The organism is Faecalibacterium tardum (genome assembly GCF_040096515.1).
Taxonomy (GTDB): domain Bacteria; phylum Bacillota; class Clostridia; order Oscillospirales; family Ruminococcaceae; genus Faecalibacterium; species Faecalibacterium tardum.
In genome coordinates this window covers 1-54,025 of sequence record NZ_JBBMEO010000013.1, presented here as the reverse complement: position 1 = coordinate 54,025, position 54,025 = coordinate 1, and the positions used below count along the sequence as shown (strand labels likewise).

The following is a 54,025-nucleotide window of genomic DNA, read 5'->3' as shown; positions in this document are numbered from 1 at the left end:
CACCCCGGCAAAGCAGCTGCTTTGCCGGGGTGCCGTACTTTTATAGTATCCCGCCAAAAGAAAAAGTCCGCTGTTCAAAACAGCGGACTTTTTGGTGGGGTGCCCAGTGGGACTCGAACCCACGGTCTCCAGATCCACAATCTGGCGCGTTAACCGACTACGCTATGGGCACCACATAGATGCGCCCGAAGGGACTCGAACCCCCGGCCCACTGCTTAGAAGGCAGTTGCTCTATCCACCTGAGCTACGGGCGCACGTTGTTATCCCAATGGGTTCCTTTATGGCGGCAGCTCTGTGTCGGCACAGGCTGCGAGAGAAATAATACCATACCCATCGCATTCTGTCAAGGAAAATCTGAAAAAAGTTTCAACTTTTTTGCGCTGCGGGCAAAAATGGCTGTTCCAGCGTGTAGGAACGGCCTTACAACAGCCACATTCCGGCACAGCCCAGCGCAAAGCCCAGTGCAAAGCCGCACACCACGTCTCGCACATGATGCACCCCGGTGAGCACCCGCAGGCAGCAGATGAGCAGGGCAATGCCCACCATCACGCAGCCCGCAGCGGGGTAGAAATACAGCCACACCGCCGCCAGCACGGCGGCGCTCAGCGCGTGGCGGGAGGGCATGGAGTGCCCCCGGCTCTCCTTTGCCACCAGCGGGGTAAAGCCGGGCTGCTCGTAGGGGCGGGGAAAGTGCAGCCGACTGCGCAGCAGCGTGCCGCCCCAGAACACCAGCCCCGGCACAAAGACGGAACGGGCGATGAGCACCATAAAGTCCAGCGCGGCCTGCTTCTGGGTGAGGAACAGCCGCGAGAGCCGGACGTTCAGCAGGCACAGCAGCACCGGATAGCACACAAAGGGCACCAGCGGCAGCCACCGGTCCAGAAAAACGACCAGCCGTTTTACAGCCGGGTGGTCGCTGAACCAGTGATAGGTGGGCTTATACTGTTCTGCGGTCAAAGCAGGTTACCTCCTGTCGGGTCGGACATCAGAAGCAGGTGTCCAGATAGTTTTCCACATCAAAGGGCTCCGGGGTGGAATCCTTGCGCAGGTACAGCGGGTGGTGCGGGTGCCCCTTTTTGCTGCGCTTGCCAAAGGTGACCCACGGGATCTCCCGCTCCCGCGTCAGGGCTACCATCTCCCGCATCAGGCCGGGCAGGTAGTCCCGCTTTTCGATCAGGGTGCCCCATGCCGCCCACATGGTAGGCTCGGTCTGCGCCAGCACGGCCTGCAGCCAGCGCAGGTTTTCATCGCACAGGGCGCGGTCGGGGATTTTGTCCATATCGTTGGGGTCGGTGGCACGCTGGGGGTAGACATTGAACATGATCCAGCTGTCAAAGCCATTGGCAGCAGCCAGACGCTCCACGCTTTTTAAGGTGGGGTCCAGCGCGCCGGGCTGGGCGGTGCTGGGGTTGATGCCGATGCACACCAGCGGGTGCTTGCCCACCCGCCCCAGAACATAACGGTAGCTTTGGTAGGTGTGGGGCTCGTAATACCAGACGCCGCCGGCGTATTCGCCCGCCTTGAGCACGGGCAGAGAAACGGTCTGCATGATAGTAAACTCCTGTCGGTTTTGAATAGCATTCTTATCGTACCTGAATCTACCGGGAAAATCAACAGTTTTAGCCCCAAAATACTGCCTTATTTCTGTTTTTGTGGTATACTGGGGGTGTTCCGGTGCGGCAGGGGGACTGCGGCACCGCGCTTCGCTTACAGAAAAAAGGAGTTCTTATGCTGGAAGATTATAAAAGTGCACTGCGCGCAGGGCAGCGCGCCTATCGTGCCCGCATATCCCGCGGCCAGTCGCCCTATCTGGCTGTTCTGGACGATGTGCTCAAGGGTGTGGATATCGTAGCGCAGGAGCCGCTGGGGCTGGTGGAGATCCCGTCGGACAGCCTTGTGGGCACCAAGACCAGCGGACGACACACCGCCTTTTCGTATGACTTTATGCCTCTGCTGGAGCCGGATACCGAGTTTGCCGCCAAGTGGTCGAACCTGTGCGACGCGCATCTGGAAGAGGGCATCCATACCCCCATCATCGCCTTTGAGTACATGAACCGGTTCTATGTGCAGGAGGGCAACAAGCGGGTCTCGGTGCTCAAGTATTACGGCGCCGTCAAGATCCCGGGCACGGTCACCCGGCTCATCCCCGCCCGCACCGAGGATCTGGAAAATAAGATCTACTACGAGTTTCTGGATTTCTATAAGCTGTCCAAGGTGAACTATGTGCATTTCTCCAAGCTGGGCGGCTACAGCAAGCTGCAGACGTTGGTGTGCAAGGCCAGCGGCGAGGCATGGTCGGAGGACGACCGGCTGAACTTTGCCTCCTTCTACACCATGTTCCACCAGCAGTTCGAAGCCTTAGGCGGCAGATCCCTGGGGCTGACCACCGGTGATGCGCTGCTGGTGTACCTGTCGGTGTACCGCTATTCCGACACCTACGACGCCACCCCTGCACAGGTGCGGCAGAATCTCGAAAAATTGTGGAACGAGGTGAAGGTGCTCACCGAGCCCCACGGCGTGGAGCTTTCGCTGGACCCGCCCAAGAGCCCCGCAGAGCCGCTTTTGTCCAAGCTGAATATCTTCAGCCCCAGCAAGCAGCCCAGTGAGCTGCGGGTGGCATTTATCCACGAGTACAACGCCAAGATCAGCGCGTGGGTGCGCGCGCATGACGAGGGGCGCGACGCGCTGGCCAAGGTCTTCCCGGACAAGGTGTATATCAGCTGCTACGAGGATGTGAACCCGGAGGTGGACGCGGAGCAGGTGCTGGAGGAAGTAGCCCACAACAATGCGGACGTGGTGTTCGCCACCAGCGTGCGGATGTACAACGCCTGCCTGAAGGTGGCGGCGCAGCACCCCAAGACCCGCATCCTGAACTGCTCGCTGAACGCGCCGCACCCGCTGGTGCGCACCTACTACCCCCGCACCTATGAAGTGACCTATCTGCTGGGCATGCTGGCCGGTATCATGACCAAAACCGGGCACATCGGCTATGTGGCGGCAAACCCCGTGTACGGCGTGCCCGCGGCGATCAACGCTTTTGCACAGGGACTGAAGAGTGTACGCCCGGCGGGCCGCATCTGGCTGCGCTGGGCCTGCCTGAACGATGCAGCCCACCCGCTGGATTTTGCCGACTGCCCGGAGATCGACATGGTCTACGCCCGGGACAGCCGGGAGCCTGCCAACACTCACCGGGACTACGGTCTGTGCCGCAAGCTGCCGGACGGCAGCCTGCAGCCGCTGGGTCTGCCAATCTGGCGGTGGGATACCTTCTATGTGGAGATCGTGCGCTCTATCTTTGACGGCAGCTGGGACAACGCAGCCACCACCCGTGCGGTGAACTACTGGTGGGGGCTGCGCAGCGGCGCAGAGGATCTGGAGTATCAGGAAGCGCTGCCCAGCGGTACGCGGCAGCTGCTGGATCTGCTGGAAACACTGCAGGGCTCGGACAATGTGCACATCTTCCCGGAAAAGCTGTATGATAACGAGGACAACCTGCACTCCCCGGAGAATAGAGTTTACAGCCCCAAAGAACTGATGGAGATGGATTGGCTGGATGCCTGTGTACACGGCAAGCTGCCCCATTACGATGAACTGGACGTCAAGACCCGTACCGTGCTGGCGATCAACGGACTGGACAACGTAAAGGGTCTGGAGAAATGAGCCGGCCTGACCGGAAAAGAATGGAGCATACGAACGTGAAAATTCTTGCCATCTCAGATGTCCCGTCCAAGGCGCTGTGGGACTATGACACCCGTGCCCGGCTGGAAGGCATCGACCTGATCCTCTCCTGCGGGGATCTGCCTAAAAAATATCTGGAATATCTCACAAACTTTACCGCTGCGCCCATCCTGTATGTGCACGGCAACCACGACGGCAGCTACCAGACCCAGGGCGAGCCCGGCGGCTGCATCTGCGTGGACGATCAGGTGTACACATGGAAGGGTCTGCGCATCATGGGGCTGGGGGGCTGTCAGCGCTATAATAAAGAGGATACCTACCAGTACACCGAGAAGGCCATGCGCCGCCGTGTGCACAAGCTGGAGCATCAGGCGCACAAAAGGGGCGGCATCGACCTGCTGCTGACCCACGCCCCGGCCAAAGGGCTGAACGATGGGGACGACTGTGCCCACAGGGGCTTTGAGTGCTTCAACGAGATTTTGGACGAGTACCAGCCTAAATGGTTCATCCACGGGCACGTACACCTGAATTACGATGCAAAGCTGCCCCGGGTATGCACCCGCGGCAACACCACCGTTATCAACGCCACCGAGCGCTATGTGTTCGAGATCCCGGACCCAGACCCGGCCGAAGAGCGTAAGACCCTTTGGCGGATGCTGGGGTTCTGAGCCGCTGCCTATGCAAAAAAAGACACCGCACAGCTGTGCGGTGTCTTTTTTTGTTGATGGAACATTATTGTGGGAATGGCGGGCGCGGCAGCAGTGCGGTGCTGCCTGCGGCTCTGTGAAAAAATTACAGATCCAGTTTGCCGGAGAACTTGTTGATGACGTAGTAAGCTGCGCCCTCTTCGGGCTTGACGTATACCTTGCAGGACTGCACACCGACCTTGTGGGTGGTGCGGTAGTCTGCCTTGGCGCGGTCGATGATGTCGGTGATGTTGTACTGCTCACCGCCCATCTCTACATACAGCTCAGGTGCCAGCGGCGGACGGCCGCGGCGGGCGGGAGCCTTGGTGGATTTGCGGGTCTTGCCCTCGGCAGCCAGAGCTTCGGCTGCGGGAGCAGAAACTTTCTTTTCAGGCATGATGCATAACCTTCCTTCTGTATTTGATCTGGTGCAGCGGGGCTGCACCAGCGGGCTCCAATGATCTATCGTAAGGCAGAAGCAGTGCAAAAAGCACAGACCCGGCTGCCCCATACGAACCGGTACGAAACTATTTGCGTAAAGAAGTTGAACCTATAATTATATAATATGTTTTTGAAATTCATTTGTAAAGCCTTTTTTGCAAAAAACATTGTAAAATCGGTAAGAAACGGCAGAATAAATGGCCGAAGCGGTATTTCAATGCTTTTTTCCCGGGTATAGTACGACCTTTCGGCAAAACAGGCAGCCATTTCGGGAAAGCCGGGCGACCCTGCGGGCACAAATACGGCGGGCAAAAACGATCTTCTATGGTGGCAGAATAAGGTGGAATGGAACTGTCGGCATACGCAGGGGCACAGCAAATAAAAAGCAGAAGCTGCCGCACAAAAAAAGAACCGCCCCATTTCCTGAGCGGTATACCTGATCTGTACCCCTAATACTGGGTGTCCAGTATTAGGGGTACAGATCACTGGTGAGCGATCTTGTTGGTGCGGTTATAGAAAGCATCGTCATCCACGCTTTCGTTGATGCGCACGCCCCACAGGATGATGCTGGGATGATTGCGGTTCTGCAAGATCATCTCTTGTAACATTGCACAGGCAGCGTCTTTCCATGCAGCATAACCTCAAAGCTGTGAGCCTTTTTATTTGACGCGTCCCTTTCTCTGTTGTCACTCTGCCTGTATCTCCTCCACCAGCGGCAGATAGTCGGCGCAATGTTTCCGGTATAGCGGCTGCACCAGCTGCCGGAAGTTCTGCATTTCTTCTTCGGGCAGCGGCAGTTCCCGGCACCCGCCAGCCAATGCCGCTTTGCGGGCAGCTGTTTCCTCCTGTGCCCAGAGCTGGCGCTCATACTGCGCCGATGCCCGGGCGCATGCCTGCAGGATCTGCCGGTATTCCTCCGGCAGTGCATCCCATGTGCGGCCGGAAGCCAGCTGCACTTCCGGTACGCGGCTATGCTCATCGGCCATATAGTACCGTGCCACCTTGTAGTGCTCCATGGAATAGTAGGCCGGCCAGTTGTTTTCGGCGGCATCGATCTGCCCGGTCTCAAGCGCCGAGTATACGTCGCTGTACGCCGTGGTCTCCGGCACTGCACCCAGCAGACGGATCATGTCGATCACGATCTGCGAATCCTGCACGCGGATGGTCTTGCCCTGCAGATCGTTCAGGCTGCGCACCGGCTGACGGGCATAAAACGAGCGGGCACCCGCGTCGTACCAGCTCAGCCCTACCCGTCCCTGTGCGGTAAAGTCCTGCAAAAACTCTGCCCCGATGCTGCCATCCAGCACGCGCCATATATGGTCGGCATCCCGGTAGAGATACGGCAGCAGCAGCACGTTGAGCCGGGGCAGATCGTCCGTGGCCACCGAGAGCGACACACGGGCAAAATCTACGCCGCCAATGGCAAGCTGCTCCCACACCTGCTGTTCTGTGCCATACTCGCCGTTCGCCTTGACCTGAATGACCACCTTGCCCCCGGTCTGCTGCTGCACAAGGTCTGCAAAATACTGCGCGCCCTGCGTAGTGGGGTACCCGGCGGGCTGGTTGTCGGCATAGGTCAGCACATAGTCCGGTGTGGTCTGCGGCTTTGCGCCACAGCCTGCCAGCTGCAAAGCCGCAAAGCCCAGCCCGGCTAAAAAAGTCCGTCTGCGCATGGTGTCTCCCTCCCTTTGCAGATAGTATAGCGCACAAGACTGCCTTTGTGCAAGAGATAGGAAAAGGCGGTGCCCGCTGCAAAGCGGGTACCGCCTTTTTAGGAGAAGAAGGGAATGTCTCAGTTACATCAGGCCCATTGCCTGCGGCAGTGCGGTAGACACTGCCGGGATAAAGGTGACCAGCAGCAGGCCGCCGATGATGGCCACATAGTACATAAGCATGTACGGCATGACCTTGGAAAGCGAGGTGCGGCCCACCTTGATGCCCACGAACAGTGCGTTGCCCACAGGCGGGGTGATGTTGCCGATGCAAAGGTTATACACGAGGATCAGACCGAACTGGATGGTGCTCATGCCAAAGCTCTGGCAGATGGGCAGGAACAGCGGGGTGAAAATGAGGATGGCCGGGGTCACATCCATAAAGGTGCCGGACACCAGCAGGATCACGTTCATGATGAGCAGGATGATGTACTTGTTGCTGGTCAGGCTCAGCAGAGCTGCCGCAACCGCATCCGGGATCTGCAAAAAGGCCATGACCCAGCCCAGAATGTTGGAAACACCCACAAGGAACACCACCATGCCGGACATCTTGGCAGAGTCCACGATGATCTTCCACAGGCTCTTCAGGTTGATGGAGCGGTAGCAGAAGGCAAGCACCAGTGCATAGACAACGGCAATGGCAGAGCCTTCGGTGGCAGAGAACACACCGCCGATGATGCCGCCGATGACCACGATGATCAGGGACAGGGAAGGCAGGGCACGCAGGGTGCAGACGCCGAGGTTTTTCCAGTCAAATTTGCCGGGGGTGCCTTTATAGCCCAGCTTGATCGCCAGCAGCACGCCCACCACGCAGCAGCACAGTGCCCAGATGATGCCGGGGATGTAACCGGCCATGAACAGCGCAGCCACAGAGGTGCCGCCGGACGCCAGCGAGTAGGTGATCAAGGCGTTGGACGGCGGGATCAGCAAACCGGAGCAGGAGGAAGCGGCATTGGTGGCAGCGGTCACGGCGGGGTCGTAGCCCTGCTCGTCGGCACCGTCGCGGATCATGGAGCCAACAGCAGCAGCCGCAGCGGAAGCAGAGCCGGAGATGGCGCCGAACAGGGCGTTGGTGCCGATGTTGGTCACCAGCAGTGCGCCGGGCATCTTGCCCAGAATGGCCATGACGAAATCCACCAGACGCTTGGCGATGCCGCCCTGATTCATGATGTTGCCGGCCAGAATAAAGAACGGGATGGCGGTCAGGCTGAACTTGCTCATGCCCACAAAGGTGCGCTGGGCAGCGGTCAGCACGGCCACGTTCAGGTCGATGGAAGAAAGGATGGCAGTCAGAGAAGAGACTGCAATGGCGTACGAGATGGGCACGCCGAGGAACAGCAGCACCAGCAGCACTGCCAGAATTACGAGTAATGCTTGAATTGCCACAGCTTAGTCCTCCTTATTTTCCTTGTCGGCATCGGTAGCCATTTCGGCTTCCACCTTTGCAAAGTCCGCATCCTCCGGGGTGTCCAGACAGATGGAGCCGTTGGCGATGCCGATAATGTTCAGCACGGAATACACCAGAATGATCACGCCGCAGATGGGCATGACCCAGTAGAACACGCCCACGGCTACGCCCAGCGAGGAGGTCTGCTGTCCCATAGCCAGCTGGGACACCTGAAAACCGCCGAACACCAGAATGGTCGCGGAGAAGAGGAAGGCGATGACCTCAGCAAAGATGTGGAACGCCTTGCGCATGGTGGGGTTGAACCGGTCCACCAGCACGGGAATGTTCATGTGGCCGCGCTCGCCGGAAACGATGGTGGCACCCAGCATGGTGCTCCAGCCGAACAGATAACCCACCAGTTCCTCCGACCATGTGGAGGGAGAGTTGAAGATATAACGTACGATGACCTGATAGGTGGTCAGCACCACCATGACCGTCATGCTCAGACCTGCCAGCAGGTTGAGCACCTTGTTCAGGGTATTTCTCAGTTTTTCCATGATGCTCCTCCTCAGTCCGCAGTGTGGGCAGCGTTGTGCTGCTGGATCAGGTCATAAATGGGCTGCAAGTCCGGGTTTGCTGCCAGCACGGAATCGTGCAGGGGAGCCATAGCCTCCTGAAACGGTGCAGTGTCCGGGTAAATAAAGTTGACATGCTGCTCATTCTCGGCCTTATCTTTCGCCTCAGCCACAGCATCCTCCCAAGCATCCTGCTCGGTGCGCTTCACGATCTGGAAACCTTCTTCAAAGATCGCGCGCTCCTCATCGCTGAGCTCGTTCAGGAAAGCGTAGTTTGCCACCAGCAGATCCGGCACCATCTGGTGCATATCGTAGGAGTAATACTTGCAGATATCACCGTGACCGTTATCGGTCAGAGCCAGCTCGTTGTTCTCGGCACCATCCAGAATACCGGCTTGCAGTGCGGTGTACACATCGCCGAAGCCCATGGGGGTCGCCGTGCCGCCCAGCAGACGCATCATTTCCACGTTGGTGGGCGACTGCTGCACGCGGATCTTCAGACCCTTCAGGTCGGAGGGCTGGTTGATGGGGGTCTTGATGGTGTAGAAGTTGCGGGTGCCGGCATCCAGCCATGCCACCGTTTCCAGACCGGCCTTGGAAGTGGTCTTGAAAATGGGGTCTGTTACCTTGGGGTCGTCCATGGCCTCGTGGTAGGCTTCCACGCTGGAGAACAGGTAAGGCAGATTGAAGATCTGGTATTTGGCGCTGAAGGTCTCCATGATGGCATTGGACGCCACCACAAAGTCGATGGCACCGGTCTGGGTCAGCTGCACCATTTCGGTCTGGGAGCCCAGCAGCTCGCTGGGGTACACCTCCACACGGTACTTGTCGCCCAGCTTCTCGTTGATGTAGTTGGCGAAGGCTTCCAGTCCCAGATGATCCGGGTGGGTCTGAGACTGCACATGGCCGATGCGCACGATCTTGCGGTCGTCACCGGAGCCGGCGCCGCAGCCGGTAAGCATCATGCTGCTGGTCAGTGCCGCCGCGCCCATCAGCGACAGAAACGTTCTTCTCTTCATGAATGGCATCCTCTCTTTTCGCGTTTTTCTATGATTTTATTTTAACAACTCGTTCATTTTTGCGAAACCAGATTATTTTGCGAAACGCAGCACGATTTTGTCTTTGTTGTATCCAAGTACAATTTTTGTGTTTTACGGACGAAAGAAACTGGCAAAAATAAAAAAGCACCCGTTCCTCTCCTGCTGACAGACAGGAAAGAACAAGTGCTTCTTTTGTATCCGATTTATCCCTGTACCGCTTTTTCTGCTGCGGTTACGCGGTATTCCGAAGGGGTCTGGCCGGTCAGGCGCTTGAACACCCTTGTAAAATAGTTGGCGTCGCTGTAACCCACAGCAGCGCCGATGTCCTTCAGGCTCAGGCGCGGGTCCAAAATCAGCTGGCGCGCCTTGTTCACCCGGTATTCGTTCAGGTAGGCCGAAAAGTTCACCTTAAAACATTGTTTGAACAGCTTACAGAAATAGGCGTCCGAGTAGCGCAGCGCGGCGGCGGCATCCTGCATGGAGATATCCTCCCCATAGTGGGCGTCGATAAAGCGGCTGATCTCGGCCCGGATGATGGCGGTGCGCATATCCTCGTCCTCTTCCCGGCGGAGGGGCTCTGCAGGCGCAGGGGGCTGTGCCGGGCGGGCAGGCAGCGGCACCGACACCTGCCGGATGGCATCCTCCACCGCGAATACCAGTTCCTGCTCGTTGTAAGGCTTGAGCAGATAGTCCATCGCCCGTACAGAGATCGCCTGCCGTGCATAGTCAAACTTATCAAAGCCGGTCAGGAACAGGATGGCGCAATTTTTGTCCGTTTCGCGGATGCTGCGTGCAACTTCCAGCCCGGTGAGACCCGGCATTTCAATGTCCAGCACAGCCACCTGCGGCGCTTCGCGGGCAAAAATTTCCAGAGCCTCTCTGCCGTTTTTGGCTTCATACAGGCTTATCAGGTCTCCCAGATACTTCTGCAAAGTCCGGCACAGCACCTTGCGCTCGATCAATTCATCCTCTGCCACCAGCAATTTGCACTTCACGAGAGCGTCTCCTCCTTTTCTTCCGGCTGCTGCGTCTGCGGGAGCTCAAACCGCACCACAGTACCGTGACCTGCGCGGCTGTATATCTGCATTTTACCGCCCGGATACAGCATCCCGATGCGGCGGGAAATATTGCCAAGGCCAATGCTGCGGCCAGTCTGTTCGCTCTGCACAATTTTAGTTTGCACAGCGTCCAGTTCCTCTGCGGTCATCCCCTTGCCGTTGTCCGCGACCGTGAGCACCAGCACCTTGCCCTGCATCCATGCCCGCAGCAGAATGCGCCCGCCTTCCTCGCGGGATTTGAGCCCATGCGAGTAAGCGTTTTCCACCACCGGCTGCAGCATAAAGGACGGCACCAAAACCGCCGCAGGCTGCACCTGAATGCTTTTTTCAACGGTAATGCGTCCATCGAACCGCATCTGCTGCAAATAAATGTAATCCTCCAGCCCGTCCAGTTCCTCCTCCAGCGTGATCTGCTGGCGCTTGGTGCGCAGATTGTGCCGGAACAAACTGCCCAGATGCACGATCATCTGGTCGGTGGTGGCAGCATCCTCCAGCCGCGCCATGCAGGAGATCATGTTCAGGGTGTTGAACAGAAAATGCGGATTCACCTGACTTTTAAGCACCTCCAGCCGGGTGTGCTCCAGATCTTTTTCCAGTGCAAGGTTCCGCACCTCTTCCCGGTGCAAAGCCTGCTGGGTGGTCAGCTGCTGCGCCATGGCGTGCTTCATCTGGTTAAAGGTTCCCGTCAGCCGCCCCACCTCGTCGCTGCTTTTCACCGGTAGGTCCGGGCTGGAAAAATCGCCCTCGGCAATGCTGCGGGAGGCCTGTGCCAGCCGCAGCAGCGGACGCACCACCGCACGGCTCAGCACCCGGATGAGCAGCAGCACCAGTACAGCCGCCGTCAGGAACAGCCCCAGATACAGCCACGGCAGATGCCGGATGTGAGCCGCCGTGCTGCTGTAAAGGGCGTTTTCCTGTTCCAGCGTGGCCTGTGTCAGACGTAGCGCATACGCGGCAAGGTAGTCCTGCAGCGCCATCACATGGTACATCTGTTCAATATAGGTATCTGCCGAGGGCGAAAGCTGCAAAAAAGCATCCCGCTCCTGCCGGTAACCCGCGTACCCCTGCAAAAGATTCCATGTGCGGGCATAGCGCTCCTCGCCGATGCGGGCATAATCGAAGGGCAGGGCCGCAAGGCTCTGCTCGGAAGCGGTGCAGGCGGCGGTATAGGCCTGTTCCGTTTCAGAAGTAGGCTGACGCACATAGCGTGCAAAGGCCTGTGTTTCGTCCTTGAGGGCGTTTTGCACCGTGTAGCAGACGGCGTTGTCGGCCAGCAGCGTATCAAAGGAGCGTACCGTCCACTGACCTGCCATGGTAGCAATGCCAGTGGAAAGCATGGTGACCAGCAAAATCGCGGCAAGCCATGCCGTGACCTTGTGGCGCAGGGAGATGCCGCCCTGTGCGGTTTTGTTCCGTGCCATACGCTTTCCCTCCTGTCCTTGCAGCACCCGGCCTTTTTTATAAGTATAATAGTCTCCCGGGGAAAGTGCAACTGCAAAAAAGCACCGGTCTTCGTAAGGGAGCCGGTGCTTGAAGGCAATGTGCCAGGCTGTCAGTGGGTCAACAGCTCAAAATGATTCCGCTTGGTGACCAGCAGCCCTTCCTTTTGCAGCTTGGAAAGTTCTGCCGACATGGCGGCGCGTTCCACGCAGAGAAAATCCGCCAGCTGCTGACGGTCAAAAGGAATGTCAAAGGAGAGGGACGCCTGCCGGATGGACTCGGCGGACAGGTAGGACAGCAGCTTTTCCCGGGTGGTTCGCTTGCTGACATGGGTGATCTTATCGTTAAAGAGCAGTATTTTGTTTGCCAGAACACTGACCAGATTGCGGATGAGTTTCTGGTGATGGTCGCAGGCGGTGGGGCAGGAGGTGAGCAGCCGCTTGACGTTCAGCAGCAGGATCTCGCAATCCTCCTCTGCCACCACACTGATGTTCAGGATGGCACCGGGGGTGGCGGCGTAAGGCTCGCCGAAAAAGTCTCCGGTATTGCACTTGGACAGGATATTGCGGTGTCCCCAAAGATCCTCCTGAATCACAAGGGTGGAGCCGGACAACATAAGCCCCATGACCTCCGTGGAATCTCCGGCACGGAAAATGTAGGAGCCCCGGGGCCGGGTGATTGTCGCTGCACTGACACAGTGCAGGATGGACAAAATCTCATCGTCGGTAAGCCCGGTAAAAAAGGGGCAGTTCCGCAGAACAGGCAGATATTTTTGCATAAATGCTCTCCTTGTTGGAATTCAAACATACAAGTTGCCTTTAGTATACTATAATAGGGGTGCAAATGCAAAAAAACACCCACAACAGGAGAGTATAGATATGATTCGGAAGATCATCCATATTGACGAAGAAAAATGCAACGGCTGCGGCTTGTGCGCAACCGCCTGCCATGAAGGTGCCATTGACATCATCAACGGCAAGGCAAAACTGGTGCGGGAGAATTTCTGCGATGGCTTTGGCGACTGTCTGCCGGGCTGCCCTACCGGTGCCATCACCTTTGAAGAGCGGGAAGCCCCCGCCTACGACGAGGCGGCGGTGCAGGAAAACAAAAAGAAAAAGAAATTGCAGGAAAAGATGAAGCACCTCCACGAGGGCGGCTGCCCCGGCTCCCGGATGCGGATGCTGGAACAGACGGAGGCCGCAGAAAGCGCAGCTGCTGCCCCTGTGCAGCCGGTCTCCCGCCTGCGCAACTGGCCGGTGCAGATTAAGCTGGCACCCATCCATGCGCCCTACTTTGCAGGCGCAAAGCTTCTGATCGCAGCGGACTGCACGGCATACGCCTACGCCAATTTCCATCAGGAGTTTATGCGCGGCAAAGTGACCCTCGTCGGCTGCCCGAAGCTGGATGCTGTGGATTACAGCGAAAAACTTACCGAGATCCTGCGCAGCAACGACATCCAGAGCGTGACCATCCTCCGCATGGAGGTGCCCTGCTGCGGCGGCTTGGAGATGGCCGCAAAAAAGGCACTGCAGACCAGCGGAAAGTTCATTCCGTGGCAGGTGGTCACCATCTCCATTGACGGAAAAATTCTGGATTAAAAGTACAGGGCAAACGATATGTACCCAGTTTTCTGGACACTGGATCAAAATTGAATAATTAAGAATCCATCATGGATGCTTCTCTGAATTTAGAGGGGAGGCATCCATTTTGTTTTCGCTTGGATTCTGCTGTTATTGTAATAGTCAATATACTCGGCAATCGCCTTGGAGAAGGCTTGAAAGGAGGAATGTGGACGAAAAAAGCCATGAGCCGGAACAGGACGAGGAAGAACAGGAGGATGCACCTCGCCGCCCCTCGGTGCTGGCGGCGTTGGAGAAAAAAACGGACAAAACGGAGCCGGTGAGGCCCTTCCGCAGTTATTACGACAAGGATGGTGATGCCCGGTGAGCGACCACCGCGACCAGCAGCTCCATTTCCGGGTCAGCAAGCCGGAGTTGGAACGGATTCGGAACAAGATGGAAGCCAGCGGCATTCTGAGCATTGGTTCCTATCTGCGTAAAATGGCGCTGGACGGATATTGTCTGCATCTGGATCTGCCGCAGCTGCGCCGTATGGTGTATCTTTTGCAGATGTGCAGTAACAATCTGAACCAGTACGCCAAAGTAGCCAATGAAAATGGCCGGGTCTATGCTGCCGATATGGAGGACTTGCGCGTCCGGCTCTGCAGCGTAATCGATAACATTCTGGCTGAAAAGCCCAAGGACTACGAGGGTTTTCTGCAACGACTGGAGCAGCAGGGTTACGAAGTCAAACGCGGAAAGTACACCTCTGTCAAGGGCGCACGGCAGAAACGATTTATCCGGTTCCGCACTCTGGGAGCAGGGTACAGCGAGGAAGAACTGAAAGCTGTCCTTGCAGGAGAAGCGGAGCATCGGCCACGGCAAAAGTGCCCGGCACCGGAGCAGAAATTTCAGATGCTGGTGGACATTCAGGCAAAACTTGCCGAGGGAAAAGGCGCGGGCTTTGCCCGCTGGGCAAAGCAGCACAACTTAAAAGAGATGTCCCGGACGCTGGTTTTCCTGCAGGAAAACAAAATCGGCGGCATCGAGGAAATGCAGGAGCGTGTGGACGCTGCCACTGCACGCTATCATGAACTGGGCGATTCCATTAAAGCATCAGAGATGCGGCTGGCAGAAATCGCAGTGCTGAAAGCGCACATCATCAACTACGCCAAGACGCGACCGGCCTATGACGCCTACCGCAAGACCGGATACAGCAAGCGCTTTCTGGAAACGCACCGCACAGAGATCACGCTGCACAAAGCGGCGAAAGCAGCGTTTGATGAAGCCAATTTGAAAACGCTCCCCAAGGCCAAAGAGTTGGATGCAGAATATTTCAAGCTGCTGACAGAAAAGAAAGCACGCTACCCGGACTACCGCAAAGCGAAAGAAGAAATGCAGGAGCTTCTTCGAGCGCAGAAAAATATTGAACTTTTCTTCGATGAGGAAAAGAATCCAAAGCAAACCGAACATTCCAGATAAACAATACGACCCTGAGAACTTTGCCGCTTATCCGGCAGGGTTCTCAGGGCCTTTTTTGCTTATTGCTCAGTCTGTACTCAGAACAGCATTTCCGGTGCTTTCAAGTTGTTTAGCGATCATGCTTTCCAGTTCCTGCGTGATCGTTGCACAATTTGCAACACGGTAATTCCAGAAATAAGAAACACCTTCGCACTCTTCCACGGACAAATCGCTGTTGACCAAAAGCAAGCTTTCTGGTGTCACGTTCAGCTTTTCGCACAGAGAAGCATATTTTCCATAATCAATGCTTCGGCTGGATGACTTGGCTTCTACCCAGAAAAATTTCCCATTGATGGAGAACACGACATCCAGCTCATGCGTGCTCCCTGCGGATGCCATTTCTGAAAGGACCACATTGGAGCAAACCGAAACTTCTGCGCCATGCTCCTCCTGATAGCGGTTCAGGATCTGCTGAACCTGATGCTCTACAAAAAGCTCCAGCCACTTTCCGCTCAAAAAATGCCGGACGGTTTCGTTTTGCGCAAGTTCATAGACGATATTCTGCGGATAGATCACAATGGCTGCAAAAAGTCCCATTTTGTCCCACGTCTGAGCAATCTCTGAAAGTGTGGCAAACGATTTTTTGGACGCACCCTTTGGGATACGGAACGAAAAAGAGCCGTCGCTCTGCATATGTGTTCGGATAAACTGCAAGAAATCCACCACCACCGGGTCGCAAAGAGCCTCGCCTGTTTTCCATGCCATCCGCTGAACAGCAATCGGTGGGAGTTTTTCCGGCACGACCTGCTGAACGATTTTATACCCACAGCGTTCCAGATGCTCCAATGCGGTCAACGGCTTCTGGATTTTTGCTTTGACTTCGGGCTTTTCTGCTCCGGATGTATTCTCGGGCAGATAGTTGAACTTCCATCCGTATTCCCAAGCGGGCGAACGGGTCAGTACTCCGACTGCATGAAATCCGCTGTCATGCTCCTCCATCGGAAAAGTGATCTTGTTCTTATGAACATTGATTTGGAGCGTTTTGTTTTTTAGTGCTTTCTGATAAGCGTCAAGAAAAAATTCCTTTCCCTTATACGCCAGCTCACTGGAATTATTTGCGGAAAGACCAGCATTTTTTGCCAAAGAGAGGAGCAGACAGGTCGCTTTGGGCAGCTCAAGGATATGTTCCATCTGCGCGCCGTCCGGAATATTTGCATTATCGGACTGCGACGATTCGTCTGCCGGAATCTCCTTTGCCGGTGCGGAAACCTCGGGCGTCTTTTTTGAAGCAGTCTCAGATTTTCCAGACTTGGGCAAGGGCTTTGGCTCCGTGTAAACTTCCGCAATGAAGGATTCATAGGAACCGATGCACGGAAGTTTTCCAGCCGCTGCAAGTCCTACATAGATTGCAGCCGCCCGCGAGGAATCGCCATAATACTTTTTAGAATCCGCTGCGGCAGCAATATCAGAAAAGGCATTATATCTGCTCAGCTGCGCAGCCTTTTCCGGGAACTGCTTCAACGCACGGCAGTAGAGCCACTCAAAAAATGAATCCGGGTGCGGCTCTATCGGATACTCACTTCCTTCCAGAGAGTAGCGTAGCAACTTTCCATTGGTTCGCAGCCGAGTGTCCTTATGGACTTTGGATGGCGCACAGGTCAGAAGGTCAGCGAATGGACCACCATGTTCAAATACCTTGGCAGCTTCAAAAACCGTGCTGATGGGCACATCCTGCGCAACAGAATCCAGATGCAGCAGAAGCCGCAGAGAAGAAACAGCCTCACCCTCCGGCTGAGCGGATGCAGAGCTGATTTCCAGAATGGAAACATCCGGGTCTGTTGTATGGACGGCATCATGGACGGCACGGATATTCTGCCGCTTGCTACCGTTTATCCATGTGAACGTCACCGGCTGTTCTTTGCAATAGGGGTAGCCGGATATGGGAAAACAAATGGTTCGTGTAGCCATGAGCACCTCCAACTTTTTAGGACGAACAGGTTTATGTAATCAAGTATAGCACAATTCCGGATGCGCTGCATAGCACTATTTTCTGCTTCCGGGAATCTATCTGTGCAAAAAGTGCCGATACCACAGGCATCGGCACTCAGATCAAAAAAGCATTTTGCAAAAATGCGCAGCCTGCATCCACCGGATGCAGAACACAAGGGGTTTGGGCACAGCCCAACAAGCATTTTGAATTTGGATTTTGAAAAATCCGATTCAAAAATCGCAAGTTGGTACCAAGTTGCACTGCTTGCGACGTAGATGTTTCCGTCAACTGCTGCGTTAGAATTTTTTAAATCACTTCAACTTTGCGAGGATATCGTCTGCGCTCACGCCGCTTGCCAGCAGCTTTTTCAGCACGTCCTCTGCTTCGGCTTTCTTTGCGGATTCCGCTGCTTTGGTTTCAGCTTTGACCTTTTTAGCTTCGATTCTGGCGATTTCCTTGTCGATAGATTTCAGCTCTGCCTTCTTGGTTTTCAGGTCAGCTTTCAGCGCATCGATATTCGCAGTGATGGATGCGATTTCAGCGGCAGCGGCTTCCTTTGCGGACTGCTTTTCAGCGATCTGTGCAGCAAAGTCAACGGTTGCTTTTACGGTCTTGGTCTTGTTCTTGCTTCCTTTGGGACGGGGCATAGGGGACACCTCCAATGTTTTTTGATGGCTTCAGTATAACACTCGTTTTTTATGTTCGCAAGAGGTGCAGTTTGTAGAATAAAAATATTTTTCGATTGAAACAATAAATCGATTTTGGAATATGCACCGGGACGGGTCGCCAACTTGTTGGGACATATCCCCCATTGGTCGCAGAGCTGTTCAAAGCATTTGGCAACGGCATCTTTTACAGTCATGACGAAGTTCATCTCAATATGATGCTACAGAGGTTCGTGCGCTATGCATACGCATCTGCGTATGCTGCAAAAGTATTTTATGATACAGAGAATGTGCAGCCGCGTAATGGCAAAGAATATATTTAATAAAAAAAGTATCCTCCATAGTGATAATGGAGGATACCGATCTTTCGACATCGTTGTTTGAATTCTTCTCTTATTTTATCATGGTTATATCTGGGAATCAATAGAAATCCTTACAAATGCATCCCACCTGACCTTAGAAAAAACCTCGCAGAAGCTGAAAGTTTTTTGCACATTGCCCAGTTCTGCATGAAAAATCCAGCAAAAAACGAAGGTGGACAGAATAAGTGGTCAGAAGGGTGTCCAAGACGCAGGAGGAAACAGAAATGGCACGACGGGGAGAAAACATTCACAAACGCAAGGATGGCCGGTGGGAAGGCCGCTACATCAAAGCGCGTACACCGGAGGGAAAGATCCAGTGGGGCTACGTCTATGGCACGGTCTATGCTGAGGTCAAACGTGTGCTGGTCCAAAAGAAAGCTGAGGCGGGGTTCTACAATCTGAAAAGAACCGACCTGACCTTTGACGCATTGGCTGAGGTATGGCTGCGTTCCCAGCGGAATGCCGTAAAAGAATCCACCTATGCGCATTACTCGTACACGCTGCACAAATATCTTCTTCCGGTTTTGAGTAAAATGCCAGTTGCATCCCTTGAGGAAAGCTTTCTGGAACAGGCTATGCAGCAGATCATTGCGCCGATAGATGCCGCACACAAGCCGCTGGGGAACTCCTCTGCCCGGGAATGCCTCTCCATGCTGCGCCGTATCTGCAAATATGCCGCGCACTTGCGCCTGATCCGTCCGATGGAGCTGGAAGTAGCGCTGCCAAAAGCCATCGACAAAATTTCTGTACCCCTCTCCCCGGCGGAGCAGCAGCGGCTTTATCAGTATGTACAGGAGAACCCAACGCCCCGCAAAATTGGCTTATTATTAGGGGTGGAATTGGGGCTGCGTATTGGCGAGATCTGCGGCTTACAGTGGGGCGATTTTGACCTGAAACTCGGAACGCTGAAAATCAACCGGACGGTCTGCCGAATTTCCTGTGAAAATGGGCATACAAAGGTGGTCATCCAAACGCCTAAAACCCGCACCTCACGTCGAGAAATTCCAATCCCAAAGCAGCTGCTTATTATGCTGAAAAAGCTGCGCGGATGTGTCAGCAATGCTGCATGGTTTCTGTCCGGTAACGAGTCCAAGCCCACCGAACCCCGTTGCTACCGAAAAAGCATCAAGGCATATCTGAAGCAGTCAACTGTCCGGCAAGTACGTCCGCACGCGCTGCGCCATACCTTTGCAACGACCTGTCTGCAGGCGGGGTGCGATGTAAAGACCCTCAGCGAATTGTTAGGACACGCTAACGCCAACATCACCTTGCAGCGCTATGTGCACTCTGACCTGACCCGAAAGCGCCGGGAGATGAACCGAATTTTCTCCCATCAGGTGTCCATGAGGGGCGGGGATGTAATAAATATAACGTAATAGCGCGTGATTTATACGTTGTTCCTCCATTATCACTGTGGAGGATACCCCTTTATGCGGGAAGGGGTGAACAAGGTGGCATTGCGTCTGTTTGAGCACAACGAGAAAGCATATCATGCGGCAGTCCGGATGATGGAGCAGTACGGCAAAGCTGCCATTGTTCATCCCACCGGCACCGGAAAGAGCTACATTGCGTTCAAGCTGATCGAGGACAACCCAGAGAAGGTCGTGATCTGGCTTTCTCCCAGTGAATATATCTTTAAGACCCAGCTGGAGAGCCTGAAAAGGAACGACCCGGATTTTCCGCTGGCAAACGTTCACTTTTACACCTACGCCAAACTAATGTGCTGTACACAGGCACAGCTGGACGAAATAGCAGCGCAGAAGCCTGCCTATATTATACTCGATGAATTCCACCGTGCCGGTGCGGAATGTTGGGGCGAAAGCACGGTGGCTTTATTAAAGTTATGCCCGGATGCAAAGCTTCTGGGGCTGACGGCAACAAACATCCGATATCTGGATAATAACCGCGATATGGCCGAAGAACTTTTCGATAGCCGTGTTGCGAGCAACATGACCCTTGGCGAAGCAGTCGTCAGGGGCATTTTGCCTGCCCCGAAATATGTGACCACGGTTTACCAGTACCAGAAAACGCTTGCGAAGTACCAAGCGAGGGTGAACAACCTGCGGGCACCGGGCATTCAGGATGTGAATCAGAAATATCTGGACGCGCTGCGCCGCGCACTAGAGCAGGCAGACGGCCTGGATAAAGTATTTGCCCATCATATCACAAATAAGTCCGGTAAGTACATCGTGTTCTGCGCCAATAAGGAGCACATGGACGAGATGGTGTCCCATGTGCCGGAGTGGTTCGCAGGGGTCAACCCGGACGTTGTGGTATACGAAGCCTACTCGGATGACCCGAACACTGACAAAGCCTTTGCGGACTTCAAGACGGATACGACCAACCGGCTGAAGCTGCTGTTCTGCATCGATATGCTCAACGAGGGCGTCCATGTGGAAGGCATTTCCGGGGTCATCCTGTTCCGACCTACCATTTCTCCCATCATCTACAAGCAGCAAATCGGACGTGCTCTGACCGCCGGGGACACCGCAGCCCCGCTGATTCTCGATGTGGTCAACAATTTTGAGGGACTGACCAGCATTTCCGGTCTGCAAAGCGAGATGCAGGAGGCAGTCCATCGTCTGTATGTCAACGGTGAGGGCGATAAGATCGTGACCGAGCGGTTTGAGGTTATCGAGCAGGTGCACGACTGCCGGGTGCTGTTCGAGCAGCTGCAGGCGAGCCTTTCTTCCGGCTGGGAGCACTACTTCTCTGAGGCGAGCATCTACTATGCGGAACACAGCAACCTGAACGTCCCGAAACTGTATACGACGCCCGGTGGTCTGAGCCTTGGTGTGTGGCTGGTGACCCAGCGCCGGGTGCGCGAGGGGCAGATCCAAGGCAATCTGACCGAGCAGCAGATCGCGCGGCTGGACAGCATCGGGATGGTCTGGGGCAACCGGAAGGAAATCGCGTGGCAGCATGGATTTGAAGTCGCAAAGAAATACCACGACACCTACGGAAACCTGATGGTGCCCGGAAAATATGTAGACTCAGACGGCTACCCACTGGGACAGTGGATCATCAAGACCCGGCAGCAGAAGCTGAATGGACGCTTGAAGGAAGAGCGCATCGCGCAGCTTGATGAGCTTGGTATGGTGTGGAACATTTTCGATGCCAAGTGGGAAAAGGCTTATGCGCTGGCCGCTGCCTATTACGAGGAGAATGGCAATCTGAACATTCCGCGTTCCTATGTGACAGCGGCTGGTGAACGGCTGGGGCAATGGGTCGCAAGTCAGCAATGGGCGTACCCGAAAGGAAAGCTGACGGACGAACAGGTCGAACGGCTCAACCGTATCGGAATGTACTGGGGCAACCGCAATGACCGCCAGTGGAACGAAGGATATCAGGAAGCGAAGCGCTACTTTGATGCCTACGGCGACCTGAACGTCCCGGCAGAATATGTGTCGCCGGGCGGTTACAACCTCGGAAATTGGGTCAAGCGGCAGCGGTATACCCGTCATAATCCTGAAAAAAGCTGCGCTGTTCTGACAGAGGAAAGGATTGCAAAGCTGGATGCCATCGGGATGCGGTGGGAGAAAAGTAATCCTAAGCACCCATCTAGACAGTCGGTACAAGCCGAAACTATTACGGCAAAAGCAGGTTAAAAAGAGACTTATAAACAAACGCGAATTTGTGTGAGGAGAAGAAATGGCTACGAATACAGTTGGAATTGATAAGGAAGTTGAAGTTGACCGAAAGGAAAATCTGCGGAACCATCGCCTGTACTGGATCGGACATCGGACGCAGGACGTGATCTTGTCATCGCTGGCACTGGTGGTGCTGTCGCCTGTCATGCTGGCTACTGCCATCGCCATTGTGGTGGATGACCCGTCTGCAGGTCCTGTTTTCAGTCAGGAGCGCATTGGCCGCAACGGAAAGCCCTTTAAGTTCTATAAGTTCCGCTCTATGTGCCCCAACGCAGAGGCAAAGCTAGATGACCTGCTGGATCAGAACGAGATGGATGGTCCTGTGTTCAAGATCAAGGACGACCCCCGCATTACCCGCGTGGGCAAGTTTATCCGCAAAACCAGTATCGATGAGCTGCCGCAGCTGTGGAATATCCTGAAGGGTGATATGAGCATCGTTGGCCCCCGCCCGGCGCTTCCCCGCGAGGTGGAGCAGTATGGCGACTACGAAAAGCAGCGTCTGTATGTGACTCCCGGCTTGAGCTGCTACTGGCAGATTGCCCCGCATCGCAATGACCTCTCTTTTGAGGAGTGGATGGATCTGGATGTGAAGTATGTCAAGGAGCGTAGCTTCTGGGTGGATTGGAAGATTATTTTCAAGACGTTTAAGGTGTGTTTGCTGGGGCGTGGGGAGTAAAAAACAGTACGTGGAAGGAAAACGGTTGGAGAGACGAGATGGAGAGAAACCTTAGAATTGCGGTATTTGGACAGAAGCGATTGTCGAGAGAGGGCGGCGTAGAGATCGTTGTAAAGGAGCTATGCACGCGGATGGCGCAGCAAGGCTGTCAGGTAACCTGCTACAACCGGTCTGGACATCATGTGAGCGGTGCAGAGTATGACGATATTGATAACACAAACTATGATGGAATCCGGCAGAAGCACGTTCCGACGATAGAAAAGAAAGGTCTGGCAGCGGTAAGCGCCTCGGCTTTTGCGGCGCTTTACAGTGCATTTGGAAAATACGATGTGGTGCACATCCATGCAGAGGGACCGGCCTTCTTCTCATGGCTGCCGAAGATGTTTGGCAAAAGGGTGGTGGTTACCATCCATGGCGTTGACTGGCAGCGCGAGAAGTGGCAGTCAGGGTTTGGCTCCAAATTTATCCGTCAGGGCGAAAAAAATGCCGTGAAATATGCGGACGAGATCATTGTTCTGAGCAAGGGCGTGCAGGACTATTTCAAGGAAACTTATGGCAGGGAAACACACTTTATCCCCAATGGCGTGAATAGGCCGCAGATTCGGAAAGCAAACCTGATCACGGAAAAATTCGGGCTGAAAAAAGATTCCTACATATTGTTCCTCGGGCGTCTGGTACCGGAAAAGGGGATTCGATATCTGGTCGAGGCTTTTAAAAATGTCAAGACGGACAAAAAGCTGGTCATTGCAGGCGGCTCCAGCGATACGGATTCCTTTATGGAAGAACTGAAGGAACTGGCAAAGGGGGACGACCGAATCCTCTTTACCGGTTTCGTACAGGGAGCGATGCTGGATGAACTGTACAGTAACGCCTATATCTACACACTGCCGTCCGATCTGGAGGGAATGCCTCTGAGCCTGCTTGAAGCGATGAGCTACGGCAACTGCTGTCTGGTTTCCGACATTCCAGAGTGCGCAGAGGTTGTGGAAGATAAGGCGCTGATTTTCAAAAAGTCGGATGTGCAGGATCTGCAAGAAAAGCTACAGGACGCTTGTGACCATCCTGAAAAAGTAGATGTACATAAAGAGCAGGCCGCAGACTTCATCTGTAAAAAGTACAACTGGGATGAAGTCACGAAAGAAACCATGAAGCTGTACAGGAGAAAATAATGAAGGTACTGATAGTAAACAAGTTTTTATATCCTAATGGCGGATCTGAGACGTACATATTTAAATTGGGCGAGGCATTGAAGCAGCATGGACACGAGGTTCAGTACTTCGGTATGGAGCACGAAGGCCGTTGCGTGGGCAACCGAGTCAATGCTTACACGTCTGATATGGACTTCCACGGCGGCAGTAAACTGAGCAAGCTGACCTACCCCATCAAAACTATCTACAGCAAGGAAGCGCGGGTACAGCTGAGAAAAGTTCTGGACGACTTCAAGCCGGATGTCTGTCATCTGAACAACTTCAACTACCAGCTGACACCTTCCATCATCCTGGAAATCGTGAAGTGGCGCAAGGAGACCGGAAGGGATTGTAAGATCATCTTCACGGCACATGATTACCAGCTGGTCTGCCCGAACCACATGCTGAACAATCCAAACACGCACCAGAACTGTGAGAAGTGCCTCGGCGGCCATTTTGCAAACTGCATGAAAGGCAAGTGCATCCACGGCTCCGCGGCAAAATCTGCCATCGGCATGATGGAGGCTGAGTTCTGGAAATGGAAGGAAACCTATAAGTACATTGATACCATGATCTGCTGCTCCGAGTTCATGAAGAGCAAGATGGACAGCAATCCACTATTTGCAACCAAGACTGTGGCAATGCACAACTTCATCGACAAGGTGGAGTGGAAAGAGACGGAGAAGAAGGATTACGTCCTCTACTTCGGCCGCTTCTCTGAGGAAAAGGGTATCGGCACACTCATCAAGGTCTGTAAGAAACTGCCGAATGTTCAGTTCATCTTCGCCGGCACTGGCCCGCTGGAAGAGACAGTAACTGGTATTAAGAACATCAAGAACGTTGGTTTCCAGAAAGGCGAGGCACTGGAAAAGCTCATCCGTGAGGCACGGTTCTCCATCTACCCGTCTGAGTGGTATGAGAACTGCCCGTTCTCCGTAATGGAATCCCAGATGTATGGCACACCGGTACTGGGAGCGAACATTGGTGGCATCCCGGAACTGATTCAGGTTGGCAAGACCGGCGAGTTGTTCGAGAGTAGTAACGGGAAAGATTTGAAAGAAAAGATAGAAAAGCTCTGGGGTGATAAGAAGCTGTGTGAGCAGTATAGCAAGAACTGTAAGGACATCAGCTTCGATACCATTGATGAGTATTACGAGAAAATTATGAAGGTGTATCAGTAAAACTGGTACGTGAGGAGAAAACTTGTGACTGCAAAAGCGGATCGATATGAGGGAATAGACGGCTTAAAGGCGTATGCCATTATCGGCATTGCATTGATGCACGTCCTCTCAAATGGAGAATATGGGATCGGAGGATTTGTGTTTGAGCGGCTGATACCATCTTTCACAAACCTCGTCTTCCTTTTTATGATGGTCAGTGGTTTTGGCATGTGCTGCGGCTATTACCAGAAAATAATTGACCAGAAAATCAGCGTAGAGGACTTTTACAAGAAGCGGTATATCAAAATCTGGCCGTACTTTGCACTGCTCTGTGCGTTAGACTTTGTGATTTCACCGAGCAAGGAATCCTTGTTTGAGGTTTTCGCAAACTTGACGTTATGTCAGGGGCTTCTGCCGAATGCCAAGATTTCGGTCATTGGTGTGAGTTGGACGCTGGCAGTCATTTTTGTGTTCTATATGCTGTTCCCATTCTTCTGCTTCCTGATTGGAAACAAGAAGAGAGCGTGGAGTGTGGCGGTTGCGGCACTGGTATTTAACTGGTTATGCACTAATTACTTCAAAGCAGGGAGGACTAATATCGTCTACGATGCGATTTACTTTATCGCTGGTGGCTTGATCTTCCTTTATCGGAAGGAACTGGCCGAGTTTGCAGCGAAGCACAAGATTATCGCCGGAGCACTTCTGCTGATTGCCACAGTTGCTTATTTTGCAGTGGGCGGCAATACGCTTACAATGCTGTTCTTCTGTGTGGCAGCACTGGCCTATACCCTCGGATGCAAGCGGGGGGGGGTACTGGTCAATCCAGTCGCCAAGTTCCTCGGCGGTATCAGCTTCGAAATTTATCTGTGCCACATGGTGATTTATCGTGTGCTTGAAAAGCTACACCTTGTTCATCTATTTGGAAATGGTCTGCTGGCATATATCTTCACGGCAATTGCAGTCGTCTGTGGTTCGGTTGTGTTCTCGGTATGTGCAAAGTGGTTCTTAAATAAAATCGAAACATTCTTAAAAGAGAGAGTAAACAATAGGAGAGTTAATCATGTCTGAAGAAAAGAAGTTAAATGGTACTGTCATCGTCACTTATCGCTGCAACGCTCGTTGCTCTATGTGCAACCGTTATAAAGCACCTTCCAAGCCGGAAGAGGAGATCAGCATCGAAACCATCAAAAAGCTGCCGAAGATGTACTTTACGAACATCACTGGCGGCGAGCCGTTCATCCGCACCGACCTGAAGGATATTGTGCGTGAACTGTACAAGAAGTCTGACCGTATCGTTATTTCAACCAACGGTTTCTTCACTGACCGTATCGTTGACCTGTGCAAGGAGTTCCCGCAGATCGGTATCCGTATCTCTATCGAGGGTCTGGAGCAGACCAATAACGAGATCCGTGGCCTGCAGAACGGCTACCAGCGTGGTTATGGCACACTGAAAAAGCTGCGTGAGATGGGTATGAAGGATGTTGGCTTCGGCATGACCGTTCAGGATAAGAATGCTCCTGACCTTGTTCCTCTGTACAAGATTTCCGATGAGATGGGAATGGAGTTCGCAACTGCTTCTCTGCACAACAGCTTCTACTTCGTTGAGGCTAAAAACATCATCCACGACCGTCCGATGGTTGCAAAGAACTTTGAGAACCTGGTCAATGAACTGCTGCGTAGCAACAGTCCGAAGAAGTGGTTCCGTGCATACTTTAACCACGGTCTGATCAACTACATCTACGGTCAGAAGCGCCTGCTGCCTTGCGACATGAGCTTTGATACCTTCTTCATTGACCCGTATGGTGATGTTATGCCTTGCAACGGTACCAAGGACAAAGAGGTCATGGGCAACCTGAACAATCAGACTTGGGATGAGCTGTGGAACAGCCCGGAGGCCGAGAAGGTTCGTGCAAAAGTTCGTTGTTGCGACCGTGACTGCTGGATGATTGGTAGTGTTTCTCCGGCAATGCACAAGTACATCTGGAAGCCTGCTACTTGGGTTCTGGTTCACAAGTTCAAGGCTCTGTTCACCAAACATCCGTACAGCATGTATGAACTGAAGATTTGCCGTGACTATCGTGATGGCAAAGTCACTAAGGAAGAGCTGGATAAGTGCAGCACCTGCGATATGAACTGTGTGATCAACAACGGTCTGAGTGAAGCCTCTAAGGAGCAGCTGAAGCATAAGACCGGGGAGGAAATTGTGGATGCTGATATCGCACAGCAGATGGAGACGAAGTGATGGAGAAGAACGCACTAATTGTTGCAAATTTAGCTGGTTTTGCGTCTTTTCTCATTCATGATATAGAAATACTTATTGGAAAAGGATATACAGTTACTTTTGCGGCAAATGCATATAAATTAGAGTGGGCAGACACAAAAGAAAAACTTGATAAGAGGGGTGTTAAATTTGTTCAATTGGATTTTGATAGTACTAATCCGATAGCGAAAACAAATTTTAAGGCATATAAAGAGCTGAAAAAACTGTTGAAACAGGGCAATTTTCAATTGATTCATTGTCATACGCCTATTGCAGGTATTTTTACAAGATTGGCCGCTCGGTCATACAAACAAAAGGGAACGAAGGTCATTTATACAACGCATGGATTTGCTTTCACTGAGAATTCTTCCAAGAAATCATGGATGATTTTCTACACTGTAGAAAAATTCTGCTCTTTATTTTGTGATGCGATTATCACAATTAATAAGGAAGATTATTCAAACGCAAAGAAAATGTTTTGTAAAAAGGTCTTTCAAATTAATGGCGTTGGAGTAGATACTTCAAAATATGCGAATGTGGCAGTAAACTGCAGGGAATATCGAAATTTGATAGGAGTGCCAGCGGATAAGATTATGATTTTGGCTGTGGGTGAATTATCGACGCGAAAGAATCATCAAATTATTATCAAAGCGCTCTCAAAACTTCCCAATAAAGATGATTATGTTTTTGTGATTTGCGGAAATGGTATTGATGGCGGAACTGGAAAGATGCTTCATGATCTGGCAAAACAAGAAGATGTCGATTTGAGGCTGTTAGGATTTAGAATGGATATACCGGAAATTACCGCGGTATCTGACATTGGAGTGATTCCCTCCATACGAGAAGGGCTTGGCTTAGCGGGTGTACAATCTCTTGCAGCAGGCATTCCAGTTATTGGTTCAAGTGTTCAGGGAATTAAAGATTATATCATTGATGGTAAAGATGGATATCTTTGTGACCCATATGATGATACAGCATTTGCAGAGAAAATTCAGTTACTTTCTGATGCGCAGAAGCGGAATGAGATGAAACCGTTCTGCCGTGAAATGGCTGCTAAATTCGATAACAGTGTATCTTTTGAACAAATGGCTGAAATTTATACGGAGTTAATGGTGTAGAGGAGAGAATAGTGTGTTAAATCAAGAGCTGATTTCAGTAATAGTTCCAATATATAATGTAGAAAAATATCTCGATAGATGTGTAAAATCAATATGCGAACAGTCCTACAGAAATCTTGAAATAATATTGGTCGATGATGGATCACCGGATATGTGTGGTGCGATGTGTGACACATACTCAAATCACGATTCAAGAATTTTAGTGGTTCACAAAGAAAATGGGGGGCTTTCAGATGCAAGGAATGCAGGACTGAATATTTGTAGCGGAACGTACGTTACTTTTATCGATTCAGATGACTATATAGAGCATGATTATATTGAAACACTGTATTCGTCTCTTGTTGAAAGCCAGGCAGATATTTCTATTGGTGATTATTTTTATGAGACTGAAAATGGATTAACAATAAATAGTTATCTTAACAGTGGAAAGGTAAGAATTTTAGATCAGAAAGAAGCAATCGGCGAGTTATGCAGGTTGAAACTGTTTTCTAATTCTGCATGGGGAAAACTATATCCGACAAAATTCTTTTCAGGTATCCGTTATCCAAAAGGAAAGATATATGAAGATATTCCGGTAACATATCGTTTGATTTTAAAAGCGAGTAAGATAGCTTTCTGTGAAAAACCAATCTATCATTATATATATCGGTTGCAGGCAATATCAAAGGGAAGCTTCAGACCACAAAGATTAGATGCATTGCAATTTGTGAGACAGATGAAATATGATATCGCTCAGATTTACCCAGAGTATACAGAACTTCTTGCAAACCGTGAATTTGAAGAGTGTATTTACATATACAAATCGCTTATGCAGGATTTAACGTATCGCAAGGACTACTCTAAGAAGTTATACATCGAAGCAAAAAAAATTGTATCTAAATGCAATTGGAAATTGATGTCTAAAAAAATGAAAATATATGCAATGGCTTTAAGATGTGGAAAAACAGTATTTGATGAAGTTACGCTTATAGAAAATGGATTAGCAAGGAAAAGAGCGATGCGTAAAATGTTAGAGAAGTAAAAGCTCTAAAAAATGCAAGAAATTGGAGAAAAATAATTCAATGATAAATAGTAAAACGAATTTAAATATTTGCCTCAAGAAAGAAAAAGAGAAATACATTTCCAATAGTATTGTTGGGAACATAAAGCTGTGGTTGCTAAAGGATCATGATTATTTGATCTGGGAATATGTTAAGGCATTACGCATGACAGAATATTCTTTTAACTGTAATAGAAAATTAAGATATTATTTTTGGCAGCGTAGAAAAAATACACTGGGAGCGCATCTTGGAATTACAATATGGCATAACACAATTGATTCAGGACTGAAAATATGGCACTATGGATCGGTTATAGTTAATGGTCATGCAAAAATCGGGAAAAACTGTCAAATGCACGGAGAAAACTGTATCGGGAACAAGGGAGATACAGATGAGGGTGCGCCTGAAATAGGGAATAATGTAGATATTGGTGTTGGAGCCAAAATAATTGGGCCGATTTATATAGCGGATGATATCAAAATTGGTGCAAATGCTGTTGTTATAAATTCCTGCTATAAGCGAGGAGCAACATTGGTTGGCGTTCCTGCCAAGGAAGTATAAGGTAGAATGCTGTTGAAGCGTAATTTGGAACGATATGCCTTTGTATATAATCCATAAAGTGTAGAATATAAAGCCATAGACATGGGAGTGGATTCAGCAAAATAAATGAAAAAGAGAAGGTGCTGGAATGTTTAAGATAAATATAAGAAAAACTACATATGAGTTATGTATGGCAATGCCAGCAGTTTTTACAGTGTTATACTGTATTAAAGAAAGCGCAGCAAATAAGGCAGCAATTCTCCTTATGGTATTTGCGTATGTAGTCCTTAATGCTCATTATATGCGAAATGGGAAAAAATTAAAGTTCTTCTTATTTAATTTATTGTCTGTTACCTATATTGTATATATTGGCTTTATATGTGGAGCATCGGAGATTATTAGTTCATTCTTTTATGGGTATCTGTTAACCTTTATTATGCTGTTAGTATGTGTGGAGGATGAACTGAGGGAAGAGTTTATCGAATATTTTCTTTCAGGGAAAAGAAGATTTTCTGTATATGTTTTAATTTTCTTCCTGACAACAGTGTTTTCAGTCGGTGTCCTTCAAGGGCTAAAATTTGAATTTGGATCAAAAGTTCCTGTGTTATATGGTCCATTCAATATTCCGCATATGCTTGCTTACATATTGATGGTTGTGTATTGTGGCGTTTCTTTGTTCGATTTGGAAAACAAGAAAAAATTGGTTGTAGCTATCAAATTGATATGTGTTGGTTGTATTGTGTGTACGGCGGTTAGATCAGCGGTTTTAGCTACTGCAGTACTGATTGTATGTGACTTCCTTTCGATAAGAAAGATTAGCAAAAAGGCTATTATTTTAGGAGTGGGATTTATAGTCTTGGTTTTCCTTGCTACAAACACCGATATATTGACAAATAATCCACTTATTGAAAAAACACTATATGCAACAGAAGTCGGCGGCTCAATTACAAACGGAAGAGAATGGTATCGGCAGATTGCGCTGTCTTATTATGCAACAAAGACCACATTACTTGAAAAAATATTTGGTGTGGGTATTTCTGGTGTGGTAGAAGTTATCTATAGTGTTTTAAGAGTAAGAATTCAGGCGCATAATGATTATGTAAATCTTCTTGTTGGGTATGGAATGGTCGGATTGATATCATTTGTGATTTGTCAGCTTAGATTGAGCAAGATATGCAAAAGCAAAATGAACATTATCCTGTTGCAATTATTTATTTTTATTCTTGCTTATTATAATGGATTTGCATTGTATATAATGCTGACAGCATCGTTGCCAATAGTTGTAGCTTTTTTTGAATTGAAACAAGTTGGCGAATTCAATACAGTTGAGAAGAATGAATTGTGAGGAAAAGGTGTTTGTTTTATTCAACACGACCTATCAATTGATGATAGCGATTGGTCCGAGAGAAACTGAATATGCGAATTATGAGGCGGATGCTGTTAGTCGCCGGAAAGGAAAAATACAAGTTTATGTGTGAAACGAAACATAAAGAAGTGGCAGTTAGTGTAATTTGTAACACATATAATCATGGACCATACATAAAAGATGCTTTGGAGGGCTTTGTGTCCCAAAAAACTAACTTTAATTATGAAGTACTGATTCATGATGATGCCTCAACAGATAATACGGCGGATATCATTCGTGAATATGAGAGAAAGTACCCTGAATTGATAAAGCCGATTTATCAGAAGGAAAATCAGTACTCAAAGGGAGTGAATATAACAAGTACTTTCCATCTGCCGCGTTTGAAAGGTAGATATGTGGCTCTTTGCGAGGGTGACGACTATTGGACTGATTCTGGAAAACTGCAAAGGCAGTTTGATGCAATGGAGGCTCATCCGGAATTGGATATTTGTGCTCATACAGTATCAAAGGTCCAGGCGTCAAATAGTCAGTTTCTTTGCAATATTGCTCCCAGTGATAAAGAGACTGTGTTTAGCACAGAAGAAGTTATTGCTGGTGGTGGCGGATTTGTTGCAACGAATTCTCTCTTCTACCGGCGTGAACTGTTAGAAAATCAACCAGAATTTCTCAAATATTGTCCTTTAGACTACTCATTACAAATTCATGGGGCGCTTCGCGGAGGAATGCTCTATCTACCGGACAATATGGCGATATATCGCTTCCTTGTTGCAGGCTCATGGACAAGGCGCATAGAGAATAAAGAATACGCCGATGCACAAAGATATATAATCAAACGTATGCTGGATATGGTCAACGAAGAAACAGAAAACCGCTATGCCAGTGTTATACATAAGGCAAAGTTGCAGTTGGATTTTATGTACTACCAGAACGCTGATGACTATAAAGAATTGCATACAGGTGAATTACGCAATCTGTATAATGAACAGCCTATGTCTTGGAAACTAAAAATATATATTAAAGAACATTTTCCTTGGCTGCTAAAACTGTATCGAAAATGTATGAAGGAAAAACAATGAAAACACAATCAGTCCTAAAAAATTTCCTCTGGCGTTTCGCAGAACGATGTGGTGCTCAACTTGTAACATTTATAGTTTCCATTGTCCTTGCCCGTATCCTCGCGCCGGAGGATTACGGCCAGATCGCCCTTATCACTGTTTTCACAACGATCATGCAGGTGTTTGTAGATAGTGGTTTGGGCACGGCGCTAATTCAGAAAAAAGATGCAGATGAACTAGATTTCTCGTCAGTGTTCTACTTCAATTTTGTGGTTTGTCTGGTTCTGTACGCCATTATGTTTATGGCGGCACCGGTAATTGCTATCTTCTACAATGATTCATCCCTGACCCCAATTATCCGGGTTATCAGTTTGACCATTGTAATCTCTGGTGTTAAGGGAATCCAGCAATCCTATGTGTCGCGGAACATGCTGTTTAAGCGTTTCTTCTATGCAACGCTGGGTGGAACAATCTTTTCTGCATTTCTGGGCATTGGCTTGGCCTATGCGGGGTTTGGAGTATGGGCTATCGTAGCACAACAGTTGTCCAATACGACCATTGATACCTTGATTCTGTGGCTGACCGTTAAATGGCGGCCAAAGAAAATGTTCTCGTGGGAGAGATTAAAAGCATTGCTTTCCTTTGGATGGAAGATGTTGGCGTCAGCACTTTTGGATACAGTCTATGGCAATATTCGCAGCTTGATTATAGGTAAAATGTATTCTTCTGCGGATTTGGCGTACTACAACCAAGGCGATAAGTTCCCAAGTGTAATCGTAAACAATATCAACACATCCATTGATAGCGTTCTTTTGCCAACAATGGCAAGTGTGCAAGATGATAGAAATCATGTCAAATCGATGACGCGACGCGCTATTAAAACCAGCACCTATATCATGGCACCACTGATGATGGGCTTAGCGTTCTGCGCAGAACCGATTGTTCGCTTGGTTCTAACCGATAAGTGGTTACCCTGTGTTCCGTTTTTGCGCATTTTCTGCATTACTTATATGTTCTATCCGATTCACACAGCAAACCTGAATGCAATAAAGGCGATGGGACGTAGTGATCTGTTTTTGAAACTCGAAATTGCCAAGAAAATTGTCGGTATTGCGTTGCTACTTTCTACGATGTGGTTTGGCGTAATGGCAATGGCGTATAGCTTGCTTGTCAGCAGTGTCACAAGCCAAATTATCAACTCTTGGCCTAATCGTAAGCTTTTGAATTATCGTTATTTGGATCAGTTGAAGGATATCCTACCGGGCATTGCTTTGGCAATCTTTATGGGATGCTGTGTGAATCTCGTTGGCCTGCTTCACCTGTCAAATACTGTGACTCTGCTGATTCAAATTCCGATGGGGGCGGCAATTTACATTGGGGCATCGGCTGCATTGCATTTGGAATCTTATGAATATCTGATGGGCATGATTCGCCCCGTCTTGAAAAAAATTGCAAGAAAGTAAAGGCGACAAAAATGAAAAAAATACTTTTGTTAGGTGGTTCTGCGCAGCAAGTTGTAGCTATTGAAACTGCAAAAAAGCTCGGCTACTACACTGTTTTGTGCGATTTCCTGACGGATAACCCCGGGCAGTATGTTGCAGATAAGTTCTATCTTGTAAGTACTACGGACAAGGATGCCGTCCTTGAGGTGGCACAGAAAGAAAAAGTTGATGGCGTTCTGGCCTACGCTTCTGACCCCGCTGCACCCACAGCAGCTTACGTGGGCGAAAAATTAAAACTGCCAACAAACCCTTATTCCGCAGTAGATATTCTTTGTAATAAAGATCGTTTTCGTGCGTTTTTGCAAGACAATGGATTTAATGCGCCAGTATCTATGGGATATCAAACTATTGAAGATGCGATGGCGGATACTTCTAGGTTTCGGTTGCCGGTTATCGTCAAGCCGGTGGATTCTTCCGGCTCAAAAGGAGCTACCGTACTGCATAGCTGGGATAACGTAAACGATGCATTAGAATTTGCTTTTTCATTTTCTCGTGCCCACCGAGTGATCGTTGAAGAATACATTGAGAAAAAACATCCGTATCTTATCGGTGGCGATATTTTTGTTTTAAATGGAAAAGTGGTTATATGGGGGCTTCTTAATTGCCATAGAGATACCCGGGTGAATCCATTGGTTCCTGTCGGAAAAAGTTATCCGTTAATTCTGGAGGAAGCCGATGTACAACTTGTTCAACAAACGCTGCAAAGTATGATGGACAAGTTAGAAATTCGATTTGGCTCGGTCAATGTTGAATTGGTCATTGATAAGAACAATCGAGTATGGCCTATCGACGTTGGACCGAGAGCTGGTGGAAATATGATACCAGACTTATTGGGGAAAATTTTTGGCGCAGATTTAGTTGAAATGGCAGTCCAAGCTGCAATGGGGCAACCTGTTTTGACTACAACACATAAACCTGAGGGTTGTTATGCAACGCATAATTTACACAGTACAACTGATGGAATATATAAACAGATTGTATTTAGTGGTGAATTAAAAAAATATCTTCAAGAAGTACATCTCTACAAAAAGCCCGGAGATCACGTGGAACGATTTGACAATGCAGCAAAATGTCTTGGAATTATCTTTATGAAATTTCCTGATATTGCAACCGCTGAAAATATTTTATCCCATATAGAAAAGCACATTGATGTTCAATTAATGACGGAGTGAAGCTATGAAAGAAATTGGCGGGTATATAGAGCTTGACACTTATGCAGGTGCAATGCTCCACGAAAAAGCTATTGCCCTGAATTGCGGAAGAGGAGCGCTGGAATATCTTTGCGAAGCGAAGATGATTCGGAAGTTATATCTGCCGTATTTTCTTTGCGATTCTGTGCCAAATCTCTGCAAAAAAATAAATATCGAATATGAATTTTATCATATTAACGAGGCGCTTGAACCGGTTTTTACGAAGGAAATTGGTGCAAACGAATGGCTCTATATTGTGAACTTCTATGGTCAGCTTAGTAACGAGTATTTGAAAACTTGGAAGCAGCGGTATGATCGTGTCATAGTTGACAATGCACAAAGTTATTTCCAAATGCCCGTAGATGGACTGGACACGCTTTATACTTGCCGGAAATACTTTGGTGTTGCGGATGGGGCGTTTCTGTATACGGATGCAAAGCTGGATCGTGAGCTTCCGCAAGATGAGTCTTTCGAACGAATGCACTTTTTGCTGGGACGATATGAACGCAGCGCAAATGAATTTTATAGTGAATACGTATTGAACAATAAGCTGTTTGCTACAGAACCGGTAAAGCGAATGTCCCGCCTGACAGAAAATCTTCTGCATGGAATCGACTATGATGCCGTAGCAAAAAGACGGCAGGAGAATTTCGAGTTCTTGGACGAGGAGTTTCGGGATATAAATGAGTTGAATTTGAAAAGTGTTTATGGTGCATTTATGTACCCGCTTTTGGTTCAGAATGGCACTGAAATCCGAAAGACTTTGCAAAAAGAAAGAATCTACATACCGACTTTATGGCCAAATGTGCTGAAGGAATGCCCGGCTGATAGTCTGGAATACCATTATGCAGCGGATATTCTTCCAATTCCAATTGACCAACGATATGGAAAAGAAGATATGATAAAAATTGCCGAAATGGTTAAGATGACCATGAATATAAAAGAGGAGTGAAAATATATGTCTGATAATATCTTAGTGACACGTTCGTCTATGCCAAGCCTGGATGAGTACATAGAAGAAATTCGTCCTATTTGGGAAAGCCACTGGCTGACCAATATGGGCGTAAAACATAAGCAGTTGCAGGCAGAGCTGGAGGAATATTTGGGCGTACCACATGTGGCTCTTTATACCAACGGCCATCTAGCCCTGGAAAATGCCATTGCTGCCCTGAATCTGCCGGAAGGTGGCGAGGTGATCACCACACCATTTACCTTTGCATCTACCACTCATGCGATTGTTCGCAATGGTCTTGTCCCGGTGTTCTGTGATGTGAACGATAGAGACTATACCATGGATGTGACGAAGATTGAAGACCTCATCACTGATCGCACGGTAGCCATCGTTCCAGTACATGTATACGGCAATATTTGCGATGTTGAGGAAATCGATCGAATTGCAAAGAAATACGGCTTGAAGGTGATCTATGATGCTGCTCATGCCTTTGCTGTGAAGTATAAGGGTGCATCAACCGCCTGCTTTGGCGATGCATCTATGTTCAGCTTCCATGCTACTAAGGTGTTCAACACCATTGAGGGCGGTGCAGTTTGCTTTAAGGATGATAGCTGGGTTCAGCTGTTGAACGACCAGAAGAATTTTGGTATCCATGGTCCTGAGTCGGTTTGCTTTGTAGGCGGTAATGCCAAGATGAACGAATTTCAGGCAGCTATGGGCATCTGCAATCTGCGGCATTTGGACGAGGAAATTGCCAAACGCAAGAAGGTCGTAGAGCGTTACCGTGAGCGCCTTTCCGGCGTAGAAGGTATCAAGCTTAGTGCAATTCAGGAAAATGTAGAAAGCAACTATGCATATTTCCCGGTCGTGTTTGATGGGTATAAATACACCCGCAATGAAATCTATGAAATGTTGCAGGAGCAGGGTATTACGGCCAGAAAATACTTCTATCCGCTGACCAATAGTTTTGAGTGCTATCGGAATTATCCGACAGCCGGCACTGAAAAAACGCCTGTTGCGCAGCATCTGGCATTGCGTGTGCTAACACTGCCTTTGTACGCAGATCTATCTCTGGATGATGTGGATCGCACCTGTGACGTTATTCTAGGGCAGAAAGACTGACAAGAAAGACTTTTGTGGAGAGGTTTAGAAATGGACGCAGTTGCGGTAAAGACCGATAAATTCAGGGGGGGTAAGAAGTTCTAACATTGAACTTTTCCGAATCCTCTCGATGTTGATGATTGTGGCGCATCACTATGTTGTGAATTCCGGATTGATTGACTGTATTGATACACAGGCCAGCCTACATTTTCAGGATTACTTTCTGCTGCTGTTTGGCTGGGGCGGCAAAACCGGAATCAATTGTTTTGTATTGATTACGGGATACTTCATGTGCACTTCAAATATTACAAAAGAAAAATTCTGCAAGCTACTTGGTGAACTTTATTTTTATAAGGTAGTAATATGGTGCCTATTCTTTTTTTCTGGTTATCAATCTTTTTCAATCGGTGACTTTTTGGAAATGCTGTTTCCTTTTTTTACGGTAGCAGATAATTTCACAGCATGTTTTCTTTTATTCTATTTGTTGATTCCATTCCTGAATAAACTGATTCACTCCCTTACAGAAAAAGAACATTTCTGGCTAATGACCTGGTGTATTGGTGTTTATGTGGTATTGCCATCCTTTGCAAAGGCACATGTGGTATTTAATTATGTTACATGGTTCAGCATCCTCTATGTGATTGCATCGTATATTCGGCTGTATCCAAAAGAGTGTTTCAATAGCACAAAAATTACCGGGTTTCTGGCAGGAGTGTCCTTGTTGCTTTCTTGGATGAGTATTATCGTTCTAGCTGCTTTTAGCAGGATGATAGGGAAACACGTTGGTCTTTGTTATTTCTTTGTGTCAGATTCCAATAAAATACTGGCACTGACGACTGGAATTAGCGGATTCCTATTCTTCAAGAACTTAAAAATCGGATATAGCAGGAGGATCAATACTATTGCGGCGGCAACGTTTGGAGTGCTTTGTATCCATGCTAATAGCGATACTATGCGGCGGTGGTTGTGGCGGGACATTTGCAATAACGTTGATGCCTACAATGATGGTGTGATTGTAGTTCATGCAATCGCTGTTACGTTAGTGGTGTTTGGGTTATGCACTGCTATTGAGGTGTTTCGAACAAAACTAAAAGAATATTCGAAGTTAACACGCAGGGTATAAAAGGAGTATGTTTTATATGAAACTGTTAATGCTTGGTACGACCGGACGTGGTACGAAAGAACTTCTACTAGAGGCAAAAAGACGTGGAATTTACACGATCGTGACAGATAATCTTAGTGTGGAAAAAGCACCTCTGAAGCTTTTGGCAGATGAGTATTGGATGATCAGTACGGCAGACATTGATATTCTGGAAGAAAAATGTAGAGAAGAAGGGGTTGTTGCCATTATGAATGGCATAAGCACCTTTAATATTTCTGTCTGCATGGAATTGTGCAAACGGTTGAATCTTCCTTGCTACTGCACGCCTGAATCATGGCATTATACAATTGATAAGCGGCAGTTTAAAGACCTTTGTATAAGCTGTGGTGTGCCGGTAGCGAAGGACTATTATCTCAGCAAAACTCCGTCCGAAAAGGAATTGAGCGAGATTCAGTATCCAGTTGTAGTCAAGGCGATTGACCAAAGCGCAAATAGAGGTATGAGCTACTGTAATTCGAAGGAAGAAGTGCTTGCAGCGTGTGAGTATGCAAGGTCTTATTCGGCAAGTGACACGGTGATAGTCGAAAGAATGCTGAAAGGACATGAGTACACGGCTTGGTATGCGCTGGCAGATGGAAAAGCTTCTTTGGTAAACTTCGGAATTATGTTTGAACAGGCGGGATATCCAAGCAACTGTTATTCGGTCACAACAACAGAAACCAATAAACTGGATTTGTATTTAAAGGAAATCGATCCGTATATTACAACTGCCTTCAATAAAGCGGGATGCAAAGAAGGTTTGGCATGGATCGAAATGATGTTAGACGATGATGGGCATTTTTATGTACTGGAAACAGGATACCGGATGTCTGGTGATATGATGGCCTTGAACCATAAGAATGTCTGTGGGTTTAATACATATGCGTGGCTGGTTGACATCGCTACAGGAGTTAAACACAGTTATTCTGATCTGCCTGATCCGGAAAGAAAGCTGCCAGAGAGATGTGGGTGTACCTATATTCTTTGGAGCAAGGATGGAGGAAAGATTTCCGAAATTACTGGATTAGACGAAATTAAGAAGTTAGAAGGCATCAACTTAAACATTGACGGAATGCTAAATGTTGGGGACGTAGTAAAAAAACATCAGTATCTTTTGGTAATTACGTTTGATGTTGCAACTGAAGATGAAATGATAGATGTGATCAAGAAAATCAATGCGTCCGTTACAGTAAAAAATGATACTGGAGCAGACATTGTTATCCGATTTGACGGATTTGAACGGCTGAAAGCGATTGCAAAAGAAGCGAATAAATTGGGAGAAGAATGAGCAAACAAATCAAAGAGAACGAAAGGCAACTACTTAACACCGGCGATGTTCTAGTCTTTGCATTTGGTGCAATGATAGGCTGGGGATGGGTTGTCCTTTCTGGACAGTGGATCGTAACCGGAGGAATAATCGGAACTGCAATCGGCTTTCTCATTGGTGGTTTCATGATATATTTTGTGGGGCTTTGTTATGCTGAACTGACAACATCAATTCCTCAAAGTGGTGGAATAAAGGTGTTTAGCTACCTAGCTCTTGGAGAAAAGGCGTCATTTGTGTGCACATGGGCTATCATTTTGAGCTATATTTCCGTTGTGTGTTTTGAGGTGGTTTCATTTCCTACCGTTCTTCAGTATATTTTTCCGAATTTCTCCATAGGAAGAATGTATACGATTTTGGGAGCGGACATTTACATCAGCTGGACATTAGTATCAGTCATTATGGCTCTAGCGGTTACGGTTATGAATCTTGTTGGCACAAAGACTGCCGCTAGATTTCAAAAAATAATGACACTGGCAATAGCAGGTGTTGGCGTTCTTTTAATCGCAGGTGCTGTTTTTTCAGGAAATGTACAAAATCTGGACAATCAGCTTTTTCTGGGTACGGCCGAAAGTGAAGCTATTGAAGGTATCGCGAAAATTTCTATCTTGACGCCATTCTTTTTGTTTGGATTTGATGTTATTCCGCAGATTGCAGAAGAAATAAAGATTCCGATGAAAAAAATAGGAAAGTTGATGATGATGTCAATCGTACTTGCAGTGGCTTTCTATGTATTTGTTGTTTTTAGTGTCGGATTCATTTTGAGCAAGACGGAAATCCTATATTCCATGGAGCATACGGGATTGGTGACAGCGGATGCCATGGCAAAAGCGTTCAATAGCGTAAACATGGCAAAGATCGTTATTATTGGAGGGATGTGCGGAATTCTCACAAGCTGGAATTCATTCCTGATAGGTGGGAGTCGTGCGTTGTGTTCATTGTCTGCGTCAAATATGCTCCCCTCCTTTTTTGGAGTGACAAGTAAAAAGACTGGTGTGCCGATTTATTCGATTTCATTTATTGGATTGATTTCTATTATATCGGCATTTTTTGGTAAAGCGGTTCTAACATGGTTCGTGGATGCAGGCAATTTTTCGTGTTGTGTAGCATACTGTATTGTCTCGGTTTCTTTTTTAATGATGCGAAAAAAATACAGGGTACTGGAGAGACCATATGAAGTAAAACATTATAAAATTGTTGGTGGCCTTGCTGTGTTTTTGTCAGGGCTAATGGCTGGCCTTTATATAGTACCCGGAACAAGTTGTACGCTTTCTTTTCCAGAAGTCATAATAATGATTATCTGGAGTGGTTTGGGTCTGATTTTTTACTTGTATTGCAAAAAAAGATATGCTACTAAAATATTCTCTGATATAGACAATAGCATTCTGATGGAAAAGAAATAATGGTATATCAGAGGAGTTAAAAAATAACGGCAAATAATGAATCAAGTTGGAATAGCGTAGCTTTATTAATCCTAAGCTGAAAGTCATGTGATTTCAGTCACATGGCTGTGTTACTCAAATATGCTACCTCTTCGTGGCGAGCAACAGGCAACGGATAATTATCCGGCTAAAGCATATTCTTGTCTGCGTTATGGTGGAAGCCCCTTGACCACGATACCCACCAAAAGTACACCTCTCAGGTCATGGGGGAATCAAGAACAAGGACTACGCTGTTTGAACATAGCAGTGATACAGTAATACAGTAATACAGGCTGATGTATATTTCACCAGTGCCCTTGAAAACTTGGTTTTAAAGGGCTATATTTGAACCGTGGGAAATTTCTCTCACGGCTTTGCCGCTCGAAACTTTGCACACCTCTACGCGGTGAGCGGCAGACAACACAGCATAGATGCTGTGGCTAGGATGCAGAGAAAGTACAAACTGAAAAAAGAGGGCTTCAGATGATTACTATTGATGAAGCGGCTCAAAAGTGGAGTTGCAGCAAAAATACTGTTTTGTCTTATGTTTATAAAAGATATATTACTGGTATGTGTGTAGATGGGGAGACGCTACTACTGCCGGATATAAAAAAGCCGTATATTCCACGCAAACGTTTTGATGGCAGTTTAGATTATTATAAGGCGCTCTTGCGAACGATTCGGAGAGAACAGTTTATTGATGAGCATATATTGGGTATATCCAAAGAAAAGTATAGCGCATATATTGAAGAGCTTGAGGGTGCTGGATATATAAAAAAAGTGGAACCGGATGCAGGAATATCGGGATATATTTTGACGACAAAAGGAAACGATGAACTAACAAAGAAAGGTGAAATATCGTTTGTAAAAGAGCTCAATATACAGCCTCAGATTGGATTGATAAATATTCAAAATTCGGTTAGTGGATCTGTTTTCTAAGAGAATGTGAAGCCGCGTGAATTCCAGAAGTTCACACGGCATACTCTTGAGCACGATATATAGTTTGTGATGGAAATAAAAACGAGGTGAAAATTAGTGGATAATACACGCGCGCGTAAGCCCGGTGGAGGGCGGAAGCCATCAAAGCCAGAGTACAGTGCAGCCAAGAATCTAGCACAACAGATGGAAGCAGCTGCTGACCTTTATACGGACCAAATGAGCCTGCAAGCCATCGCAGACGCTTTGTCTCTCAACCCCATCAAGGTTCGGAAGCTGCTCATCACAGCCGGGGTCTACGAGTCAGACACGGCAAAGCTCGTCCAGCAGACGTTCGATTCTTTCAGAAGTATGCAGAGTTATTCTGCTGCTGTCACCTCCACTATGTCGGCTTTGCAGCTGTCCCGTCCTTCTGTGACCTCTTATCTGCCGTATGAGAAAGGCGTGTACTTCCCGGAGGAGGCTGACACTTCCAATATCAGCACCGGTGCAGAGAGACAGCGACACTACCGAGCTGTGGTTGCGCTGAGGAAGGATCCCTGCGAAGAGAACCTCTGGAAGTGTGTGGTGGCTTTTCGGGGATACAAGTTCAAGACGATGTCCGGCTTGCCCTTTACATATACGCTGAAGAAGGGCAGGGGAGATGAGTTCACCAAAGAACTGTGGATCGACCGCAGAGAGGACAGCAAGAGCCTTGCGTGGAGTTCCGTGAGACTGGCGTATCACAATATCGGTAAAATCGGAGAGGTAGTGGACAGACCCAAGGCTCTGGGAGATATCCGGGGTGTGTCGTATATCTATGGGCTGTTCTACCGCTTTGGCCTGATCGACGTGCCAGACAAGGTTAAAGAGAAGATGGGAGGGAAGGAACACTAACGGTTGTGACTGCGTTGTGGTGTGCAGCTTGAGTAAAATCAACTGGATTTCGAAAATATTTTCGTAAATTTGTAGCTGACAACTAAAACCAATCGCAGTATGATCAAGCTGCAAACACCAATTTGGTGTAAAAGCCCAAATTAAACTACCGCAAAAACAACCTAAAAATGAGAAGGAGGCCCCTCGATGCGTGATGACAACAAGTTCCACCGTGAAAAGAGATACGTTGAAGTGGACGTTCGCTTTACACCTGATGGCAAGATCCGCCTTCTTGCCATCAACTACGACAAAAGCCATATCTATGGAATCGACCGTGTTTTGGCTGTCAGGCGTGGCACATCGCGCCTTGGCGGGAAGGGGCAGTGCTTCACCTGCATGATCTGCGAGCAGAAGCGGAATCTCTGGCTTGAACAGGGCAAGTGGTTCGTGGAAGCCTACTGCTCCGTGCCGGAAAGCCGTGTTTCGTAATGGCAAGGTACTTATCCCGCGCAGACCTTTCGCGCATAGCGGGTAAGTATATCGACCAGTACTATACCCGCTTCGGAATCAGCAAAGATGCCCCGGAACCCATTGACCCTGAACGGCTTGCAAGCGCTGTTCTTGGGCTGAATGTGAAAATGCTGCCGCTGTGCAGCGATGGCAGCATCCTCGGGTTGACCGTTTTCCAGAAATGCAGGTTTACTGTGATCTTGGGAGATGGGACAAAGCTTGTAGAGGTGTTCATGCCGCGGGATATCGTAATCGATTCCGCCCTTGCGGCAGACAGCTGCACCGGATGCCGGAATTTCACGATAGCGCATGAAGCGGCACACCAGATCTTAGCCGACTTGTTTCCGAACGATTACGGAAAAGCAGTCAAGTGCCGTGGGCACATTGCCTATCGGGAACGAAACGGACAACCTTCATGGGAAGAATGGCAGGCGAACACCCTTGCAGCAGAGCTGCTGATGCCAACATTTCTGGTCAACGCCGAAATAGAACGGGCAGCGCTGCGTTTGCCGAATGGAATCCTGTACAAATCCGCATCTGACCCGAACTATGAAAAAATTCTGGAGATGGCTGCACGGATGGGAGTATCGTGGTCTGCTATCAGGATCAGACTACAGCAGATGCAGGTCATAAACGGCAAACCCAACCACTGCCATCCATTGGACATCATCCGTTTTGGAGAATAAATATGATTCAATCAAATAATCGTCCTTTTAAAAATAAACCACTAAACAATATACAGCAGGCGCAATTCAGCATCGGCTGGAGGTTTTGTCCTGTTTGTGGTAATAAGCTATACAAAAAAATTGATGGGTGTTCCGGTACACTGCAAGTAAAATGCAGTAAGTGCAAGGAGACCCTGAGGCTTGATCTGGCGTTCAGACGCCGGTGATTTTCCAGTCATTTTAACAAATACGGGTGCATTGCACCCTGAATATGGACTGTTCGCTCCGAGCAACGGGCCATTGCCGCAAGGCAATGTATGAAACGCGCACCAAATAGCCGGGCAACAGCTGATAGAGTGATTCTGCTTTTAGAACCGCTCTGTTAGTTGGTTGTCCGGCTATTTTTTTAGCCTTCAGGTAGCCTGCTCCCGTAAAAAGGAGCAGGCTTTATGTTTGTCTGTTTTTCGTGGATGCCCCAAGCGGCGAAATATCCGTAGCCTTCCAAATTTTCGACTTTTCACGACTTATCGAAAATTTTGAGGTTTACGATGTCTTTTAATAAGGGCTATGAGTTGAAGAAGTTTGAAGCACACTGGGAAAAGCTGCGCATTGAGTACGCGGCTGCGGGAATGACGGAAGATGCCATCCAGAAGATGTACGACTATGACCGTCAGCAGTTCAACGCCGAACGCGCCCATCTGGAGCGGATGCAGGAGCTTTCGACCGACACGTTTGAATGCAGTGAGGATGAAAACTCTCCGTTGATGAAGCGGTATCGGGAAGTGACCACAGTAACCGATACTTACTTTGAACGAAAGCGGCTGTCTTTAAAAGCGCTCACTCCGCGCGATCTGGAAACGTTCTTCCGCTATGAGCGTCAGCAGGAGGAAGCGACCGTACAGCAGCTTCTGGATTGGCACAGGGAGCTGACCGATGCCCTTCAGTATGCCGTTGACAGTAACTGGCTGAAAGCGAACCCCGTCAAGACGGTTGACCCCTGCCTTGATAACTCCCCGGTACTTTTCAACGATTTTCTCATGGACTGGTTGAAAATGATGAAGTCCCGCGTGGCAATCACGACCTATGCAAACTACGAGATCGTCATCACGCGCCGCAGATAAAAAGAAAACTCCCCCAGACAAGCTGAGGGAGCTTCTTTTTATGCCGGTGGTGGGGGTCTCCCGCGCACTGAGCGACAGCCCGCAGGGCTGATCGCTCGCCCTGCAAAGCAGGGCCGTGCTGTTCGACCCGCTCACGCGCCGCAGATAAAAACAAAACTCCCCCAGACAAGCTGAGGAAGTTCTCTTTTTTATGCCGGTGGTGGGGGTCGAACCCACACGTGTTATTAGCACAAGGGATTTTGAGTCCCCCTCGTCTGCCATTCCGACACACCGGCGCATGTTTTTGAACGACTTTTATTATACCGGATTCTATGGGTAAAATCAAGAGGAAGTTTTGCAGCTTTTCTCAAATTGTCCCGTCCGGTGCAAAATACATAACTCCGGTTCTTGCCCGGCGGCGCGGGCTGTGCTACACTAAGGTCATATCAAAACGTAAAATATGCCCACAAGGAGGGAACCGGACTTTGAAACATCTGCATTCTTTTGCCCGCCGCGCGGCGGCGTTTCTGCTGGCGGCGGTGCTGTGCGTCTGCATCCCGGCGGCAGCGGCTTCGGCTGCCACCACCATCGGCGGGGCCGATACTACCCTGATCCCCGCAGAGGACGAAAACTGTCTCAGCTGGCTGTTTGGCTCCAAGGATAAGATCACCATGCCCTACCTGAACATCAAGGGACAGGGGCTCAAGCGCAATGTCACGCTGGATCTGGTGGATTGTCTGGTGGGCATCACCTATACCGAGCTTGGCTCCATTGGCAGCTATGTCAGCGCCAGCGCTGCGCAGCAGGCGTGGAAGGCGCAGGCGGTGGCCATCCACTCTTATCTGGAATACCACAAACAGTACGGTTCGTCCACCAATGCACTGATCTACACCCCGGTCAATCAGATCCCTTCCTCTGCCCGCAACGCCATCCGCAAGGCGGTGCAGGCGGTCAAGGATGAGGTGCTGGTGTACAACGGCAGCGTGTGCGATGCGGTATGGTCGGCCAGTGCAGGCTACAACACCCAGACCGGCGTGTACGGCACCTGCGCCAGTCTGGACGCGTGGGGCACGGATGTGCCCTACCTGCAAAGCGTGGAAAGTCCCTACGAGGAGCAGTACCATAATCTGCTGCGCCGGGTGATCGGCAAGGACTACACCTATATAGAATACAACGACAGCCGCACCGGCGAGCCCTACCAGAGCGCCGACACTACCCACAAGGATCTGGGCGGCTTTGTACAGTACAACACGCTGGTGTCCAACGGGCGCAGCTACCGGTACATCAACCAGTTCGTTTCCTCCCGCTACTGCTTTGACTTTGGCACCGATGCCAGCGGCACCCCCTGCATGACCTACTACGGCTTTGGCCACGGCGTAGGCATGAGCCAGTGCGGCGCAGTGGGATACGCCGCCGAGGAGGGCATGAATTACAAGCAGATCTTACAGCACTACTACACCGGGGCGCAGATCCGTACCCGCACTACCCGCAGCGGCGGATTGTTCGGCTGGCTGGCGGGGCTGTTCCGCTGAACGTGTTTGACTGAAATTTTGGAAAAACCTTCTCAAACGCCGCAGGATTTGGTATACTATATCCGTTTGTGAAAAATGAACGGGAAACATAACTGCGTGGAAAAGCGCACGGATTGGAGTATCAGCATGGAGTTGGATCAGGCAAAGCAAAATCAGGAGGCCGCCGAGCGCTGCCGTGCACTGGCACAGCGCATCGTGCGGGAGCTGGCTCCCCGCAGCGTACAGGTGCTGGAGGACAGCGGGCTGCTGGAAAAAGCTTTTTGTAAAATGAATACTGCGGTGGTGCAAAGCGCCCCGGAGCTGCTGGTGGTGGCAGACCCCCAGTGGGTCAGCCTGCCCGCCGTACAGGCGGAAAAAGTGCTGCTGGTGTGCGCAGAGTACGCCGGCATGGCAGACTGCGCAAAGCAGCTTGCTGCACAGGGCTTCTGCCGGGAGCTTGCTTGGAAGGATCACGGCAAGGAGCAGCTGACGGCGCTGTTCTGCCGCATGGACGCTCCGGAGCTGCCGGAGCTGGAAAACGGCTACGAGCAGCAGCTGGACGTTCTGCGGGAGCGCACCCTGCTGGCTGAGCGCACCGCTGCCGAGCAGTCTGCCCAGCTGGAGCGGCTGCGCAGCGACCTTTCCCTGAGCCGCAGCCACGAGCAGAACTTGGAAAAGACCCTGAACAGCGTGGTCAACTCCACCTTCTGGAAGGCCAGCTGGCCGCTGCGGTATCTGGTAAGCAAGTGCCGCCAGCTGTGGCGCACCTTCCCGCTGTTCGTCTTTTTTGCCACCCTGCGCCGGGTGGGCTTTGCGGGCGTAATGGCACAGGCCAAGGCCAAAAAGGAGTATAAAAAGCTGTTCCCGGGCAAGGCCATGCCCGCCGACCGCTTTGCGGACGTGGAGCTGCTGGTAAAACAGGCCGCAGACCAGCCCGCTGCACCGCGCATCAGCATCGTGGTGCCGCTGTACAACACCCCCCACGATTTTCTGGTGGAACTGCTGGACTCGGTACAGAACCAGACCTACCGCAACTGGGAGCTGTGCATGGTGGATGCCGGACAGGACGCGGACGTGGGTGCCCTCGTGCAGGAGCGCGCCAGCACTGACAGCCGCATCCGCTACCAGAAACTGGACAGCAACGAGGGCATTGCGGGCAACACCAATCAGGGCTTTGCCCTTGCCACCGGCGAGTATATCGCCCTGCTGGATCATGACGATATTTTGCACCCCTGCGCACTGTGGTATGTGGCAGAAGCCATTGCCAAGCAGGGTGCGGACTTTGTGTACACCGACGAAGTGACCTTTGAGGGGGATATCGACCATTTGACGGTCTACCACTTCAAGCCGGATTATATGCTGGATAACCTGCGCTCCAACAACTATATCTGCCATTTGAGCGTGTTCAGCGCGGCGCTGCTGGCAAAGGTGGGCGGCGGCGAGCGGGCAGAGTTTAACGGCAGTCAGGATTACGACCTCTACCTGCGCCTGACCGAGCAGGCAGAGAAGATCGTGCACATCCCGCATCTGCTGTACTACTGGCGTTCCAGTCCTGCCAGCGTAGCCAGCAACATCTCTGCCAAGACCTATTGTCTGGAAGCAGCCATGAAGGCCCTGCGCGCCCACTACGACCGCATGGGCGTGCCGGTGGACGCGGTGACCATGGTGCCCAACACCCCGGGCTTCTACAAGACCGATTACACCATTACAAAGCCCGGGCGGGTCAGCGTGCTGATCCCCAGCTGCGACCATTCGGGCGACCTGCGGCTGTGCGTGGAGTCCATCTACCGCAAGACTACCTACCCGGATTTTGAGATCATCATCATCGAGAACAACAGCAAGGAGCCTGCCACCTTCCGCTGCTATGAGCAGCTGCAAAAGGAGCACCCGGACACCCTGCATGTGCTCACATGGCAGGGCACCGGCTTCAATTACAGCGCCCTGAATAACTTCGGCGCACGCGCTGCCACCGGCGAGTATCTGCTGCTGCTCAACAACGATACCGAGGTCATCTCTCCCCGCTGGATGGAGGAGATGGTCATGTACGCCCAGCAGGACCGTGTGGGCTGCGTGGGCGCAAAGCTGCTCTACCCGGACAACACCATCCAGCACGCGGGCATCGGCTTCGGCTTTTTGACGCTGGCGGCGCACATGCACAAGAACTTCCCTGTGGGGCACCCCGGCTATATGGGGCGGCTGGTCTATGCGCAGGATGTGTACGCCGTGACCGCCGCCTGCCTGATGGTGCGCAAGGACGTATATGAGCAGGTGAACGGGCTGGACGAGAGCTTTGCCGTTGCCTTCAACGATGTAGACTTCTGCGTGCGCGTGCGGGAGGCGGGGTACACCAACGTGTTCACCCCCTTTGCCCAGCTGTACCATTACGAGAGCAAGAGCCGCGGGCTGGACGAGAGCCCTGCCAAGCGCAAGCGTTTTGCCTCTGAGGTGGAGCGCTTCCAGAAGCGGTGGGCAAAGCAGTTGGCTGCGGGCGACCCCTGCATGAACCCCAACTTTGACCTGATGAAGGAGGACTTCAGCTTTGATATCAAGCCGCTGGAGTAAGCCTTTGACCCAAACCGAACTGAAAGGGGAAACGCAGATGGAGCTTTCGGCCTGCATCGTGGTGTATAACGGCGCGGAGGAGGCCATTAAGGCCGCCCAGACGGTGCTGGACTGCACCCGCCGCTACCCGCTCACGTTGTATCTGGTGGATAACGCCAGCCCGGACGGCAGCGGCCAGCAGCTGACCGCCGCCGCCAAGGACGGCACCCTGCGCACCGCCCCCGGGCAGAAGGTGCAGGTGCTCTGCCGGCTGGAAAACGGCGGCTTCGGCACCGGGCACAACACAGTGCTCTCGCTGCTGCACAGCCGTGTGCATTTTATCCTGAACCCGGATATCCAGCTGACGGCGGACACCCTGAGTGACCTTGCGGACTGGATGGCGGCGCACCCCGGCGTGGTAATGACCCGCCCGGGGCTGACCTTCCCGGACGGCAGACCCCAGCAGCTGCCGCTGCGCCGGTGCAATGTGCGCGCCATGGCCTACCGTCAGCTGCCCTGTCTGCGCTTCTGGGCAAAGTGCAACGACCGCTACCTGATGGCAGACAAAGACCTGACAAAGCCCACTGAGATCGAGTTCTGCACCGGCAGCTTTTCGGCGGTGGATACCGCTGCCTTCAAGGCCGTGGGCGGCTTTGACGAGGGGTACTTCATGTATGTGGAGGACGCCGACCTGACCCAGAAGATGCGCACCCGGGGCAAGGCGTATCTGGTGCCCCAGTACACCGCCATCCACGCATGGCACCGCGCGGCGCACCGCAGCCTGAAGCCTTTTTTGTGGCAGCTGCGCAGCCTGCTGCGCTACTTTTCCAAGTGGGGCTTTGCGTGGTGAGCGGGGACGATTTGGAATGCGCTCCGCGTTGCTCTGCGCATAATCAGAGGAATTAGATTTTTATTTTCGGGATAGCGGAGCGCCCGCAGGCGCTCCGCTATCCCATTTTCACGGGAGGGGTCGTGGAGGGGAGTGGCAGGTGCGGCGCCGCTTTCTGCGAAAGCGCGGCGCTACGGGGAAGCGAACCCTCTCAGTCAAACCCTACGGGTTTGCCAGCTCCCCCGAAGGGGGAGCCAAGAGCACTGCCGGAAACTTCCTCGTTATACCTAATACTTTAGCGATAAACCTTGTGGCTTGGCTCTCCCTTCGGGAGAGCTGGCGCGGGAGCGCCTGAGAGGGCGTACAAGGCTAACGGGTGCTGCCCCTCATCCGGCGCTACGCGCAGCCACCTTCCCCCAGCGGAGCGTCCCTGCCCGCTTGCGGCAAGCAGAAACATTCCCTGCGGAGCGTAGCACACCGCTTTCTGCCGTTTCGACCTCTTGCATTTTGCGTGCTTTCATAGTAAAATAAAGTGTACTGCCATCGTCTTTTGCAAAAATGCGGACGCGGCAGACCCAAAATTGTTTACAGCGGACGCAGCTCCGCTTTGAATTAAGCTGCACATCTTTTTATCAGAAAAAAGGAGTGCACAAGTATGAAAGGCATTATTCTCGCCGGCGGTGCCGGCACACGGCTCTATCCTTTGACCATGGTCACCAGCAAACAGCTGCTGCCGGTCTACGACAAGCCCATGATCTACTATCCGCTGTCCACCCTTATGCTGGCGGGCATTCAGGATATCCTGATCATCTCTACCCCTACCGATACGCCCCGCTTTGAGGCGCTGCTGGGCGATGGCAGCCAGTACGGCATCCATCTGCAGTATAAGGTGCAGCCCTCCCCGGATGGTCTGGCACAGGCCTTTATTCTGGGCGAGGAGTTCATTGGCGACGACTGCTGCGCCATGATCTTGGGCGATAACATTTTCTACGGCAACGGCTTCTCCAAGCTGCTCAAGAGCGCCGTGGCCAACGCAGAGAACAAGGGCCGCTGCACCGTGTTCGGCTACTATGTGCAGGACCCCGAGCGCTTTGGCATTGTGGAGTTCGACAAGGACGGCAAGGTGCTCAGCGTGGAGGAAAAGCCCCAGCATCCCAAGTCCAACTACGCCATCACCGGCCTGTACTTCTACAACAAGGAAGTGGTGCAGATGGCAAAGCAGGTAAAGCCCTCTGCCCGCGGCGAGCTGGAGATCACCACCCTGAACGATATGTACCTGAAGAAGGACGAGCTGGATGTGCAGCTGCTGGGCCGCGGCTTTGCATGGCTGGACACCGGCACGATGGAAAGCCTTGTGGAGGCTGCCGACTTTGTGCACATGATCGAGAAGCGTCAGGGCATCAAGATCAGCGCACCGGAGGAGATCGCCTTCAAGTACGGCTGGATCGACCGCGACACCTTGCTGGAAAGCGCCGAGCGCTACGGCAAGAGCCCCTACGGCCAGCATTTGAAGAATGTGGCCGACGGCAAGCTGCGCTACTAAGCATAAGGAAAGGCACATTGGTATGAAAATCATTGTCACAGGCTGCAAAGGACAGCTGGGCACAGAGCTGCTCAAGCAGCTGCAGGAGGGCCGCAGCGAGCTGGGCCCCATCCCCGAAAAGCTGCTCAACGCTACGGTGATCCCGGTGGATCTGCCGGAGCTGGATATCTCCAATTACAGGATGGTGGATGAGTTCGTGCGGCGCAACCGCCCGGATATCATCATCAACTGCGCCGCCTACACCAACGTGGACGGGTGCGAGGTGCACCACGACGATGCCTTTAAGGCAAACGCCCTTGGCCCCCGCAATCTGGCGCAGGCTGCCGAAAAAACCGGCGCACGGCTGGTGCACGTTTCCACCGACTATGTGTTCTCCGGCCGGGAGAACGGCGGCATCCCGCAGGATGAAGCCACCCTGCCCGGGCCCATCAGCGCCTACGGCTCTACCAAGCTCATGGGCGAAAAGTATGTGGAGCGGTTCTGCCACCGCCACTTCATCGTGCGCACCGCGTGGCTGTACAGCTACTACGGCAAAAACTTTGTCAAGACCATCGTGAACGCAGGCAAAAAGTTCGGCAAGCTGGAGGTGGTCAACGACCAGTGCGGCAACCCCACCAACGCTGCCGACCTCGCCCACGAGATCTTGCAGCTGTGCGTGACCCACGAGTACGGCCTGTATCACTGCACCGGCGAGGGCATTTGCTCGTGGTACGATTTTGCTGCCGAGATCATCCGCCTTTCCGGTGTGGACGCTACCGTTGCCCCCTGCACCAGCGAGGAGTACAAGGCAAAGCACCCGGACAGCGCCGACCGCCCCAAGTGGAGCGCACTGGACAACCGGATGCTGCGCTGCACCGTGGGCAACGATGTCCGCGACTGGAAGGACGCGCTGGCCTGCTTCTTCGCCCACTGGGACGGCGAAAACGGCATGAAGGGCTGAGAAAAAACTGAAAATACCCCCTGCGGAAGAACTGAGGATGTATCATGTTTGATGCGATTTTTGGCAGATCTGTCAAGATATTAAAGATCCTTGCAAAGGTGCAGTGTGTGCTGGCCTTTGTGCTTGCATCCATGCTGTGCGGCGCGGTCCATGAAATGCTGAAGCCCTTCAGCCGGTTTTCAGCCATCGTGCTGGGGCTGGTGGTCGCCGTGGTGTTCTGGGTGCTGCAAATGTTTCTTGCATGGGCGCTGTACGCCTTCGCGGAGCTGGTGGAGTACACCAAAGAGACCCACAAGGAGCTCAGCAACATGAGCGCGGGTCTGGCACGGTACACCCAAGCCACCTATGAGGAGCTTCACAGCATGAACCAAGGGCTGGAGGCATACACCAACGCCATGGGCAAGACCATGAACAGCATTGTGGCAAAGCACTGCTGCGCCGAGGAGGAACGCGCCCGCGCCGCAGCCCGCCCGCAGTCCGGGGACAACAACAAATAAATAAAGAGGGATACTGACCTATGAAAACCTATCTGATCACCGGCTGCGCCGGTTTTATCGGTTCCAACTTTGTGCACTATATGCTCAAAAAATACCCGGAGATCCTGCTGGTCAATCTGGATAAGCTGACCTACGCGGGCAATCTGGAAAACCTGAAGGACGTGGAGGGCGACCCCCGCCATGTGTTCGTGCAGGGCGATATCTGCGACAAGGAGCTGGTGGAGAGCCTGTTTGCAAAGTACGATTTCGACTACGTCATCAACTTTGCCGCCGAGAGCCATGTGGACCGCTCCATCAAGAACCCCGAGATCTTTGTGCAGAGCAACGTGATGGGCACTGTCAACCTGCTGCAGCGCGCCAAGGAGGCATGGTACGACGCCGATGCCAAGACTTGGAAAGAGGGCAAGAAGTACCTGCAGGTCTCCACCGATGAGGTGTACGGCGCTCTGGGCGCGGACGGCTTCTTTATGGAGACCACGCCCCTGTGCCCCCACAGCCCCTACTCCTCCTCCAAGGCCAGCGCCGATATGTTCGTCATGGCCTTCCACGACACCTACGGTATGCCGGTGAACATCACCCGCTGCTCCAACAACTACGGCCCCTACCAGTTCCCGGAGAAGCTGATCCCCCTGATGATCAACAACGTCAAGCACCACAAGCAGCTGCCCGTCTACGGCGACGGTATGCAGATCCGCGACTGGCTGTATGTGGAGGATCACTGCAAGGCCATTGATATGGTGGCAAACGGCGGCAAGGTCGGCGAGGTGTACAACGTGGGCGGCCACAACGAGCGCCCCAACATCTTCATCGTCAAGACCATCATCAACCAGCTGCACGACCGTCTGCAGGACGAGGGCATCAGCGAGGAGCTGATCAAGCACGTCGCCGACCGTCTGGGTCACGACCGCCGCTACGGCATCGACCCCACCAAGATCAAGAACGATCTGGGCTGGTATCCCGAGACCCCCTTCGAGAAGGGCATCGTGCTGACCATCGACTGGTACCTGAACCACGAGGAGTGGATGAACCACGTCACCAGCGGCGACTACCAGAACTACTATCAGGATATGTACAAGAATAAGTAACAGCCTGTAAAGTTGAACTCCCCCTGCATCTCACGGTGCAGAGGGAGTTTTTGTTTGGGGCACGAACCCTCTCAGTCACCTGCGGTGCCAGCTCTCCCAAAGGGAGAGCTGGCAAGCCCGACAGGGCTTGACTGAGAGGGTGCAGCAAGGCTAATGGGTGCTGCCCCTCATCCGGCGCTACGCGCCACCTTCCCCCGGCGGGTGAAGGCTTCAGCGGTAGCGGCAAAGTTTCCGGCAGCGCCCAAAGGCTCCCCCTTGGGGGAGCTGTCGCGCAGC

Annotated in this window: 49 protein-coding genes, 3 tRNA genes and 1 pseudogene; 36 read left to right on the top strand and 17 right to left on the bottom strand. The window is 50.7% G+C overall.

Translation table 11 applies throughout. The features are described 5' to 3' along the window. Positions 1-95: 95 nt before the first annotated feature. The 4 genes from WMO44_RS09280 to WMO44_RS09265 form a co-directional block, all read right to left on the bottom strand. Positions 96-172, bottom strand: a tRNA-His gene (locus WMO44_RS09280). A gap of 8 nt (positions 173-180) precedes the next feature. Continuing rightward, a tRNA-Arg gene (locus tag WMO44_RS09275) sits at positions 181-254 on the bottom strand. A 166-nt stretch (positions 255-420) separates the two neighbouring features. Then, positions 421-957: a phosphatase PAP2 family protein gene (locus WMO44_RS09270; protein ID WP_349152399.1), complete on the bottom strand. Its 537-nt coding sequence runs from the start codon at positions 955-957 to the stop codon at positions 421-423. Positions 958-985: 28 nt separating this feature from the next. Further along, positions 986-1,549 (bottom strand): DUF1643 domain-containing protein, encoded by a 564-nt coding sequence (locus tag WMO44_RS09265; RefSeq protein ID WP_349152398.1) that lies wholly within the window; start codon positions 1,547-1,549, stop codon positions 986-988. A gap of 179 nt (positions 1,550-1,728) precedes the next feature. On the opposite strand from WMO44_RS09265, the gene WMO44_RS09260 reads away from it, so the two are divergent. Together WMO44_RS09260 and WMO44_RS09255 are read left to right on the top strand one after the other, a co-directional pair. Next, on the top strand, positions 1,729-3,660 hold the full coding sequence (locus WMO44_RS09260) for a BMP family ABC transporter substrate-binding protein (RefSeq protein WP_349152397.1): 1,932 nt from the start codon (positions 1,729-1,731) through the stop codon (positions 3,658-3,660). A 35-nt stretch (positions 3,661-3,695) separates the two neighbouring features. Next, positions 3,696-4,346: a metallophosphoesterase family protein gene (locus WMO44_RS09255; protein ID WP_181967338.1), complete on the top strand. Its 651-nt coding sequence runs from the start codon at positions 3,696-3,698 to the stop codon at positions 4,344-4,346. A 124-nt stretch (positions 4,347-4,470) separates the two neighbouring features. Here the strand turns inward: WMO44_RS09255 and WMO44_RS09250 are convergent, their stop codons facing one another. From WMO44_RS09250 to WMO44_RS09210, 9 genes and pseudogenes are all read right to left on the bottom strand, one after another. After that, positions 4,471-4,761: a DUF6465 family protein gene (locus WMO44_RS09250; RefSeq protein WP_097778574.1), complete on the bottom strand. Its 291-nt coding sequence runs from the start codon at positions 4,759-4,761 to the stop codon at positions 4,471-4,473. A 526-nt stretch (positions 4,762-5,287) separates the two neighbouring features. Continuing rightward, positions 5,288-5,425, bottom strand: a pseudogene (locus WMO44_RS09245) (glycoside hydrolase family 2 TIM barrel-domain containing protein); the annotation flags it as partial. A gap of 66 nt (positions 5,426-5,491) precedes the next feature. Beyond that, positions 5,492-6,478, bottom strand: a complete 987-nt coding sequence (locus tag WMO44_RS09240; protein ID WP_349152396.1) for a TRAP transporter substrate-binding protein — start codon at positions 6,476-6,478, stop codon at positions 5,492-5,494. A 123-nt stretch (positions 6,479-6,601) separates the two neighbouring features. Next, positions 6,602-7,903 (bottom strand): TRAP transporter large permease, encoded by a 1,302-nt coding sequence (locus tag WMO44_RS09235; RefSeq protein WP_097778576.1) that lies wholly within the window; start codon positions 7,901-7,903, stop codon positions 6,602-6,604. A 3-nt stretch (positions 7,904-7,906) separates the two neighbouring features. Continuing rightward, entirely contained in the window at positions 7,907-8,461 is a 555-nt protein-coding gene (locus tag WMO44_RS09230; RefSeq protein ID WP_317421423.1) for a TRAP transporter small permease, read from the bottom strand. 11 nt (positions 8,462-8,472) lie between these two features. Next, positions 8,473-9,507 carry a TRAP transporter substrate-binding protein gene (locus WMO44_RS09225; RefSeq protein WP_349152395.1) on the bottom strand — a complete coding sequence of 345 codons (1,035 nt, stop codon included), beginning with the start codon at positions 9,505-9,507 and terminating at the stop codon, positions 8,473-8,475. 215 nt (positions 9,508-9,722) lie between these two features. Continuing rightward, on the bottom strand, positions 9,723-10,514 hold the full coding sequence (locus WMO44_RS09220; RefSeq protein WP_349152394.1) for a response regulator transcription factor: 792 nt from the start codon (positions 10,512-10,514) through the stop codon (positions 9,723-9,725). Next, positions 10,511-11,998, bottom strand: a complete 1,488-nt coding sequence (locus WMO44_RS09215; RefSeq protein ID WP_349152393.1) for a sensor histidine kinase — start codon at positions 11,996-11,998, stop codon at positions 10,511-10,513. Before WMO44_RS09215 ends, WMO44_RS09220 begins: the two co-directional genes overlap by 4 nt. 131 nt (positions 11,999-12,129) lie before the next feature. Further along, positions 12,130-12,795, bottom strand: coding sequence for a Crp/Fnr family transcriptional regulator (locus tag WMO44_RS09210; protein WP_055185621.1), 666 nt, complete (start codon positions 12,793-12,795; stop codon positions 12,130-12,132). A gap of 100 nt (positions 12,796-12,895) precedes the next feature. Between WMO44_RS09210 and WMO44_RS09205 the strand changes: the two genes are divergently transcribed. After that, entirely contained in the window at positions 12,896-13,615 is a 720-nt protein-coding gene (locus tag WMO44_RS09205) for an ATP-binding protein (RefSeq protein ID WP_349152392.1), read from the top strand. A gap of 89 nt (positions 13,616-13,704) precedes the next feature. Here WMO44_RS09205 and WMO44_RS15120 read toward each other — a convergent pair whose 3' ends face one another. Then, entirely contained in the window at positions 13,705-13,860 is a 156-nt protein-coding gene (locus WMO44_RS15120; RefSeq protein ID WP_353963854.1) for an IS3 family transposase, read from the bottom strand. Between WMO44_RS15120 and WMO44_RS09200 the strand changes: the two genes are divergently transcribed. Next, on the top strand, positions 13,806-13,964 hold the full coding sequence (locus WMO44_RS09200) for a hypothetical protein (protein ID WP_349152391.1): 159 nt from the start codon (positions 13,806-13,808) through the stop codon (positions 13,962-13,964). The genes WMO44_RS15120 and WMO44_RS09200 overlap by 55 nt on opposite strands. After that, a complete protein-coding gene (locus WMO44_RS09195; RefSeq protein WP_349152390.1) occupies positions 13,961-15,058 on the top strand; it encodes a plasmid mobilization protein in 1,098 nt (365 codons plus the stop codon). The genes WMO44_RS09200 and WMO44_RS09195 overlap by 4 nt, the downstream gene beginning before the upstream one ends. A gap of 66 nt (positions 15,059-15,124) precedes the next feature. Here WMO44_RS09195 and WMO44_RS09190 read toward each other — a convergent pair whose 3' ends face one another. Together WMO44_RS09190 and WMO44_RS09185 are read right to left on the bottom strand one after the other, a co-directional pair. Beyond that, on the bottom strand, positions 15,125-17,005 hold the full coding sequence (locus WMO44_RS09190; protein ID WP_349152389.1) for a DarT1-associated NADAR antitoxin family protein: 1,881 nt from the start codon (positions 17,003-17,005) through the stop codon (positions 15,125-15,127). Between the two features lie 333 nt (positions 17,006-17,338). Next, on the bottom strand, positions 17,339-17,674 hold the full coding sequence (locus tag WMO44_RS09185) for a hypothetical protein (RefSeq protein ID WP_055185624.1): 336 nt from the start codon (positions 17,672-17,674) through the stop codon (positions 17,339-17,341). Positions 17,675-18,278: 604 nt separating this feature from the next. On the opposite strand from WMO44_RS09185, the gene WMO44_RS09180 reads away from it, so the two are divergent. The 24 genes from WMO44_RS09180 to WMO44_RS09065 all read left to right on the top strand — a co-directional run bounded on the left by WMO44_RS09180 (position 18,279) and on the right by WMO44_RS09065 (position 44,824). Beyond that, positions 18,279-19,430, top strand: coding sequence for a tyrosine-type recombinase/integrase (locus tag WMO44_RS09180; protein WP_349152388.1), 1,152 nt, complete (start codon positions 18,279-18,281; stop codon positions 19,428-19,430). A gap of 54 nt (positions 19,431-19,484) precedes the next feature. After that, positions 19,485-21,662 (top strand): Helicase associated domain protein, encoded by a 2,178-nt coding sequence (locus WMO44_RS09175; protein WP_349152387.1) that lies wholly within the window; start codon positions 19,485-19,487, stop codon positions 21,660-21,662. Between the two features lie 43 nt (positions 21,663-21,705). Beyond that, positions 21,706-22,380 (top strand): sugar transferase, encoded by a 675-nt coding sequence (locus tag WMO44_RS09170; protein ID WP_349152386.1) that lies wholly within the window; start codon positions 21,706-21,708, stop codon positions 22,378-22,380. 38 nt (positions 22,381-22,418) lie between these two features. Continuing rightward, positions 22,419-23,549, top strand: a complete 1,131-nt coding sequence (locus tag WMO44_RS09165) for a glycosyltransferase family 4 protein (protein ID WP_349152385.1) — start codon at positions 22,419-22,421, stop codon at positions 23,547-23,549. Next, positions 23,549-24,748, top strand: coding sequence for a glycosyltransferase (locus WMO44_RS09160; protein WP_349152384.1), 1,200 nt, complete (start codon positions 23,549-23,551; stop codon positions 24,746-24,748). Before WMO44_RS09165 ends, WMO44_RS09160 begins: the two co-directional genes overlap by 1 nt. Positions 24,749-24,772: 24 nt before the next feature. Continuing rightward, positions 24,773-25,795 (top strand): acyltransferase family protein, encoded by a 1,023-nt coding sequence (locus tag WMO44_RS09155; protein ID WP_349152383.1) that lies wholly within the window; start codon positions 24,773-24,775, stop codon positions 25,793-25,795. Beyond that, positions 25,788-26,969 carry a radical SAM protein gene (locus tag WMO44_RS09150; protein ID WP_055260470.1) on the top strand — a complete coding sequence of 394 codons (1,182 nt, stop codon included), beginning with the start codon at positions 25,788-25,790 and terminating at the stop codon, positions 26,967-26,969. The genes WMO44_RS09155 and WMO44_RS09150 overlap by 8 nt, the downstream gene beginning before the upstream one ends. Further along, positions 26,969-28,105, top strand: a complete 1,137-nt coding sequence (locus tag WMO44_RS09145; protein ID WP_349152382.1) for a glycosyltransferase family 4 protein — start codon at positions 26,969-26,971, stop codon at positions 28,103-28,105. Before WMO44_RS09150 ends, WMO44_RS09145 begins: the two co-directional genes overlap by 1 nt. A 13-nt stretch (positions 28,106-28,118) precedes the next feature. After that, entirely contained in the window at positions 28,119-29,126 is a 1,008-nt protein-coding gene (locus tag WMO44_RS09140) for a glycosyltransferase family 2 protein (protein WP_349152381.1), read from the top strand. 40 nt (positions 29,127-29,166) lie between these two features. Then, positions 29,167-29,706, top strand: a complete 540-nt coding sequence (locus WMO44_RS09135; RefSeq protein ID WP_349152380.1) for an LbetaH domain-containing protein — start codon at positions 29,167-29,169, stop codon at positions 29,704-29,706. A gap of 127 nt (positions 29,707-29,833) precedes the next feature. Continuing rightward, on the top strand, positions 29,834-31,030 hold the full coding sequence (locus WMO44_RS09130) for an O-antigen ligase family protein (protein WP_349152379.1): 1,197 nt from the start codon (positions 29,834-29,836) through the stop codon (positions 31,028-31,030). A gap of 125 nt (positions 31,031-31,155) precedes the next feature. Beyond that, entirely contained in the window at positions 31,156-32,127 is a 972-nt protein-coding gene (locus WMO44_RS09125; protein ID WP_349152378.1) for a glycosyltransferase family 2 protein, read from the top strand. Continuing rightward, a complete protein-coding gene (locus tag WMO44_RS09120) occupies positions 32,082-33,569 on the top strand; it encodes a lipopolysaccharide biosynthesis protein (protein ID WP_349152377.1) in 1,488 nt (495 codons plus the stop codon). Before WMO44_RS09125 ends, WMO44_RS09120 begins: the two co-directional genes overlap by 46 nt. Before the next feature lie 11 nt (positions 33,570-33,580). Continuing rightward, positions 33,581-34,780: an ATP-binding protein gene (locus WMO44_RS09115; RefSeq protein ID WP_349152376.1), complete on the top strand. Its 1,200-nt coding sequence runs from the start codon at positions 33,581-33,583 to the stop codon at positions 34,778-34,780. Positions 34,781-34,784: 4 nt separating this feature from the next. After that, positions 34,785-35,750, top strand: a complete 966-nt coding sequence (locus WMO44_RS09110) for a hypothetical protein (RefSeq protein WP_349152375.1) — start codon at positions 34,785-34,787, stop codon at positions 35,748-35,750. A gap of 6 nt (positions 35,751-35,756) precedes the next feature. Next, a complete protein-coding gene (locus WMO44_RS09105) occupies positions 35,757-36,872 on the top strand; it encodes a DegT/DnrJ/EryC1/StrS family aminotransferase (protein WP_349152374.1) in 1,116 nt (371 codons plus the stop codon). Between the two features lie 55 nt (positions 36,873-36,927). Further along, entirely contained in the window at positions 36,928-37,974 is a 1,047-nt protein-coding gene (locus tag WMO44_RS09100; protein WP_349152400.1) for an acyltransferase family protein, read from the top strand. A gap of 16 nt (positions 37,975-37,990) precedes the next feature. Next, positions 37,991-39,280 carry an ATP-grasp domain-containing protein gene (locus WMO44_RS09095; protein ID WP_349152373.1) on the top strand — a complete coding sequence of 430 codons (1,290 nt, stop codon included), beginning with the start codon at positions 37,991-37,993 and terminating at the stop codon, positions 39,278-39,280. Beyond that, the gene (locus WMO44_RS09090; RefSeq protein WP_349152372.1) at positions 39,277-40,719 is read left to right on the top strand and encodes an APC family permease; all 1,443 of its coding nucleotides are present in this window, start codon (positions 39,277-39,279) and stop codon (positions 40,717-40,719) included. Before WMO44_RS09095 ends, WMO44_RS09090 begins: the two co-directional genes overlap by 4 nt. A 501-nt stretch (positions 40,720-41,220) precedes the next feature. Continuing rightward, a complete protein-coding gene (locus WMO44_RS09085) occupies positions 41,221-41,676 on the top strand; it encodes a hypothetical protein (protein WP_349152371.1) in 456 nt (151 codons plus the stop codon). A gap of 96 nt (positions 41,677-41,772) precedes the next feature. Next, positions 41,773-42,549 (top strand): hypothetical protein, encoded by a 777-nt coding sequence (locus WMO44_RS09080; RefSeq protein ID WP_349152370.1) that lies wholly within the window; start codon positions 41,773-41,775, stop codon positions 42,547-42,549. 186 nt (positions 42,550-42,735) lie between these two features. Next, positions 42,736-43,017 (top strand): hypothetical protein, encoded by a 282-nt coding sequence (locus WMO44_RS09075; protein ID WP_349152369.1) that lies wholly within the window; start codon positions 42,736-42,738, stop codon positions 43,015-43,017. Continuing rightward, positions 43,017-43,724 (top strand): ImmA/IrrE family metallo-endopeptidase, encoded by a 708-nt coding sequence (locus WMO44_RS09070; protein WP_349152368.1) that lies wholly within the window; start codon positions 43,017-43,019, stop codon positions 43,722-43,724. Before WMO44_RS09075 ends, WMO44_RS09070 begins: the two co-directional genes overlap by 1 nt. Before the next feature lie 527 nt (positions 43,725-44,251). After that, positions 44,252-44,824, top strand: a complete 573-nt coding sequence (locus WMO44_RS09065) for a hypothetical protein (RefSeq protein ID WP_349152367.1) — start codon at positions 44,252-44,254, stop codon at positions 44,822-44,824. Positions 44,825-45,015: 191 nt separating this feature from the next. Here the strand turns inward: WMO44_RS09065 and WMO44_RS09060 are convergent. Beyond that, a tRNA-Leu gene (locus WMO44_RS09060) sits at positions 45,016-45,099 on the bottom strand. Positions 45,100-45,288: 189 nt separating this feature from the next. Here WMO44_RS09060 and WMO44_RS09055 point away from each other — a divergent pair. The 7 genes from WMO44_RS09055 to rfbB all read left to right on the top strand — a co-directional run bounded on the left by WMO44_RS09055 (position 45,289) and on the right by rfbB (position 53,749). Further along, entirely contained in the window at positions 45,289-46,335 is a 1,047-nt protein-coding gene (locus tag WMO44_RS09055) for a SpoIID/LytB domain-containing protein (RefSeq protein WP_349152366.1), read from the top strand. Between the two features lie 126 nt (positions 46,336-46,461). Then, positions 46,462-48,876 (top strand): glycosyltransferase family 2 protein, encoded by a 2,415-nt coding sequence (locus WMO44_RS09050; protein ID WP_349152365.1) that lies wholly within the window; start codon positions 46,462-46,464, stop codon positions 48,874-48,876. A 4-nt stretch (positions 48,877-48,880) separates the two neighbouring features. Next, a complete protein-coding gene (locus WMO44_RS09045; RefSeq protein WP_349152364.1) occupies positions 48,881-49,705 on the top strand; it encodes a glycosyltransferase in 825 nt (274 codons plus the stop codon). A 634-nt stretch (positions 49,706-50,339) separates the two neighbouring features. Then, complete coding sequence (gene rfbA, locus WMO44_RS09040) at positions 50,340-51,227, top strand: glucose-1-phosphate thymidylyltransferase RfbA (RefSeq protein WP_055187040.1); 888 nt, start codon at positions 50,340-50,342, stop codon at positions 51,225-51,227. A 22-nt stretch (positions 51,228-51,249) separates the two neighbouring features. Beyond that, complete coding sequence (gene rfbD, locus WMO44_RS09035) at positions 51,250-52,167, top strand: dTDP-4-dehydrorhamnose reductase (RefSeq protein ID WP_005927376.1); 918 nt, start codon at positions 51,250-51,252, stop codon at positions 52,165-52,167. A gap of 44 nt (positions 52,168-52,211) precedes the next feature. Next, a complete protein-coding gene (locus WMO44_RS09030; RefSeq protein WP_349152363.1) occupies positions 52,212-52,664 on the top strand; it encodes a hypothetical protein in 453 nt (150 codons plus the stop codon). Between the two features lie 20 nt (positions 52,665-52,684). After that, positions 52,685-53,749 carry a dTDP-glucose 4,6-dehydratase gene (rfbB, locus tag WMO44_RS09025; protein ID WP_113621438.1) on the top strand — a complete coding sequence of 355 codons (1,065 nt, stop codon included), beginning with the start codon at positions 52,685-52,687 and terminating at the stop codon, positions 53,747-53,749. Positions 53,750-54,025 lie beyond the last annotated feature (276 nt).

What these genes read in the sequence shown, in the direction of transcription:
- WMO44_RS09265 (WP_349152398.1), bottom strand. Translation starts at nt 1,549, where the DNA reads ATGCAGACCGTTTCTCTGCCCGTGCTCAAGGCGGGCGAATACGCCGGC.
- WMO44_RS09260 (WP_349152397.1), top strand. Translation starts at nt 1,729, where the DNA reads ATGCTGGAAGATTATAAAAGTGCACTGCGCGCAGGGCAGCGCGCCTAT.
- WMO44_RS09250 (WP_097778574.1), bottom strand. Translation starts at nt 4,761, where the DNA reads ATGCCTGAAAAGAAAGTTTCTGCTCCCGCAGCCGAAGCTCTGGCTGCC.
- WMO44_RS09240 (WP_349152396.1), bottom strand. Translation starts at nt 6,478, where the DNA reads ATGCGCAGACGGACTTTTTTAGCCGGGCTGGGCTTTGCGGCTTTGCAG.
- WMO44_RS09230 (WP_317421423.1), bottom strand. Translation starts at nt 8,461, where the DNA reads ATGGAAAAACTGAGAAATACCCTGAACAAGGTGCTCAACCTGCTGGCA.
- WMO44_RS09225 (WP_349152395.1), bottom strand. Translation starts at nt 9,507, where the DNA reads ATGCCATTCATGAAGAGAAGAACGTTTCTGTCGCTGATGGGCGCGGCG.
- WMO44_RS09215 (WP_349152393.1), bottom strand. Translation starts at nt 11,998, where the DNA reads ATGGCACGGAACAAAACCGCACAGGGCGGCATCTCCCTGCGCCACAAG.
- WMO44_RS09210 (WP_055185621.1), bottom strand. Translation starts at nt 12,795, where the DNA reads ATGCAAAAATATCTGCCTGTTCTGCGGAACTGCCCCTTTTTTACCGGG.
- WMO44_RS09205 (WP_349152392.1), top strand. Translation starts at nt 12,896, where the DNA reads ATGATTCGGAAGATCATCCATATTGACGAAGAAAAATGCAACGGCTGC.
- WMO44_RS09190 (WP_349152389.1), bottom strand. Translation starts at nt 17,005, where the DNA reads ATGGCTACACGAACCATTTGTTTTCCCATATCCGGCTACCCCTATTGC.
- WMO44_RS09185 (WP_055185624.1), bottom strand. Translation starts at nt 17,674, where the DNA reads ATGCCCCGTCCCAAAGGAAGCAAGAACAAGACCAAGACCGTAAAAGCA.
- WMO44_RS09180 (WP_349152388.1), top strand. Translation starts at nt 18,279, where the DNA reads ATGGCACGACGGGGAGAAAACATTCACAAACGCAAGGATGGCCGGTGG.
- WMO44_RS09175 (WP_349152387.1), top strand. Translation starts at nt 19,485, where the DNA reads ATGCGGGAAGGGGTGAACAAGGTGGCATTGCGTCTGTTTGAGCACAAC.
- WMO44_RS09170 (WP_349152386.1), top strand. Translation starts at nt 21,706, where the DNA reads ATGGCTACGAATACAGTTGGAATTGATAAGGAAGTTGAAGTTGACCGA.
- WMO44_RS09165 (WP_349152385.1), top strand. Translation starts at nt 22,419, where the DNA reads ATGGAGAGAAACCTTAGAATTGCGGTATTTGGACAGAAGCGATTGTCG.
- WMO44_RS09160 (WP_349152384.1), top strand. Translation starts at nt 23,549, where the DNA reads ATGAAGGTACTGATAGTAAACAAGTTTTTATATCCTAATGGCGGATCT.
- WMO44_RS09150 (WP_055260470.1), top strand. Translation starts at nt 25,788, where the DNA reads ATGTCTGAAGAAAAGAAGTTAAATGGTACTGTCATCGTCACTTATCGC.
- WMO44_RS09145 (WP_349152382.1), top strand. Translation starts at nt 26,969, where the DNA reads ATGGAGAAGAACGCACTAATTGTTGCAAATTTAGCTGGTTTTGCGTCT.
- WMO44_RS09135 (WP_349152380.1), top strand. Translation starts at nt 29,167, where the DNA reads ATGATAAATAGTAAAACGAATTTAAATATTTGCCTCAAGAAAGAAAAA.
- WMO44_RS09130 (WP_349152379.1), top strand. Translation starts at nt 29,834, where the DNA reads ATGTTTAAGATAAATATAAGAAAAACTACATATGAGTTATGTATGGCA.
- WMO44_RS09125 (WP_349152378.1), top strand. Translation starts at nt 31,156, where the DNA reads ATGTGTGAAACGAAACATAAAGAAGTGGCAGTTAGTGTAATTTGTAAC.
- WMO44_RS09115 (WP_349152376.1), top strand. Translation starts at nt 33,581, where the DNA reads ATGAAAAAAATACTTTTGTTAGGTGGTTCTGCGCAGCAAGTTGTAGCT.
- WMO44_RS09110 (WP_349152375.1), top strand. Translation starts at nt 34,785, where the DNA reads ATGAAAGAAATTGGCGGGTATATAGAGCTTGACACTTATGCAGGTGCA.
- WMO44_RS09105 (WP_349152374.1), top strand. Translation starts at nt 35,757, where the DNA reads ATGTCTGATAATATCTTAGTGACACGTTCGTCTATGCCAAGCCTGGAT.
- WMO44_RS09095 (WP_349152373.1), top strand. Translation starts at nt 37,991, where the DNA reads ATGAAACTGTTAATGCTTGGTACGACCGGACGTGGTACGAAAGAACTT.
- WMO44_RS09090 (WP_349152372.1), top strand. Translation starts at nt 39,277, where the DNA reads ATGAGCAAACAAATCAAAGAGAACGAAAGGCAACTACTTAACACCGGC.
- WMO44_RS09085 (WP_349152371.1), top strand. Translation starts at nt 41,221, where the DNA reads ATGATTACTATTGATGAAGCGGCTCAAAAGTGGAGTTGCAGCAAAAAT.
- WMO44_RS09075 (WP_349152369.1), top strand. Translation starts at nt 42,736, where the DNA reads ATGCGTGATGACAACAAGTTCCACCGTGAAAAGAGATACGTTGAAGTG.
- WMO44_RS09070 (WP_349152368.1), top strand. Translation starts at nt 43,017, where the DNA reads ATGGCAAGGTACTTATCCCGCGCAGACCTTTCGCGCATAGCGGGTAAG.
- WMO44_RS09065 (WP_349152367.1), top strand. Translation starts at nt 44,252, where the DNA reads ATGTCTTTTAATAAGGGCTATGAGTTGAAGAAGTTTGAAGCACACTGG.
- WMO44_RS09050 (WP_349152365.1), top strand. Translation starts at nt 46,462, where the DNA reads ATGGAGTTGGATCAGGCAAAGCAAAATCAGGAGGCCGCCGAGCGCTGC.
- rfbA (WP_055187040.1), top strand. Translation starts at nt 50,340, where the DNA reads ATGAAAGGCATTATTCTCGCCGGCGGTGCCGGCACACGGCTCTATCCT.
- rfbD (WP_005927376.1), top strand. Translation starts at nt 51,250, where the DNA reads ATGAAAATCATTGTCACAGGCTGCAAAGGACAGCTGGGCACAGAGCTG.
- WMO44_RS09030 (WP_349152363.1), top strand. Translation starts at nt 52,212, where the DNA reads ATGTTTGATGCGATTTTTGGCAGATCTGTCAAGATATTAAAGATCCTT.
- rfbB (WP_113621438.1), top strand. Translation starts at nt 52,685, where the DNA reads ATGAAAACCTATCTGATCACCGGCTGCGCCGGTTTTATCGGTTCCAAC.